Origin of the sequence: Ralstonia sp. AU12-08, assembly GCF_000442475.1 — a bacterium.
Taxonomy (GTDB): Bacteria; Pseudomonadota; Gammaproteobacteria; order Burkholderiales; family Burkholderiaceae; genus Ralstonia; species Ralstonia insidiosa.
The window spans coordinates 1-57,671 of record NZ_ASZV01000007.1; the positions used below are offsets into that span (position 1 = coordinate 1).

Here is a 57,671-nt window from a genome sequence, read left to right on the forward strand (position 1 = left end):
CTTTCGATGCGTTAAATTGTCTGGTTTGCATTATATGTTCCGAACCAGACATCACTACACTTCGGCCATCGTCTGATAACGGAGGCCATCGTGCCTGTGCTGTATCCCCTGCTGGCGGTGTTGATTTGGGCCGCCAACACCATCGTTTCAAAGGCCGCGGCCGGTGTGCTGGATCCGGCGGCCATCTCGCTCTACCGCTGGCTGCTGGCGGCGTGCGTGCTCACGCCGTTCTGCGTGCGGCCGCTGTGGCGCCAACGTGCTGACGTGGCGGCGCAACTGCCGCGCTTTGCCGTGCTCGCGCTGCTGGGCATGGTGATGTACCAGTGCCTGGCCTACTACGCCGCGCATAGCACGAGCGCCACCAACATGGGCGTGATCGGCGCGTTGATCCCGATGCTGGGGCTGATCCTCAACGTTGCGGTGTTTCGCCAGCCCGTGGGCATGCAGGCGGTGACGGGCGTCGTGGTGTCGCTGCTGGGCGTGCTGTATCTGCTTGGCCGCGGGCATCCGGCGACGTTTCTCGACGGCGGTGTCAACCGCGGCGACGTGCTGATCCTCATTGGTGCAACGTCATACGCGCTGTACAACATCCTGTACCGACGCTGGGCGCTGCCGTTCGGGCAATGGCTCAATCTGTACGTTCAGGTGCTGATTGCCGTCGTGTTGCTGGTGCCCGTGGCCTTCACCGCGCAGAGTCTGGCGGTTCCGCGCCAGGGCATCGGGCTCGTGGTGTTTGCGGGCATTGCTTCATCGATCGTCGCGTCGTATCTGTGGATGCTGGGCTTGAAGCGCATCGGCGCCGAGCGTACGGCGATCTTGATGAACCTGATGCCTGTCTTCACCGCAGCCATGGCGGCGGTGATGCTGGGCGAGACTGTGCACGGCTATCACTGGATCGGCGGCGGGCTTGTGCTACTGGGGGTGAGTCTGGCGCAGGGCATCGTCCGTCTGCCGATCGGGCAATCGCGCGCCCAGGCTTGAGCCTACGTTGATTTTCCCCCCGCGCCGCGCGAGGGTTGGCGGTAAAATCGAACGTACGACGGGCGCGCTTGCAGCGCCCGTCTCGTGTTCGAGAACCCCATTCGCCTGACCCCCCGCGAGACCATGAAACGGAGCGCCCGCACTGGCAACGTAAGCGTCACCGTCGATGATGTTGCCGCGCATGCGGGCGTGTCGATCAAGACCGTCTCGCGCGTGCTCAACCACGAGCCCAACATCAGCGAGAAGACGCGCGCCAAGGTGGTCGAGGCGATGCAGACGCTCGACTACCGGCCCAATCCCGCTGCCCGCCGCCTGGCCAGCAAGCGCGCCGACATCATCGCGCTGGTCTACGACAACCCCTCCGACAACTACATCGTCAACATTCAGCATGGCGCGCTCGAAGCCTGCCAGGCGCTCGACTACAGCCTGCTGCTCACGCCCTGCAACTACCGCGATCCGAACCTTGCCGAGCAGATCATCCAGAGCGTGCGCCAGCGCGCGCTGGCCGGGCTGATCCTGACGCCGCCGGTGTCGGATGTGGTGTCGTTGGTGCATGCACTGGACGAGGCCGGCGTTGACTACGTGCGGCTGGCGCCTGCGGATCGGCAACACAAAGGCTTGTCGGTCAACACCGAAGACCGTGCCGCCGCGCGCGATATGACATTGCACCTGATTGGGTTGGGCCATCGCCGCATCGGCTTTGTGGTGTGCGATCCAGACCACGGTGCCGCATACCAGCGTGTATTCGGCTACCGCGATGCGATGGCGCAGGCGGGTATCGCAGTTGATGAGCGCCTAGTGGAGCAGGGTGAGCACTCGTTTGAATCCGGCGTGGCCTGTGCAGAGCGGCTGCTGTCATGCGAGCCGCGTCCGACCGCCATCTTTGCCGGCAATGATGATATGGCCGCCGGTGTACTGCGCGTGGCGCAGGCGCGCAGCATCAAGGTGCCAGAAGAACTCTCCATCTGCGGCTACGACGATACACCGCTGTCGCGCCAGCTCTGGCCGGCGCTGACTACCGTGCGCCAGCCGATTCAGGCAATGGCGCATGCGGCAGTGGAGCAACTGGTCGCGATTCACCGCCCGCACTTGCCGGGGCTCAAGCTGCATTCGGTGCACGAGAACCTGCAGTACGAACTCGTGATCCGGGAATCGACTTGCCCGCCGGCGCGGTGATGTTGGTTACGCCGGCTGCTTTAGCAACGCGTATAGATCATCCTGCGGGTCATAGCCGAGCAACCGGCGGCCGGTCTCCAGACCCCAATCCATCCCTTTGTTGTTCGACACGCCATTCACGACAATGGCCGGTGCCGGCCAGCGTGCGGGGTCGGCCGTGACGGAGCTCAGGAACAGCCGGCGCAGATCGCCGTTCGACAGCCACATGTTGCGGAACCAGCGCAGTGCGATGCGGCTGGCCTCGTCCGGCAACTCGCCCGGGGCGGGCGTGTCGGCGACGCCGGAGTAGTTGATGTCGTTCGGGTCGTTTTCATCTGGCAGCGCCCAGCCGATGCGCAGCGACACGATCGACAGCTTGCCGCCTGTTGCTGCTGACACAGCACCCACCGCTTTGCACAGCCGCTCGCCCATCGCCTTGGAGGTACCGTAGGCGAGCGAGTAAACGTCTTCGATGCCGTTGTTCCAGCGCGTGCCGGGTGCCGGGGCCAGCTCGGCAGTGAGTTGGCCGGGGCCGATGGTGCCAGCCAGCGGTTGGTCCTTGTACGCGCCCATTGCATGGTTGGATGAGGCGAACACGAAGCGCCGCACGCCGCGCGTGGCGGCCGCCTCCAGCACGTTGAGCGTTATGCCGTACGAGGCCAGCGCCTGCTCCCACGTCGCATCGGGCGTGGAGTGGATGGCAGCCAGGTGGATGACGGCATCGACGTTGTTCAGCAGGTCGGTCCACGCGCCGTCGGCTTGCGTGAGATCCGCCTGGACCCATTGAAAGCGTTGAGCCGCCTGTGGCGAGAACTCGACGTTCTGGGCGACCCAGTCGACGCCGATGATGGACGTGCACCACGGGGCGGAGGCCAGCGCTTCAACGACTTTGCGGCCGAGGTTGCCGGCTACGCCGGTGACCAGTACGCGAGCGGGAGTTGGGTAGTTAGCCACGGTGTTGGATTTTGTGTTTGAGATGTGAGGTCGGGGTTTGGTGTTGGTGGTCCATCCCCGGTATCGTCCCCTGCCGGGGCCGACTCACTTTTCTTTGTCTTGCCAAAGAAAAGTAAGCAAAAGAAAGGCGCGCCCGAGATGGCGAAAGACTCCTTGAATTTCTGTCGCAGGGAGGGAAGGGAGGCAAACTCGCTGCGCTCAGACAGCCTCCCTTCTCTTTCCTCCCTGCAACACAAATTCAAGGCGCCATCTAGGGCAGGAACGGCCCAACCGTCTGGGGGTGTGTGTTGGCGCTCGGCTCGGCCTTGTTGTCAGCCACGGTTGGAGCCGGATAGCACGTCAATCCACACCGCCAGCACCAGCACCACGCCCTTGACGATCATCTGCCACGAAGCGTCGACGTTCATCTGCTGCATGCCGTTGTCGAGGCTGGCCATGACGAGTGCGCCGATCAGCGCGCCGTATACCGTGCCCGAGCCGCCGCGCATCGACGTGCCGCCGATGAAGCAGGCGGAGATGGCATCCAGCTCGCCGCCCACACCGGCCGAAGGTGAACCCGCCGCCGAGCGCGCCGTGGTGATGATGCCGGCGAAGGCACACATCAGGCCCATCAGCACGAACACCAGCAGCTTGACGCGGCTCACGTTCACGCCGGACAGGCGAGTCGCTTCCATGTTGCCGCCCACTGCGTAGACGTGGCGGCCGAACACGGTTTGCGTGGCCACGTACGAAAACACCGCCAGCAGGATCAACAGGATCAGCACCGGCAGCGGCACGCCGTTGGCCTGGTTGAGCACGGCGACAAAACCGAACGAGGCCGCCGCGATGGCCAGCAGCTTGAGGCCGTCAGCCCACAGCGGTGTGAGCGCCAGTTGCAGGCGGGCACGCTCGCTGCGGTGGCGCACCGTCAGCACGACGGACATGGCGACGATGACGGCCGCCAGCGACCACGCCAGCCACGCCGGCACGAAGCTCTGCGCGATGTTGACGAGGTCATCCGGCACCGGCGCAATGGTCACGCTGTCGGTGCTCCACTGCAGCACGCCGCGGAAGGCCAGCATGCCGCCCAGCCCGACGATGAACGAGGGCACGCGCAGCTTGGTGGTGATGAAGCCGTTGAACCCGCCGATGACGGCGCCCGCCACAAGCACGGTGCCCACGGCCAGCCACGTGTTCCACCCGAGATTGACGGTGAGGATGGCGACCAGCCCACCCAACAAGCCGAGCAGTGAGCCGACTGACAGGTCGATCTCTCCGGCGATGATGACGAACACCATGCCGCAGGCCAGCATGCCCGTCACCGACATCTGCAGGAACAGGTTGGAGATGCTGTTGGGCTTGAGGAACGTGCCGTTGGTCTGGAAGTAGAAGAAGATCCAGATGAGCGCCACGGCCAGCAGTAGCGCCAGCACTTTGTAGCGCACGAACAGTTGCTGGATGGCGCGGCTGTCCATACGCGGACCACCGCCGCCACCTTGGCGGGCGAGTTGGGATTGCAGGATGTTCGACATGGCGAAGCTCTGTTCAGGCAGCTTGGGGCTGCGGTTCAGCATTGATGGCGGCGGCCAGGATGCGCTCCTGGGTCAGGCCTTGGTTGACGAAGTCGCCGCGTAGTTGGCCCTCGCCCATGACCAGGACACGATCGCTCATGCCCAGGATCTCTGGCATCTCGGAAGAGACCATGATGATCGCCACGCCGCTGGCGGCCAGGTCGGCAATCATCTTGTAGATGTCGTACTTGGAGCCGACGTCCACACCGCGCGTGGGCTCGTCGAGGATCAGTACCTTCGGCATCGCCAGCACCATCTTCGTGACGACAGCCTTTTGCTGGTTGCCGCCCGACAGGCTGGCGATCGACAGTGCAGGGCTGGCGGTCTTGATGCGCAGGCGCTTGATTTCGCGGTCGACCGTGGTGAGTTCAGCGCCTTTGTCCACGCGCACGCCGCGTGCGTACTGCGCCAGTGTGGCTAGGGTGATGTTCTCGCCCACGCCCATCAGCGGCACGATGCCGTGGCGCTTGCGATCTTCAGGGACGAGGCAGATGCCGTTGGCGATGGCCTCGGCAGGTGAGCTCACCTTGACGGGCTTGCCTTCCATGATGATCTCGGCGGACGAGCGGCCAGGGTAGGCACCGAAGAGGGCCGACACCATCTCCGTACGCCCCGCACCCACCAGCCCGGCAATACCGAGGATCTCGCCTCGGCGCACGGCAAAGCTCACGTTGTCGGCGCGCTTGCGGTTCGGGTTGCTGACGTCCCAGCAGGTGACGTTGCGGGCTTCCAGCACGACGTCGCCCACGGTGTGTTCCACCTTGGGGAAGAGCGAGGTCATCTCGCGGCCGACCATCATCGTGATGATGTTGTCGATGGTCATGTCGGCGGCGGGGCGTGTGCCGATGTGCTTGCCGTCGCGGATGACGGTGATGGTGTCGCACACGCGCTTCACTTCATCGAGCTTGTGCGAGATATAGACGCACGCGACGCCGCTGCGCTTGAGGTCTTCAATGATGTGAAGCAGCACCTCGATTTCCTTGGCGGACAGCGACGACGTCGGTTCGTCCAGGATCAAGAGGCGTGCGTTCTTGGCGAGCGCCTTGGCAATCTCGAAAAGCTGCTGGTGGCCGCTGCCGTAGTTGCTGACGGGCGCGGCCACGTTCACGTCGGTCAGGCGCAGGCGGGCGAGAAGCTGTTCGGCCTTGGCGTGCATGGCGTCGTAGTCCATGCGGCCCCCCGGTTTGGTGATCTCGTTGCCGAGGAAGATGTTCTCCGTGACGGAGAGCTGCTGCACCAGCATCAGTTCCTGATGGATGATGACGATGCCTGCACGCTCGCTGTCGCGCACGGTATGCGCGCGCAGCGGTGTGCCGTCCCATTCGATCTCGCCCTCGAAGGTGCCGTGGGGGTAGACCCCTGACAGCACCTTCATGAGGGTGGATTTTCCGGCGCCGTTCTCCCCGCACAAACCGACGCATTCGCCTGGCTTGACTGCCAGGCTCACGCCGTCGAGCGCGCGCACGCCGGAGAACGACTTCACGATGTTGCGCATCTCGAACAGGGTGCCGTTACTGCTCATGGCGTCCTCCTACTGACTACGACTGACGACTGCATCAACGGCTTACTTGCCGAAAATCTGCTGGTGCGTATAGAAGCCGTCCTTGACGACGGTGCTGTCCAGGTTGTCCTTGGTCAGCAGGGTCGGCGTCAGCAGCACGGTGTCGACATCCTTCTTGCCGTTGTTCAGCTTGGTGTTGAACTTGGGCGCGGTGCCCTTGACCAGATCGACGGCCATTTCAGCGGCGGTGGCGGCAATCTCCTTGATCGGCTTGTACACCGTCATGGCTTGCGTGCCTTCGGCCACGCGGCGCACGGCAGCCAAGTCGGCATCCTGACCCGACACCGGCACTTTGCCCGCCAGTTTCTGGCGTGCCAGTGCCTGGATGGCGCCGCCGGCCGTACCGTCGTTGGACGCGACAATGCCCTGGATGCTGTTGTTGTTGGCCGTCAGCGCGTTCTCGACAATGTTCTGCGCCTTGGAAGGGTCCCACTCCGGCGTCCATTGCTCGCCGACAATCTTGATGTCGCCTTTGTCGACCAGCGGCTTGAGCACCTTCATCTGGCCCTCGCGCAGCAGGCGCGCGTTGTTGTCGGTGGCGGCGCCGCCCAGCAGGAAGTAGTTGCCCTTCGGGGCCAGCTTGACCACGCCCTGTGCTTGCAGCTCGCCCACCTTTACGTTGTCGAAGGTGACATAGCCGTCCACATCCGCGTTGAGGATCAGGCGGTCATACGAAACGACCTTGATGCCCTTCTTCTTGGCGCTGGAAATCGCGTTGCCCAGCACCTTGGAGTTGAACGGCACGATCACGAGCACATCGACGTTCTGCGCAACCAGGTTTTCGATCTGGGCGATCTGCTTGGCTTCGTTGGCGTTGGCCGATTGCACGTTGACGGTGGCACCCAGCTTCTTGGCAGCGTCGACAAAGTAATCGCGGTCATGCGTCCAGCGCTCGACACGCAGGTCGTCGATCGAGAAGCCGATGACCGGTGCTTCCTTGCTGGCATGGGCCGACGTTGCGGCAAAGCTCAGGACTGCCGCAGCGGCAATGGTGTTCAGTACACGGGAAATCATGAGAGGTCTCCTGTTGTGCATAAGGGTGTTCTTAGAACGTGATGCCCGTTTTCAGGCCGATCACGAACGCGTTCTTGTTCTGCGTGGTACCGCCCGGATGCAGGATGTACTGCAGATTAGGCCGGAAGTACACAGAGGGCACAGGCGAGTAGCTGTAGTACAGCTCGCTCACGTATTCGTAGCCGTCACCCACCGCAGTATTTGAACCGGTACGGGCGTTGACTTGGCGCACGTAGTCCGCATATCGGCCATTGTTGTGCGTTGCGCCGACAGCAAAGCCGATGGTGTCGGCTAGGCGATCAAACGGCCCCTTGTACTGCACGCCCACCGAGAGTTGGTGATCGGTCTGCGCGGTGTTGCGGTCTGCCTGCGAGAAGTTCAGGAACACCGTGGCACCGCGTCCGCCGGCCGTGCCGGTGATCTGTTGCTGCAGGTTCAGGTAGGCGCCATATTGGCCGCTGTGCTGCTTGGCGTCCAGGCCGGTGATGCCGCGCGGGTTGCCGTTGACGTCTTCGTACAGGTCGCGGCCATTGGACGTGTTGTACCAGACGCCTGCCTTGTACGAACCCGGCCGACCGTCGATGTTGGGCAGCCAGCCGAACTCCAGCGGGATCAGCGCGCCGGTGGTGCCACCCGGGTTGTTCAGCTTCCAGCCGTTGCGGCGGGCCCAGCCGTCATCCACGTAGTTCGGGTTGACCTGGTACACGCCGATCTGCGCGTAGGTTTCGGCCGAGGTGTGCACCTTGGCGCGGGCACCCCACTGGCTGGTCGGCCAGTTCACCCAGTAGCTGCCCACCAAGTTGCCCGGTTGCGAGCCACAGAACGTCAGGTTCTGGAAGTCGCACGAGAACGAGAAGAAGTCTTCGCCCACCGTTACGCGGCCGGCCTTGATTTCCAGGCGGTCGTTGAGCAGCTTCTGGTTCAGCCAGAACTGCGTTAGGTGCCAGGTCTGGCCGCGGCCATAGACCTCCTGGATCAGCATGTTGTTGCCGATGTTCGCATCCGAACCGAGGTTGCGGCCGTTGCGGTCGGTGATGGTGGCCTGGAAGGTGGCGCCTTGCCAGCCCGTGAGCTTTTGCATGTCCAGCGTGGTGCCCATCACCCACTGGTCCGTATAGCGCGTGAGGTGCTCGGTGCCGCCGCTGAAGTTGTGCGCGAGTTCGCTGCCGTAGCCGAGGTTGAACGTCACACCCTGATCGGCCAGGCGGGTACGCAGGCCGCCCCAGTCGCCCAGCAAGTAAGGGCTGGTGGTCATGTCGTACGCGTGGGCGCTGACTGCGCCGAGCGCCAATACGGCGGCAGCGATGACCGATGCGCCCAGGCGCTTGCTACGGGATTGATGATGTGCGGCCTGATCTGCAACCGATCGACGCGCGGGCTTCAAGGGCCGCGGCGAGGCATCGAAGCGGGGTTCGAGCTCCATGGACTGTCTCCTGATATTTGGTCCCGTCTGCCTTGCATGACAGCGGTGTCAGCGTTCTGTTCTCAATGGTGTGGCGGGCTGACGGACGCAAGAATGGCCACAATTGACAGCGCTGTCAATCTCGGGGTTTGCCCTAGTCCGAGGCCGATCTGCAGCGTGTTGAGGAGGCGATAGGGTGGATGTTGCGATGCGGAAATCGCAGCCGAACAGGCAAGTGCCGCCATGGGCGCGGCGCTTTGTGCATGGCATCGACCTTGCTCATGCTGCGCGTCGCTTTCTTTTTCTTTTCTTTCGACCCAAGGAGCCGCACATGCAACGCGAAGACGTGACCGACCTGATCGTTCTGCAGAAGATCAAGAAGCAACTGACGTGGGCGCAACTGGCCGAGGTGATCGGCCAGATGACACTGACCGAAGCGCAGGCGAATGCCGTGGGTGTGGCGTTGGATTTGCCGGAAGAGGCGATCGCGCTATTGCAGGTAACGCCCTACAAAGGCTCGCTACCCGCTGCCGTGCCGACCGACCCGCTGATCTACCGGTTCTACGAACTCCAACCGTGAATTGCAGCTATGGAAACACAACCCTCCACGGCTTAGCCATGGACATCAATGCGTATGCTTCTTGAGAGCGGTCGGAGCAATCTATGCCTGCCGTCTCGTATGAGAAAGGCGATAGATTAGTCAGCAGGTGACCAATCCGATGCGATGTAGGGTGTAGGACAGAAACGAGGGATGCTCGGGCCGGCCGCCTAAGATTGACGCAACCAACGTTGCGACGCTCGCAGGGATGTCTTTTGTCTTCCTTTGCATGGAAAGTGGGCCGGAGAAACGAGTGATCATTGACCAACTCGAACGGTCAGGCGTGCCGTTCATGGACGTTGGCATGGGACTTTTCAACAAGAGTGGAAGCATCGGTGGTCTCTTGCGCACGGTCCTCAGTCTCTCTAGTAACCGGGAACAAGCGCGGGGGCGTATCTCGTTTGCCGTTGACAACGCCGAAAACGAATACGACAGAAACATCCAGATTGCGGAACTGAACGCATTGAACGCATGCTTTGCCGTCATTGCCTGGAAGAAACACCGGCGCTTCTACTTCGATCTTGGAAAAGAGCGCTTCACGTCGTACTCGGTGACTTCCAGCCTGCATGTGAAAAGCGATATTGCAGAATGAGGCAAATATCCATTCGCCCGGTGTTTTGCGACCGGATTCCGAAAACGATGGATGAAGGCGTCCTGTACATCTCGGAGAAGTTTTCGACCGCCGCACATATCTGCTGCTGTGGCTGCGGCATGAAAATCGTCACGCCGCTGAAACCAGGGCGGTGGAAATTGCGGAAGCAAAACGGTGTCGTCAGCCTTCATCTGTCGGTCGGGAATTGGAGTTCCGGATGCCAATCCCACTATTGGATTGAAGGAAACCCGAACAGGGTGACACACGATTCCGCGATGCATACGTTCGTAGATGCTTTTTTAAGTATTCGACCTTCAACGGTCGGCGTCGAAGGTCTTCCAAGTCCGCTGCACCAGGCGCTCTAAAGGCATTGTGAGTCAGGAACGCATCCGCGTCGAAGAGGTGAATCTGTTTGACCGGCGTCTTGGCGACCAAGTCGAGCACGTAGGAATCTAACGAGACGCTTGTGAACCTTTACGTGATCTATTTGCGAAGTGATCGAATCCTCCTGTCGCGCCGACGCTATGAGTCGTGGCAGCAAATTCAGGAGGAGGTCGCCGATTACATGGCTTCTTTAGGACCCTGGTCACCGGAACAGACTATCGAATATCTGGACGACGAGCATCCAGGGCTCGATCCACACGCCGATGAGCAAGTCCATGCGTTTCTCTCGTCAGCCGAACCGGTCACTTATCTCCAATTCAAGCACGAGTAGCTCGGCTTGTCGTACGTCCGAACGTTTTCACACAGCCTCGACCCTCAGCGGATACTGGGCGAGTTGCATACGGCCAGAACGCAGACTTTATGCCCAACCAGGGGCTGTCCCCGTATTCGGCTAGTGACTGTTGACGGTCTTTTTGGTAACACTGAATGGCCACTGTTGGCCGACACGGCCGATCGCTGCGATCCACGACCTGACAGTCCACCGAGGGGCCAGGACCACCGTCGATAGCCCCCGAGATCACGGAGAGGACAATGAGTCTGAGCCGTGACGGTTTCCTATCCACGCACATCAACGTTCTCGCGAATGCGATGTTACGGGACTACTGTCCCAGCCACGTGGCGCTTGGCCGTAGCGTGGTGTTGCACTGCGATAGCGCGGGGATGTTATCGACATTTCCACATCGCGCGGAACTTCCAAAAAACTGAGACGCACGGTCAACACCGCCTCCGAAAAAGTCGACATCATCACGCCCGGCACACATGTGTCAGCAGTCCGGGGGGAGGTAGTAGCGCCCAGGGGCTGTCGGTAAGGCGCTCGCTTGCGGCATTCGGTGTCGCACCAAAAAAAGAGTTGACCGACAGGTTCTGCGTGATCGACACACGTGGTTTTCAGAACCGCGTGGAAGGTGACAGCGCCATTTGCCAGATAAGTGCCGGATTGCCAACGGGGGAAGTCGTTCGACGCAAGCAAACCGCACCGTGTTGAGGCTCAGGGGAAACCGACAGGTGAGCCCCGAGCCTCAACACGTGTGCCGGGGCGCAGCTCGGATCGGCCGTTCATCTGCCTATCGACGGTAAAAATACAATGGCTCAACGCAATCAGTTTCCTAAAAAGAGCACCTTGACGCTGGCAATCGCGGCCGCGCTCTCCAGCATGGTCTCGCCCATCGCTGCGGCCGATACGACTGTCAGTACCGCGCTCACCACCCAGCAGACCTGGAGCACGGGCAACTACACGGTGGCCAACACCGGCAGCATCATTACCAGCGGCAACACAGCGTTGATCAGCTCTGCTCCTGGCGGCACGCTGACCAACAGCGGCACCATCAGTGGCGGCACAGCCTCCGGCATTCAGAACACCGGCACGATCGACGCACTGAACAACAGCGGCACCATCCGTGTTGCTGGCACTAGTAACCGTGGCATTGACAACTTCCTCGGCACGATCGGCTCGCTGACCAACAGCGGCACCATCAGTGGTGGCAGCCGCGGCGTCTACAACAACGGCGGCACGATCGGTGCACTGACCAACAGCGGTACCATCAGTGTTGGCAGCGGTGGCAACGGCATTCAAAACAACGGCAAGGGCAGCACGATCGGCACGCTGACCAACAGCGGCACTATCAGTGGCGGCAGCGTCGGCGTCCAGAACTACGGCACGATCGGCACGCTGACCAACAGCGGCACCATCAGCGGCGGCTACGCCGGCGTCGTCAACAACAGGGGCGGCACGATCAGTGCACTGACCAACGGCGGCGCCATCAGTGGTCTCCAGGTCGGCATTTCCAACAGCGGCACCAACGCCACGATTGGCACGCTGACCAACACCGGCACCATCAGCGGTCAAGCCCATGCGCTCTTCAACGGCGCAGCGGGCACGCTTGGTACGATCACCAACGCTGGCGTGATTGCCGGCAACATAGAGAACCAGTCAACTCGCGACTTGAACATCAACGGCGGGTCGGGCACGACATTCGGCACCCTGACCGGCTTTGGCGGAACGATCGGCACGATCACCAGCTCTGGCACGAACGTTGTATTCGGCTCGGGCAACCTGGTGTTGAACGACAACATTGGTGCCGCGCCCACCAACATACTCAGCGTTGGCCCAGCCGTGGCCGCTCCCACCGGTCAGGTGGCCGTGAGCAACACGGGCGCAGTCCTGCAGGTCAACAACGCAATCAACATCTTCGGCACCTACAACCAGAGTGCGGCCGGTACGCTGCAGATTGGCGTGAACACCGGTGCGGTCGCCAACGGCGCCCTGACAGGCGACAGCGGCTACGGCCGGCTGGTGGTGTCGGGCGCTGTGAATATTGCTTCGGGCTCGGCTGTTTCGTTTGCACAGGTCAACCCGTATCCGTTTGCGGCCGGCCAGCGTTATGTGATCGTCGATGCGTCCAGCACCGGCACGAACTACAACGAAGGCACGCTCCGGTATTCGATCCGCGGCTACAACAGCGTGCTGACGGGTGCGAACGTCACGGCCAATGGTCGTAGCGATCTGGTGGTGACCGTGGTCAGCGCAGCTCTGATCCCGACCACGAGCCCTTCGCCGGCACCTGCCCCGGCACCGGCTCCCGCGCCTGCCCCGGCTCCCACCCCGCCGGCGACCGTACCGAACGCCCAAGCGGCGCTCACCGGTCTGTCGCAGTACACCGGCATCAGCGATCCGGGCCTGCTGAACCTGTACAACGCCTCGATGGCGCTGAACCTGGGCAGTAGCGACGCGGCCAACCGCGCCGGCAAGCAACTGAACCCGGTGTCGCAGGGCTCGACCGCCCAGGCTGCACTGGCACCGACGCTGGATGTGCTCAACATCATCTCCACGCATGCGGACAGCGTGCGCCTTGCCCAGGCCGGCGGCCTGAGCGGTGTCTCGACCGGTGAAGCCGGTCCGGCATGGGGCGTGTGGGGTCAGGCATTCGGCGGCCACGCACACCAGGGTCAACGTGATCAGGTGGATGGCTACAGCGCCAACTTCGGCGGCCTGCTGTTTGGCGTCGATCACGCGGTCAGCGATGCCTGGCGTGCGGGCGGTGTGTTCAGCTACAGCAACGCCAAGATCAGCAACACGGGCGACACCGACGGCAACTCGACGCGTGTGAACTCGTTCGGCCTGATGGGCTACGCCAGCTACACGGGCAGCCCGTGGTACGCAAACCTGTCGGCGGGTGCCGTGCAGCAGCACTACGACACGACCCGCGCTGTCAACTTTGCCGGCTTCTCGGGCAATGCCGACGGTAGCTTCAGCGGCACGCAGTATGTGGCCCGCGCGGAAGCCGGCTATCCGTTTGCGACCGCCGTTGCCACGGTCACGCCGCTGGCCAGCCTGACGTATGGCTACCTGCGCCAGAACGGCTATACCGAGTCGGGCGGCAATGGTGCAGCGCTGTCGGTGGGTGCGTAGCACACGACGTCGGTCACCAGCGACATCGGCGTGAAGTTCTCGCGTGAACTGGCAACCTCGTACGGCACGCTCGTGCCGGAACTGCAGGTGGCATGGCGTCATGAGTACAACAACACGCGTACGCAGACGCAAGCCAGCTTCGCGGCAGACCCGACGGGCCAGACCAGCTTCACGTCGCTGGGTGCGAGCCCGGTGAACGACTCGGCGGTGCTCTCCGCCGGCGTCAAGCTGCTGCGGGCAAACAACCTGAGCATCAGCGCGCGTTACTCGCTGCAAGTGGGTAGTGGGTATGTATCGCATGCCGGCAGCCTGCAACTGCGCCAGCTGTTCTAACGTCTTGAAGTGATGTGCCAATGGCGCGCCTCCCGAAAGGGGGAGCGCGCTTATTGCTTTATGGGACGCTCACGCGTCTTCGCTATCGTCGTCGTGCTCGTCGATCAGCGGACGGCCGCGGCGCGGCATCTCCGAATCGAGTACCAGGCGGCCATGCACGCGCCCGTTCATGCGCGTGACGTGGTGCGTGCAGTCTTCCATGTGCGAGGCCATGAGTTCACGCACGCGTTCGGCATCGCGTGCACGTGCGGCCTCGTAAATCTGCCGATGGAACTTGACGGTGGACGCCCCGAACTTGGCGTGATCCTTGGGTGAGGTCTCGTTGCCGAACACCACCAACTGCCGCAGCATTTCGTTGATCAGCTCGCAGCAGAACCGCAGCATCGGGTTGGGGTTGGCGGCGGCCAGGATGTCGTGAAAGCTCAGGTCTTCCTGGCGTTGGTCCAGCGGTGCAACGGCCTTGGCGGACGCCGGGTCGCACAGGTCGATGGTGTGTTCGAGCGCATGGAAGTCGTCTTCGGTCAGGTGCGGCACGGCACCGGCGGCCAGTTCGGGCTCCAGCAGGCGGCGCACGGTGTAGACATCCGCAATGCCGATGTCTTTGAAGAACAGGTAGTTCTGCATGAGCTGGAACGTGCGGTCGAGCGGCACCTCGACGATGGTGCCGCCGCCGGCAGGCCCCGTGCTCACGCTCACCAGCCCTTGCACTTCCAATGACTTGAGTGCTTCGCGGATAGTGCCTTTGCTCACACCAAAGGTTTCCTGCAGCTTGATTTCCTGCGGGAGCTTGTCGCCGGGCTTGAGGTTGCGCTGCGTGATCAGCCGCTTGAGTTCTTCGGCAACGAGGTCGGCGCGCTTCTGCTTGCGGATGCCGATCGACGCCGTCTTGCCTGCTCCGAGTGTGGCCATGGATGTCCGTTCCTGAGTTGCGCGCATTCTAACTGCGGGGTCGTGCCGCACGGCCTGACCGACGTGGTGCATGCATGCCCTTCGAGCGTGCGCACGCACCGCATTTCCGCATCCTCGCCCGGCACTTGCGCCGGACACACCTTGGCGTAAACACCGACCTCTGCGCCGTTGACGCGGCGCGGATGCGGCTTCTATGATGATTTCGCCTATTTATCATAACAAATATAAAGAACTGGTCTGGTTCTTGCTCGACACGATGGTCGGCGAAAACCTCGCCGGTAAAGGCCAGGAGGAGGCGCCGATATTCGATATGGGTGGCTCCAAGCGCTGTTCTGTACCCACGTGAACCCAAGGAGTGCGCTTTGAATCGTCGAGACTTGCTCAAACTGGCGGCGCTGTCCGCTGTGCCCGCGTCGGTGCTGCAGGCCCGTTCTGCGTTTGCTGCCGATGCCATTGAGTTGGGCTGCCCGGTGCCGATGTCCGGGGCGTTTGCCGCCAACGGCAAATTTGCTGACCTGGGCATGAAGCTGGCCGTGGAGCAGTACGGCAAGGTGCTCGGACGGCCGCTTGCGTACAGCGTGCTCGACACCGAGGGCAAGCCGGCCACGGCTGTACGCAAGGTTCAGGAACTCGCGCAGCAGAAGAACGCGCGCTACTTTGCGGGCGGCATCTTGTCTTCTGAATCGCTGGCGATGGGCAAGGAGGCGGAGAAGCTTGGCGGCGTGTTCATCACCACCGCCGGGGCCGATGAAATTACCGGCAAGGACTGCAACCGCGCGACGTTCCGCTGGTCGGTGCCGACCTACGGCGCAATCGAGCGCACCGTGCGCCCGCTGATCGAATCGATGCCCAAGGCCAAGCGCTGGTACACCATCACGCCGCAGTACGTGTTTGGCGACGGGTTGCTCTCCGCAGCCAAGAACATCTTCAAGGAAAAGGGCATTGAGCACGTCGGCAACAGCTACCACGCGCTCACCGAGAAGGAGTTCAGCGGCTACCTGACCAACGCGATGGCCGCCAAGCCCGACGTGCTGCTGATTTTGAACTTCGGCTCGCAATCGTCCGACACGCTGCGTCAGGCCGTGAGCTTTGGCATGAAGAAGAACGTGACGATCCTGGTGGCGTGGGCGTCGGGGCTGGAGCAGTTCGAATCGCTCGGCGCGGACCTGTGCGATGGCGTGTACTTCGGCGCGCAGTACTGGCACGACGTGGATACGCCCGCCAACCATGATCTGGTGAAGCGCACGCAGGCCGCGTTCAAGGCCAATCCGAACTACAGCCTGGCGGGCTCGTACACGTGCACCAAGATCCTGCTCGACGCGATGGCCAAGGCGGGTAGCGCCGACCCGAAGGCCGTGATCGCCGCGCTGCAGGGCATGAAGTACGACGGCCTGACCGGCCCCGAAGAGATTCGCGCGGCCGACCATCAGGTGCTCAAGAACTACTACCTGCTCAAGGGCAAGCCCAAGAGCCGCATGAAGGACAAGGACGATTTTGCTGATGTCGTCGCCGTCGGCAAGGCGTTCCTGCCGGTCGAACAGACGCAGTGCAAGCTGGCTTGATCTGCCGACCGCCCGCGCTTGATGTGAGTTGCGGGCTTCTGTCTTCCTGAATGCGATCCCAATGAACGTCTACCTGCTCCAGGTCGTCAACGGCGTGGGGATCGGCATGCTCTACTTCCTGCTGGCGGTGGGGCTGTCGATCATCTTCGGGCTGTTGCGCTTCGTCAATTTCGCCCACGGCGCGTTCTATGCGCTGGGTGCGTATCTCTGTTTTCAGGCCCTGCAACTGGGCATGAATTTCTGGATGGCGCTGGTGCTGGCGCCCATCGTCATCGGCGCGCTGGCATGGGTGACGGAGAAAGTGCTGCTGCGCCACGTCTATGCGCAGGCACACGAGTTCCACATCCTCATCACCGTAGGGCTGGCGCTCGCTGTTCAGGAGCTCATCATCGTCGCGTGGGGGCCGCTGGGCGTGGATGTGCCGCCGCCCGATGCGCTGCAGGGCGTGGTGATGTGGGGTGATTTCGTCTACCCCAAGTATCGGCTGTTCGTGATCGGTTTCACTGCCGTGCTGGCGATGGGGTTGTGGTGGCTGCTCGAAGGCACGCGACTCGGTAGCGCAGTGCGCGCGGGCAGTGAATCCACCGAGATGGTGTCGCTGCTCGGTATCAACGTGTTCCGCCTGTTCAGCCTGATGTTTGCGCTCGGTGCCGCCACGGCGGCGGTGGCCGGCGTGCTCGCCGCACCCATCCGTGGCGCGGAGCCCTTCATGGGCGTGGAGGCACTCGGCATCGCCTTCGTGGTCGTGGTGGTGGGCGGCATGGGCAGCTTTGCCGGGGCGCTGGTCGGCGGCCTGCTGGTGGGCATCGTGCAGAGCTTGATGAGCACGCTGTGGCCCGAGGGCGCGCGGCTGATGATCTACGTGGCGATGGCAGCGGTGCTGCTGCTGCGCCCGCACGGCTTGCTGGGGAGGGGATGATGCATGGTATCGCTCATGGATTCGCGCGCTACCGCTTCTGGTGGCTGTCGCTGGGCGTGACGCTGCTGCTGCCACTAGTGCTGACCTCAGGCACGCTGGCGACCGAAGTGCTGGTCTACGCCATGGCCGTGATGGCCTGCAACCTGCTGCTCGGCTATACGGGGCTGCTGTCGTTCGGGCAGGGCATCTTCTTCGGGCTGGGCAGCTATGCGGTGGGCGTGGGCCTCACGCAGTTGTCGTTGCCGATGCCGGTGGCGATCGGGTTGGCCGTGGTTGTGGGCGCAGTCGTTGCAGCGGCGGTGGGGTGGTTCGCCATCCGTCAGCGCGGCACGTACTTCGTCATGCTCACGCTGGCCTTCTCGCAGATGTTCTACTTTCTGGCCTACACCACGCCATCGCTCACAGGTGGGGACAACGGTTTGCTCGATATTCCGCGCCCCGCGTTCACGGCATCGCCGTGGGCGTTCTATGCATTCGTGGCGGTGCTATTCCTGATCGTGTTCTTCCTCGTGCAGCGCGTGACGGAATCGGTGTTCGGCCGCACGTTGTTGGCGATTCGTGACAACGAAGAACGCGCACTCGCCGTCGGCTACAACGTGCGTGCGTTCAAGCTGCTCGCCTTCGTGATCTCCGGTGCGGTCACTGGCTTGGCTGGCGCGCTGCACGCCATGCTCACGGGTATCGCGCCGCTGGCCAATATCGATTACCACGTCAGCGAAATGATCCTGGTGATGACCGTGATTGGCGGCACGGGCAACGTGTTCGCCTCGGTGCTGGGCGCGGCGTTCTATGTGTTGCTGTCGGACTGGCTCTCCAGCCTGTGGCCACGCTGGCTGATGCTGCTCGGCTTCCTGCTGATTGCGGTGAGCCTCTTTATGCAGCGCGGGTTGTTCGGGCTTGGGCAGAAGCTGTGGCAACGCGTGCGACCGCCGCGCAATTCACCTGCTGTTCAGGAGGAACGTGCATGAACACCACGCCCATCCTGCAAGCCACTGGCATCGTCAAGCAGTACGGCAAGTTCACTGCCCTGGGCGGCGTGGATTTGCGCGTACTACCCGGCACGGTGCACTCCGTCATCGGCCCCAACGGCGCGGGCAAGACCACGCTGTTCCACATGCTCACGGGCACGCGCATGATCACCAGTGGCACCATCGTCTTCGATGGCCATGACGTGACGCGCGAGGCCGACTACCAGCGCGTGCAGCGCGGCATCGCACGGTCGTTTCAGGTGACGAGCCTGTTCCCGAGCTTGAGCGTGCGCGAGAACCTGCGCCTGGCAGCGCTCGGCACCACACCGCGTCGCGCGATGCACGGTTGGCGATTGCCACAAGGCGATCTGGCCTGCAGCGATACGGTCGACCGTGTGCTCGATCGGCTCGAACTGCCGCGCCTGGCCGACACACCGGCCGCCGCTCTGTCGCACGGTCAGCAGCGCCGCTTGGAAGTGGGCATGGCACTGGCCGCCAACCCGCGCGCGATCTTCCTCGACGAGCCGACTTCCGGTATGGGTGTGGATGACCTGCCCGCCATGAAGGCGCTCATCCGCGGCCTCGCGCACGACCACACCGTCGTGCTGATTGAGCACAACATGGACATCGTCATGGACATCTCCGACACCATCACCGTCATGCAGCAGGGCAAGGTGCTGATGGAGGGCACGCCGGATGCTGTGCGTGCGGACCCGCGTGTGCGTGCCGCCTACCTCGGCAACATGATCACCGGAGGCAAGAAATGACGACGATGATCCTCGACGTTGAAGACCTGCACGGTTACTACGGCAAGAGCCACGTGCTGCAGGGCGTCGCGCTGTCGGTAGGCGAGGGCGAACTGGTGACTTTGCTCGGCCGCAATGGCGCGGGCAAGTCGACCACGCTCAAGGCGATTGCCGGCGTGGTGACGCCGCGTGGGCACGTGCGCTTTCGTGGCAAGGACATCGCTGGGCAGCCTGCGCATCGCATTGCCGCGCAGGGTTTGTGCCTGGTGCCCGAGCATCGCGGCATCTTCAAGCTGCTGACGGTGGAAGAGAACCTGAAGCTCGGCGCGCGACGTGATTCGCCGTGGCAACTGGCCGACATCTACCGCATCTTTCCGCGCTTGCACGAACGGCGGCGCAACGGCGGCGCCAACCTCTCCGGCGGCGAGCAGCAGATGCTGGCCATCGGCCGCGCGTTGATGAACCACCCGCGTCTGCTGATGCTCGACGAACCGGTTGAAGGCCTGGCACCTGTGATCGTAGAAGAGATCGTCGCGCAGTTGAAGGTGATCAAGCAGGCGGGCGTGTCCATCCTGCTGGTCGAGCAGAACCTGGAGGTCTGCACGCAACTGGCCGACCGCCACGTGATCATCGAACAGGGCCGCGTGGTCTACACCGGCAGCAATGAAGATTTCCGCGCCGATGACGCAGTCAAAGACCGCTACCTCGGCGTCGGACTTGCCGCTTGAACCGCACACCATCATGACGACTACCCATCTCGACACCACTCTGCGCATTAACGGCGCCCGCCTGTGGGACACGCTCATGCAGCAGGCCAGTATCGGCGCCACGCCCAAGGGCGGCGTGCGCCGCCTGGCGCTGACGGATCTCGACCGCCAGGGCCGCGACTTCTTCGTCGCGCAGGCCGAAGCCGCCGGCTGCACCGTGCGCGTGGACGCCATCGGCAACCTCTTCGCGCGCCGCCCCGGGCGCAACAACGCACTGCCGCCCGTGATGACCGGCAGCCATATCGACACACAGCCCACCGGCGGCAAGTTCGACGGCAACTACGGCGTGTTTGCGGGCATCGAGGTGGTGCGCACGCTCAACGATGCAGGCATCGAAACCGAAGCGCCCATCGAAGTGGCCGTGTGGACCAACGAAGAGGGCTCGCGCTTCGTGCCGGTGATGATGGGCTCCGGCGCCTTCATCGGTGAGTTCACATTGGACGCCGTGCTCGCCGCGCAGGACCGCGACGGCGTGACCGTAGGCGAAGCGCTGCGCAGCATCGGCTATGCGGGGACGGAAGCGGTGGGCGGCCGGCAGGTCGGCGCGTATTTCGAAGCGCATATCGAACAAGGCCCGGTGCTGGAAGCGCACGCCACCACCATTGGCGTGGTGACGGGCGCGCTCGGTCAGCGCTGGTATGACGTGGTCTTGACCGGCATGGAGGCGCACGCCGGGCCCACGCCCATGGAGCTGCGCCGCGATGCGCTGCTGCCTGCCGCAGAACTCGTCGGCATTGCCAACCGCATCGCACTGGAGCGTCCGCCGCATGCACGCGCCACGGTGGGCTGCCTGAGTGTGCATCCCGATTCGCGCAACGTGATCCCGGGCCGCGTATCGATGACGATCGACTTGCGTGCGGCGGACGATGCTGTGCTCTCTGACATGGACGCCGCGCTGCACGCCGCCGTGAACGAACTGCGCGCCCGCAGCGGCATCGACATCGCGTTGAAGCAAGTCGTGTATTTCCCGCCGCAGCCGTTTGACGCGACGTTGGTGAATGCGGTGCGCAACGGCGCGCGGCGGCTCGGGTTGTCGGAGATGGACGTCATCAGCGGCGCGGGCCACGACGCGGTCTACCTCGCTCGCGTAGCGCCCACCGCCATGATCTTCGTGCCGTGCAAAGACGGCATCAGCCACAACGAGATCGAAGACGCCCGCCCTGAACACCTGGAAGCCGGCTGCAACGTGCTGCTGCACGCGATGCTGCAAGCTGCTGGCCGCTAATCACCGATACACGCTCATGCGCATCCTGATCGCCCGCTTCAATCACGAGACCAACACGTTCTCGCCGGTGCCGACGCCGCTGGCGTCGTTTCATCCGCACTATGGTGCCGACGCCTACCGTGCCGCCAAGGGCACACGCACGGCGGCCGGCGCGTTCATTGATTTGGCGGAGGCGGCAGGCGCGGAAATCGTCGTGCCCGTCATCGCCGGGGCCAACCCGAGCGGGCGCGTGGCCGCCGAGGCGTACACGACGCTGTGCGACGCCATCGTTGCGGCCGCGCCCGGGTGCGATGCGCTGATGCTCGACCTGCACGGCGCGATGGTCGCCGAGAACAGCGACGACGGTGAAGGCGATCTGCTCGAGCGCCTGCGCGCCGTGGTGCCCGATGTGCCCATTACAGTTGCGCTGGATCTGCACGGCAACCTCACGCAGAAGTTCATCGACCTGGCGGACATTGCGGTCAGCTTCAAGACCTATCCGCATGTCGACATGTACGAGACCGGCGAGCACGCAGGGCGCCTGCTGTTCGACAAGCTGGCCGGCCGCGCGAACCCGGTGCTGACATGGCGCCGCCTACCGATGGTCACGCACACGCTGCGCAGCCGTACGGATGAGGGGGCGATGCACCGCGCCGTGGCGCTGGCCAAGCAGGCGGAGCAGGACGGCATGCTGGCTGTGTCGATCCTCGCGGGCTTCGGGCTGGCAGACATTGCCGCGCCGTGCCTGTCCATCGTGGTGGTCGGCAACGGTGATGCACAAGCCGCTGACGCCGTAGCCCAGCGTATCGCCGATGCCATCTGGTCCGACCGCGAAGGCTTCGTCTATCGCTCGGAACCGCTCGCCGAATCAATCGCCCGCGCCGCCGAGTTGGCCGCCACGCCCGGAAAGGGCCCCGTGCTGCTGCTCGACCACGGCGACAACTGCATGTCCGGCGGCACGTGTGATGACATGCACGTCCTGCACGAAGCGTTGAAGCAGGGGTTGAGTGGCATCGCCGTTGGGCCCGTGTGCGACCCCGAAGCCGTCGCCGCGATGATCGAGGCGGGTGTCGGTGCCACCGTCACGCTGCCGGTGGGCGACAAGGTGCCGCTTACGCAATTGGGCGTGTATCCGGTCTCACGTGTGTTGAAGGGCAAGGTCGCCGCCATCAGCGACGGTGAATACACCATCACCGGGCCGACCTACACCGGCCAGCGCATCCGCATGGGGCGCACGGCGCTGCTCGACATCGGCGCGGCACAGGTGGTCGTCACCGAAACGCCGCAGGAGCATTGGGACCTCGGCATCTTCACGCACATCGGCGTGGACCCGCATGCCGCGCGCTTCGTGCTGTTGAAATCGCGCATGTATTGCCGGCCCGTGTTCGTGCCGATTGCCAAGGCCGTGGTCGAGTGCGATGGCGGCGGTGTGACGAGTTCCGACTACAGTCGCTTTCCGTTTGCCGCGCTCAAGCGGCCGGTGTTTCCGTTGGATGCCGTGACGCTTTCGTCGGTTTCGTAGAGATACCCAACCGGCTTACCCTCGGTCCGCTGCGGGCGCGTCTCGGTCTTGGTAATGATGCGGCCCGCCAAACCGTCGATCTCTTCGCATTGCGCGCGCGTCCAGCTCCGCAGTTGTTCGATGTTCTTCAGCAGGCCGAGCCGGAGAATCTGCGTGTCTTCGCCCATGCCGACAAGCGTGACCGAATGCTGGCCCGCCGTCACCACGTCGCCGGCGGTCAGTTCAAACGTATTGCCCGCGCCGTCCTTGAATTCGGCCGTGCCGCGAATGACGCGGTAGATGACCACCTCGCCCTTCGAGAAGGAGGCCGCATCCACTGCACCCGCCTGGCTCTTGGGCAGGCTCGATTCACCGTGCGGGTCGGTGGCGATGAGGTGTCCTGTCACAAGCTGGCCGCTGGGCGCTTCGATGCCGGTGTCGCGGACGTACACCGGTTCGGGCGATCGGATGGAATCGCCGGCCAACGGCCTGTAGAGCGCATGCAACTCCAGCGGATCTTGCACCCAGAAGCCTGCGCCTGCCGGCCGATCGTGCACCGGATGACTCCAGGCGATGCGCGGCGTTTCGGCTTCGTTGATCAGTGCCGACGGCACAATCGTCGGGTTGGGAAACGTGGTCGGATCGGTGATGAACGCTTCCAGAAACTTGCCTGAGCACCCCATGGAAAGCGCGTCAGGCACCACCGTTTGTGGCGTGCTCAGGTTGTCTTCCGTAGACAGGCCCGACCACGTGTAGAAAAGCTGCCGATGCACGATCGCGCTTTGCAGGATCACTGAGCCGGGGCCGACGTAATGCAGTCGGCCATCGTAGTCGAACGTAAACACGCCCGATGTGACCAGCACGAACTGAAAGGCGCCCGGCGGCAGATGCAGGTGGAAATCGGTCGGGCCCGTGTCTTCCAGGTAGATCGGCCGGTTGGTGGCAACCTCATGCAGCAGAAAGGCCTCGTTGTTGGCGGCAAAGCCTTCGTCGGCGCGGCTGTACAGCGCCTGCGGGCGATAGGTCGCCTCGTACTTGGCATCCTGGCGGCGATCGATGGCAACGAAGTCGCCCGTATTGAGGCGGATGGGGTTGCCGCCCGGATGCAACAGGCCCGAAGCGCGTTGGGACTCCGTGGTGTGAGTGTTCATCGCAACCCTCCGTGAATCGATCAACGTCGATGGAGCATGACCTGCTCGGATTCGATACTCGCCCGTCTAAATTACGCCTCGCTGACACGGACCCTGGGGGTCAGTTCACGATTGCCATCTTGCGCGAGCGCCCGCGGGTGACGGCCTGGCTCGACGTTTGCGCATTGAGCAGCGCCCACAGCGTGACGCGATTGGCGTTGTCTGCGTCGCCGACAGTGGTGCTGCTGTCGAACGGCTCGTTGTCGTGGATGGTGGCGCGCACGATCGGGTAGATCTGTTTTTCCCATTTGCTGCCGTTGAACACGCCGTAATGCCCCACACCGGCCTGCACATGGTGTGTCTTCAGATACGGCGGCAGCCCCGAGCACAGGTCTTGCGCGGCCACGGTTTGCCCGACTGCACAGATGTCGTCCTTCTCGCCCTCGACCGTCAGCAACGCGGTGCGATGAATCGCTGCCGGTTCAACCAGCCGGCCGCCGACCATCAACTCGCCGCGCGGCAGTGCGTATTGCTGAAACACTTTCTCGACCGTTTCCAGATAGAACTCGGCGGTGAGGTCGCACGTGGCGAGGTATTCGTCGTAGAAGGCGCGGATCGTGTCGGCCTTGGCAGGGTCGCCCTTCGCGCGCTGGTAGTACAGCTCTTCAAACGACTGCGCGTGGCGATCCGAATTCATCGACATGAACGCGCTCAACTGCACGAAGCCCGGATACACGCGGCGCTGCTCGCCCACAAAGCCGGGCGGCACGACGCCGATCAGGTTCTTCTCGAACCATTCGATCGGCTTGCTGTTGGCCAATGCGTTGACCGCGGTTGGCTCCACACGGCAATCGATGGGGCCAGCCATGAGCGTGAGGCTGGCCGGCTGCGCGGGGTCGTTGTCGGCGGCCATGAGCGAGACCGCCGACAGTGCAGCCACGGTTGGCTGGCAGATGGCCAGCACGTGTGCGTCCGGGCCGATGTGGCGGATGAAGTCGATCAGGTGGCCGACGTATTCATCAAAGCCGAAGCGCCCGGCTGAGACGGGAATGTCGCGTGCGTTATGCCAGTCGGTCACATACACGTCGTGATCGGCCAGCATCGTGCGCAGCGTGCCGCGTAGCAGCGTGGCGAAGTGGCCGGACAAGGGCGCGGCAACCAGCACACGCGGTTGCCGCGTGGGTGTGACCTTGCGGAAATGCACGAGGGTGCCGAACGGCGTTTGCATCACGGTGTCTTCCACCACCGGTACCGCCTGGCCGTCGACCTCAACGCTGTCGATGCCGAATGACGGGCGGCGGTGCGTGATCGCGCTGCATTCCAGCAGTTCGAGCCAGGCATCGAGCGCGCGGCCAGTCGGGTGCTCGGTCGAGGGTGGCCAGTGCGCCATCGCCAGCCGCGAGAACGAGGCCCACGCCCGCGCGGGCCGCAGGCTTTCGGAGAGCCACTGGTAGAAGGGATACGCGAGCATGTTCATGGCGATTGCGTCGCAGGGCACGTGAATGCGCGTGAATGCAAGTAAGGCAGGTCAAGCGAAACAGGCAATACGTGTGCCAGCTCAGATGCCAGTGGGCGTGAAACCGCATGCACGCTGGTGATGACTGGCACAGGCTTTGCGCGGCATCCACGCGGGGCGCGGCGAGGCCTGCGCTCTTGCAGCGCACGGGTGCAGACAGCGCACCGGCAAGGTGCCCGGCGCAGGTCATGCACCGGATTGGAAAACGAAAAACCCTGGGGGACCGAGATGAAATCCGCCGACCTGGCCACGCTCACCATCAGCAGTCGCAATTATTCGTCGTGGTCGATGCGCGGCTGGTTGCTTGCCAAGCTGAGCGGCCTGCCGTTCGAGACGGTGAGCGTCCCGATCGACGCCTCATCGCGCGCGGAATTGCTGCTGCTGTCACCATCGATTCTGGTGCCGTGCCTCACGCACGAGGGCCGCAAGGTGTGGGACGTGCTGGCGATTGCCGAATACCTCAACGAACTCTCGCCCCAGGCCAAACTGCTGCCCGCCGATCGACATGCCCGCGCACACTGCCGCGCGATCTGCGGCGAGATGCATTCGGGCTTCAGCGCACTGCGCTCCGCACTGCCGATGAACTTGCGCGCACATTTTCCGGGCTTCCGCATTTGGTCGCGCGCGCAGCACGACATCGAGCGGATCACGCTCATCTGGCGCGAGTGCCTCGCGCAGTACGGCGGCCCCTGGCTGTTTGGCGAGATCAGCATGGCCGACGCGATGTATGCGCCCGTCGTCATGCGATTCCTGACCTACGACGTCAAGCTCGATCCGGAGATCGCCGAGTACTGCATGCGCGTGCTCGCACACCCGCACGTTGCCGAATGGATTGCCGGGGCAAAGGCGGAGAAGGAAGATATTGATGAGTTGGATATGGAGTTCTAGGGCGGGCTTGTCTGGCTAGCGCGCCGGATCCCAGAAGCGTTCTGCCCGGAACGGGCGAACATCCACGGTCGGTGTTTCGCCCGTCATCATTTCCGCAATTAATCGCCCGGTGATGGGGCCCAACGTCAGGCCGTGGTGGGCATGGCCAAACGCAAACCACATGCTCGGGTGGTGCGGTGCCTGCCCGATGATCGGCAGCATGTCGGGCGTGCAGGGGCGGGCGCCCATCCACGGTTCCGCATCCACGCGCTCGGCCAGCGGGAAGAGCTTGCGCGCGACGGGCTCGACGGCTTCAAGCTGCACGGGCGTCTTCGGCGCATCACGGTGCGCGAGTTCCGCGCCTGTGGTCAGGCGAATGCCGCGCGCCATCGGCGCCAGCACATAGCCGCCATCGGCGTCGAGCACCGGGTGGTTCAACTGCGTGCCCTGTGTGGGCGCGTAGTGCATGTGGTAGCCACGCTTGACGGCCAGCGGCAGGCTGTAGCCCAGGCGCGAGGTGACCACGTCCGCCCACGGGCCCATGGCGATGACGACGTTGTCGGCGCGCAGTTCGCCTTCCTTGCTGCGCACCAGCCACGGTGCGTTGCTCGTGAGCGAGTTCGCATCGCCTTCAAACAACTGGCCGCCGATCTGCTCGAAATAGTTTGCATACGCTGTTACCAGCGCGTTGGGGTCGCTCACGGAATCGGCTTCCGTGTAGCGCAGGCCGCCCAGTAGCGATGGGTCCAGATGCGGTTCAGCCGTGCGCAGGCGCGCGGGGTCGAGCGCTTCAAAGGCGACACCGTATTCGCGCTGCCAGCGCTCGACGGTGCGGGTTTCCTCGTCCTGCGTAGCCGCGTTGCGGAAGACCTTGATCCAGCCGCTCGGGCGGATCAGGTCCGTGGCGCCAGCAGCTTCCGCCAACGCGTGATGTTCGGTCACACTATGCGCGATGAGCGGCGCATACGCCCGCGCGATGGCGGCATGCCGACCGGGGTGCGAGTTGCGCCAGTAGCGCCACAGAAACGGCAGCAATCTGGGCAGATCGCCTAGGTGGTAATGCACGTCTGCCGACGTATTGCTTGCGTAGCGCAGCAGCGTCGGCAGGTCGCGTGGGAAGGCATACGGATAGACGCCCTCGCGCTGGATCAGCCCGGCGTTGCCGAACGACGTCTCAAAGCCCGGTGCCCGGCGGTCAACCAGGGCGACGGCGCGCCCGCGCTGCTGCAGGTGCACCGCCACCGATACGCCGACGATGCCGGCGCCCAGCACGATGGTGTCAAAGCGCATGCGTGATCTGCCTTCAGCCCTTGGCCAGCGCCGTGACGGCGATCTCCACGTCAATGCCCGGGCGCATCAGGCCCGACTGCACGCAGGCGCGCGTGGGCGCGTGGCCGGCCGGTACCCAGGCTTCCCACGCGGCGTTCAGCTCGGCAAAGTGCTTGGCGTCGGTCAGCCAGATGTTGGCGGAAATCAGGCGCGTCTTGTCCACGCCAGCTTCGGCCAGCAGCGCATCGATGCGGCCGAGGATGTTGTTGGTCTGCTCGGTGACGGACTTGAAGTCGAACGCAGCGTCGGGCACTTGGCCTGCCAGATGCACGATGCCGTTGGCGATCACGATCTGGCTCATGCGGGCGTTGGTGTGGAAGCGTTGGATGTCGGACATGTGGGGGTCGGGAGGGTAACGGGTGAAAAGAACGCCGATGGTAGCGCGCCTGCCTGACTTGCGCAGGGAGCGGCTCGCCAGCACGTCAGGTATGACCCGCCGCTAGCTGCCATGTCATTGCAGATGAGGATGTTGACGCTGGTGGGCTCCGGTGTCGCATTGGTTTGCCCGGCTAGCACAAGGCTCAAGGTGGAGCAGGCACAGCGGCGGGCGGCGTGGGCGCGTATCGGCTTTGATCGAATTTGCAGCGAGTGTAAGGAGCTTGGTTCCTCAGGACGCATGCAAATGATTGGGGCCACTATGTGGGAAGGACATATGGGCTGGCTGCGTGGGCACGGATGTGCGGCAGCCCGGCGACATCATCTGAGCAAAAAAAAGCTCAACGGCTGTTGAGCTTTTTGTATGTCCATCGCTGCAGGTTACAGCGCCATCTCTGCTGCTGCCTTGGCGGGTTGCGGCGCAGCGGGTTTGGCGGCTGGCGCCACGTGCAGGTCAATCTGCGGCGGCGGGTTGAGCTGCAGCACTTCGCTGGTGGTCGTCCACTCTTCGTAGACCTTGGCTGGGCTGTCGTTCAGCTTGGTGCCGTAGCTCGGCACAATCTGGCGGATCTTCTGCTGCCAGGCCGGCGTGGCCACCTTGTCCTTGAACACCTTCTCCAGCACGCTCAGCATGATCGGCGCCGCAGTCGATGCACCAGGCGATGCGCCGAGCAGACCCGCGATGGTGCCGTCCTTCGACGCGACGATCTCGGTGCCGAGCTTCAGCACGCCGCCCTTGGCCTCGTCACGCTTGATGATCTGCACGCGCTGGCCGGCCTGCCACAGGCGCCAGTCTTCCTTCTTCGCGTTCGGGAAGTATTCCTTCAGCGCGTTGAAGCGGTCGTCATCCGACAGCATCAGTTGGCCCGCCAGGTATTCGACCAGCGGAAACTCGTCCACACCCACGTGCATCATCGGCATGACGTTGTGGGTGTTCGTACTGCGCATCAAGTCCAGATACGAGCCGTTCTTCAGGAACTTGGTCGAGAACGTCGCGAACGGCCCGAACAGGATGATGCGCTTGCCGTCGAGCACGCGCGTATCCAGGTGCGGCACCGACATCGGCGGCGAACCGACCGACGCTTTACCATACGCCTTCGCCAGATGGCGCTTCACCACCTCGGGGTTGTCGGTGACGAGGAACGAGCCGCCCACCGGGAAGGCGCCATAGTCGCGCGCTTCCGGAATGCCCGATGCCTGCAGCAGCTTGAGTGCGCCACCGCCCGCGCCGATGAAGACGAACTTCGCATCAATGTCCTGCTGCGCGCCCGACTTCAGGTTGACGTACGACACGTGCCACGTGCCATCGGCATTGCGCTTGATCTCGCGCACCTCGCTGGAGAGCGACAGCGAGAAGTTCGGCTGGCTTTGCAGATAGCCGACAAACTGGCGCGTGATCTCGCCAAAGTTCACGTCGGTGCCCACTGGCATCCACGTAGCCGCCACCTTCTGTGAGCGGTCACGCCCTTCCATCATCAGCGGCACCCACTTGCTGATCTGGTCGAAGTCTTCCGAGTACTGCATGCCGCGGAACAGCGGGCTCGCCTGCAGTGCCTCGTAGCGCTTCTTGAGATAGCGAACGTTTGTGTCGCCCCACACAAAACTCATGTGCGGGGTGGAATTGATGAACGCGTGCGGGTTCTTCAGCACGCCGTTCCTGACCTGCCACGCCCAGAACTGGCGCGAGATCTGGAACGATTCGTTGATCTCGATGGCCTTCGAGATATCGATCTTGCCGTCCGGCTTCTCGGGCGTGTAGTTCAGCTCGGCCAGCGCGGAGTGGCCGGTGCCGGCGTTGTTCCAGCCGTTGGAGCTTTCCATAGCAACGCCATCGAGGCGTTCCACCATCGTCATCGACCAGTTCGGCTCCAACTCGTGCAGCCAGACACCCAGCGTCGAACTCATGATGCCGCCGCCCACCAGCAGCACATCGACCTTCTTGGCCTCATCCGCGTGCGCGGACACCGTCACCAGGCACACCACGACCGCTGATACGACCCTTCGTATTGCTTTGATCACCACAACTCACTCTCTCACACAGAAAACGCCCCGGCCGCGAACGCATGCCGAAGCCTGACGCCTCACATCGAGGCGTTCACAAAAATCGGTTCAGCCGATGCCAGCGCGTCTTCAAATCACACCGCGGAGGTGGAAATTGCTGCACCACAGCGGGGCATGTCTGCAACCCGCTGCATGGCTTGGTGGCAGGCCTGGCGAGGAGCCGGCGGCGGGCGATCGGCGGCGTAATATAACCGAAATTGACGATTTTTATTGCTATGCAGCATGAGGCCCATGGCCCCGCCTTCTGCTGCAGTGACATGGCCTCGCGCTTGCGTGGCTGCGCAGGGTGGATGGCATTGGAATCGACACGCCTAAACAACAGTTAGCCATGTAAAGATCAGAATTAAATAACTCTGTTTCGCCGCTAAGCCGCGCGGGCATTGGGTTTTTGCGAGTGTTAGCAACATTTAAAACATGTCCCCCCGGTTGAGGGGATCGGCCGCCATCGGCCCGATGACACAATCGCCGGAAAACCGGAAACTGCGGCCTTGACGGCACTCGAAACCATTGCAGATCCGGACGGGGGAACTTCATGCAGGGAAGTTGGATTGCAATCTCCGCAGCGCGTGCGCGGGCGCATCGGCTGTATGGCGTACGGGGTTGGTTGGTGACGTTGTTGTGGCTGACCACGTTGCCAGTACTGGCAATGGTGCTCGGGATGATTGCCGCGTTCGTGCTGCATGTGACGGGCGGCGAATGGGTGCATCCGCTGTTCGTGCTGCCGTGGCTGGTGTATCCGGTGGGGCTGGTGGCAGTGGCGTTCTTGCGCGTGCGCTGGTTTCCCGCGCTCTGGTTTGTGTACTGCCTGTTCCAGTTGCCGATGGTGCTCTACGTAGGGCCAATGCTTCAGCAGTGGCTGGCGCAAGCGCCCAGCCACACCATTGAAGCGTTGCCGACGGTGTTGCTGTTTGCATTGCAGGTGCTGGCACCCTTGGTGGCAATGGGGTACATCGTGCGCTCGCGCCGCGTGCGGGTCACCTATCGGCATCAGGTGCGGATTGGCGATCCGGCTGCTGCACCAGCGGTGTTCGATCGGCCTGCTCCAAATGAGACGCCTACCGATGCCACTGACCATGCCCGTGAGCGGGCCGCACTGCGCCGTGTGACGCAGGAGTTGAGTTCTGGCGTGTTGGACACGCAAACGTGGATGCAGGTGATGCGCCATCACGCCGATGCCACCGATAGCCTGCGCACCACCGCCTACGTGCGCGCCCGCATGGCCGAGCTGTGCCCGCCGGCCCATGTGCACCCGCCGCTGCTGCGCACGCTGGCATCCGGCCTGGGCGCATTGTTTGTCAGCCTGACGGCGATGGCGCTTCTGGTGGCGGCGGTGCTTGCACTGGCGTGCCGACTGCCCAGCGGGATGATTGAGCAGCTTGCCATGCCAATGGTGCTGGTGCTGACACTGAGTTGGCTGGTTGGCCTCTTTGCCGGTACGTGTTTCCTGCGCCGCGTGGCTTAACGCTTGGCCGATGGCGGCGTGGTGGGGTGGTTCCAATCCCCACCCACTGCCTTGACGAGGAACACGCTGGTCGTCAGTTGCTGCCCTAGGATCTGCACCGCCGTACGCTGGTTGTTCAGCAGCGACTGCTGCGCGGTGATCACGTCCAGCGACGTCGCCAGCCCGCCTTCATAGCGCACGCTGGCAATGTCGTAGACCTTGCGGGCGCTGGCGACGGCTGCGCGCGCTTGCGTCGCGGCACGGTCGAGCGATTGCAGCCCGGCCAATCCATCTTCCACTTCCTGCAACGCGCCCAGCACCGTCTGCCGATAGTTGGCGATCGAGCCTTGGTACGCGGCATTCGCAAAGTCCACGCGCGCGCTTGTGCGGCCGGCGTCAAACACCGTCTGCGCGATCTGTGTGCCGAACGACCACAGCAGCGTGGGCGCACTGAACAGCAGTGCGAGATCACGGCTTTCCCAGCCGGCGCCACCGCTCAGCATCACGCTGGGGAAGAACGCGGCGCGCGCCACACCCACCTGTGCGTTGGCGGCAGCGGCACCGCGTTCGGCGGCGGCCACGTCGGGGCGGCGTTCAATCACGTCGGACGGCAGCGCCACCGGAATTGTGGGCGGTGTTCCTGCCAGCGGTGTGGGGTCGATGTGGAAAGCGGGAGCGGGCGTGCCGACCAGTGTGGCCAGCGCGTGCTCATACTGCGCACGCTGCTTGGTCAGCAGCTCAGCCTGTGTGGCGGTGCTGTCGACCAGCGCTTGCTGTTGCGCGAGGTCCAGGCCAGAGGCCACGCCGTCCTGATGTCGCGAGGTGACGAAATCGAGCGCCTTGCGCTGCAGGGCCAAGCCCTCCTGCACGACGGCGATTTCGGCATCGGTTTCGCGCAGGTTGTACCAGGTGGTGGCCACTTGCGCGGCCAGCAACAGGCGAAAGTTTTCCAGGTTGGCCGCAGCCTGTTGTTCGCTGGCCTTGGCGTTGCTGACGGTGTTGCGCACGCGGCCGAACAGATCGGCTTCGTAGCTGACGTCAGCACGCAGGACGAAGTCGTCCTGCACCGTCGACATGGTCGGACTGCTGTACGACGCAAGCGGCCGGAACGCGGAAGTGCGGGTGCGTGCGTCGTTGCTGCTGGCAGTGACCGTTGGCAGCAGGCTGGCGCGCGCCACGCGCGTGAGGGCCTGGGCCTGCTCCAGATTGGTCAGTGCCACCTTGAGCGACTGGTTCTCGCGCAGCGCTTGCTCGATCAGCTTGTCGAGCTGCGGATCATTGAAGCGCTGCCACCATGGGCCCTTGGGGGCATCGTCGGCGGGTTGCGCGGCGCGCCAGGGGGCCTCGGTCTGCCAGTGCGCGGGTACGTCCATGGCCGGGCGCTCGTAGGTTGGCGCCAGCGAGCAGCCCGCCAGCAGCGCGGTCAGCGCGGATGCCAATGCGGTCACATGGAACTTGGGCAGCCCGGTCATGATGCGCGCGGCGCGGAAGCCGCAGGCGAGGACGTCGGAGATGCAGCAGGCGCCGGCTTCACGATGGTCACGGCCTCGCCCTGTTCGATGGAATCGGCCGGGTTGAGGATCAGCGCATCCTCCGGTTTCAGGCCGGAGAGGATCTCGACCGTGCGGCCGAAGTCGCGGCCGATGTTGACGGCGCGCAGGTCCACGCGACCGTTCTCTGCCACGGCAATGCGCGGGCCTTCCTTGCGGAACAGCAGCGTGTTGGTCGGCACGATGAACGACTTTGGCGCATCGCCGGTTGCACCTGCCTTGCCGGCGACGGCCACCTGCACATACGCGCCGGGCAGCAGACGGCCATCCTTGTTGGGCAATTGCACCTCGACCTGCATGGTGCGCGTGGCCGTATCAATGGCGCCGGATGCACGGGCGATGGTGCCGTGGAAGGTCTGCCCCGGCATTTCGGCCATCGTGACGGCCACGTCCTGGCCTACCTTCACCTGCTGCGAATACGCCTGCGGAACGTACAGGTAGATGCGCAGCGGGTCGGTCTGCGCCAGCGTGAACAGCTCGCGATTGGCACCCGCATTGCCGGCGTTGACCAGCGTGCCCACATCGACATTGCGCTTGGTGACAACACCTGCAAACGGTGCCACCACACGGCGGAAGCCTTGCAGCTCCTGCAGGCGGCGCACGTTGGCATCGGCGGCGGCCAGGTCGGCGTGCGCCTGGTTGGCAGTGCTGGTGCGCTCATCCAGTTCCTGTTGGGAGACGGCGTCTTTTTGGCGCAGGTTCTGCCAGCGCGTGAGGGACGTTTGTGCGAGTGCCAGACGTGCGGCCGCCTGGCTGCGCGCGGCCTGGGCCTGGTTCAGTTCCTGATCCACTTCCGGCGTGTCGAGCAGGGCCAGCGCTTCGCCCTTGTCGACATGCGCGCCGATGTCCTTGAACCAGCGCAGCACGTAGCCGTTGGTGCGCGCATAGATGGGCGATTCCACAAAGCCCTGCAGCGTGCCGGGCAGCGTCAGGTCACGGCTTGTGTTGGCGGGTTTCGGTGCGGTGGTGTTGACGTAGCGGCTGGTTTGCGCGCTCACCTGCCGCTCCAGCGCGTGGGCGTTGTAGTAGCGGCTGACCAGCGTGCGCGCAGCGCCCAGTGCCAGCAGCACGCCCACAACAATCACGACCCAGCGTGCGCGTCGCATGGCGCGGCCGCGGTCTACGTGCTCGATCGGGTCAACGGTGACGACGTGATGCGACGGGCCGTCCGCCAGATGACCCGAATGCGGCCCCGAATGCGTGCCGGATGATTGTTCAGACATGTCCTTCGCTTCCCCGCAAATCGTGACTACGCCGTGCGGCGCGCCGCTGCAATCTGTTGTGCACGCTGGCAAACACCACCGGAACAAAGAAGAGTGTCGATACGGTCGCAAACAGCAGACCGCCGATCACTGCGCGGCCCAGCGGCGCGTTCTGCTCCGCGCCTTCGCCCAGGCCCAATGCCATTGGCACCATGCCGATCATCATTGCCAACGCCGTCATCAGCACCGGGCGCAGGCGGGTGGCGCCGGCTTCCAACGCAGCCTGCACGGGTGCGATGCCTTCGGCCAAGCGCTCGCGCGCAAACGAGATCAGCAGAATCGAGTTGGCCGTTGCCACCCCCATCGTCATGATCGCACCCGTGAGCGACGGCACCGACAGTGTCGTACCTGTCACGAACAGCATCCACGCAATGCCCGCCAGCGCCGCCGGCAGGGCGGTCACGATGATGAGCGGGTCGATCCACGACTGGAAGTTCACCACGATCAGCAGGTAGACCAGCACGATCGCCATTACCAGGCCGACACCCAAGCCGACGAACGACGATTCCATCGTCCGCACTTGGCCGCGAATGGTCACCTGCGCGCCGCGCGGCAGCTTGGGGCGGATGTCGTCCACGGCTTTCTGGACTTCCTTGGCCACGGCGCCCAGGTCACGGCCCTGCACGGAGGCGTACACGTCCACCACTGGCGTGATGTCGTAGTGCGAAACCACTTGCGGCTGCACCGATGGGCTCACCTGTACGAGGTTGCCCAGCAGTTGCGGGCCACCCGGCTGCGCAGCACCGCCACGCGCACCGGCCACCGGCGTGCGCAGCAACGCGTCGAGGGAATCCACGCGGTATTGCGGGCTCTGCACCGCCACCTGGTAGACCACACCGTTGATCGGGTTCAGCCAGAACGTGGGCGACGTCTGGAAGCTGGAGCTGAGCGACACGAGCAGGTTCTGCGCCACATCGCGTCCTTCCAGGCCAATCTGCTGGATGCGCGTGCGGTCCATGTTGACGGCCAGCGTGGGCTGGTCGAAACGCTGGTGCACGTGCGTATCCACCGCGCCGGGAATCTGCTTGATGCGGTTGGCGAGAATGCCGGCGAGCTGCTGATTGGTCGCAACGTCCGCGCCCGAGAACTGCACGTCAATCGCCGAGGGCAAACCGAAGTTCAGGATCTGGCTGACAATGTCCGCCGGCTGGAAGGCAAACTCCACGCCCGGGAAGCGCTTGGGCAGCTCTTCGCGCAGGCGGCTGATATACACGGCACTGGGCTTGCGCTCGCCTTCGCGCAGGGCGATGAGGATTTCGCCATCCAGCGTGCCGATCGTGCCGGCGTTGCTGTACGACAGGTTGATGCCCGAGTTCGGCACGCCCAGGTTGTCGAGGATGGTGGTCAGCTCGTTCTTGGGAATGATCTCGCGGATGGCTGATTCCACCTCGTCGGCCAGGCGCGCGGTTTCTTCAATGCGCAGGCCGGACGGTGCACGCATGTGCAAGCGGATCTGCCCCGCATCCACATCGGGGAAGAAGTCGCGCCCCAGCACCAGATACAGCGCGCACGACGCCACGCAAAAGCCCAGGAACGACAGCGCGAACGCGCGGCGGCGCTCCAGCAGCCCGCCGAGGATAGCGGCGTAGTTGCCGCGCATGTGCTCGAACTGCGCGTTGAACCCCTTGTAGATGCGACTGAAGGTGCTCGGCTTGGCGTCGGGCTTCTGCGTGTTTTGCGTGTGGCCCGTCATCAGCATCATCACCAGCGTCGGTACCAGCGTGCGCGAGAGCACGTAAGACGCCAGCATCGCGAAGATCACCGCTTCGGCCATCGGCACGAACAGGTAGCGCGCCACGCCGGTGAGGAAGAACATCGGCACAAACACGATACAGATACAGATCGTCGACACGAACGCCGGCACGGCAATCTCGGCCGCGCCGTCCAGGATGGCGGTGATCGGGTCTTTGCCCTCGTGCAGATGACGCTCGATGTTCTCGATGGTGACGGTGGCGTCGTCCACCAGAATCCCCACCGCCAGCGCCAGGCCACCCAGCGTCATCAGGTTGATGGTCTCGCCAATCAGGTGCAGCACGATGATCGATGTCAGGATCGACAAGGGAATCGATATCGCGATGATGACGGTGCTGCGCCAGTTGCCCAGGAACAGCAGGATCATGGCCGCCGTCAGGCACGCGGCGATCAGCGCCTCGCGAATCACGCCCTCAATGGCCGCCTTCACAAACAGCGACTGGTCAAACAGCGGCGTGATCTTGAGGTCTTGCGGCAGGGCCGCCTCCGCCGCAGGCAGCAGCTTGTAGATGTTGTTGACGATATCCAGCGTGGACGCACCGCCGTTCTTGAGAACCGACAGCAGCACGCCGCGCTGGCCGTCCTGGCGCACCACGTTGGTTTGCGGCGAGAAGCCGTCGCGCACGTTGGCCACGTCGCCGAGGTAAAGCGTGGCGCCGTTGCTGGTCTTGACCGGAATGGCATTGAGCGCGGCGATGCTGCCCGGCGTGCCGTTGAGCGTGACGCCGTATTCGGTGGCATCGATCTTCTGCGTGCCGGCCGGCAGGATCAGGTTCTGCGCGCCCACCGCATTGACGATGTCCACCGGCGTCAGACCCTGCGCCAGCAGCTTCTGCGTATCCAGATCCACCGTGATCTGCCGGCTCTTGCCGCCGTACGGAAATGGCACGGCGATGCCCGGCACGGTAATCAGGCGCGGGCGCAGGAAGTTCAGCGCCGTGTCATTGAGTTCCTGCTCAGACAGCGTGTTGGACGACAGCCCCAACTGCAGAATCGGAATGCTGGAAGCCGAGTACTTGATGACCAGCGGCGGCGTGGTACCCGGCGGCAACTGCCGCACCTGCGCCTGCGTGCTCGCCACGATCTGCGCCAGCGCCGTCTGGATGTTGGCGTTGGGCTGGAAGAAGACCTTGATGATGGAGATGCCGCCCAGCGACTGCGACTCGATGTGCTCGATGTCGTTGACGGTGGTGGTGAGGCTGCGCTCCGTGACGGAGACGATGCGATCGGCCATCTCCTTGGCGGGCAGGCCGTTGTAGTTCCAGATGATGCTGGCAACCGGAATATCGATTTCCGGAAAGATGTCCGTTGGCGTACGCATGAGCGTAAACGGCGTTGCCAGCAGGATCAGCAGCGCAAGGACGATGAACGTCAGCGGCCTTCGCAGCGCGAGTTGGACAATCCACATGGAAGCGTTTCAGAACCGCGAAGCGTTGACGGGGGCGGGAGCCACCCGAGCGGGCGGCGACCAGCAATTCTAGCGCCGGGAGTGTTCGATCAGAATGTTTTGATGATCAGACATTATTACAGTGCATAACGGCGGCTGCCGGGGCAACTTGAGAGCGTTGTGTGGTGCGGCTGTTCTGCCTAGGGCTTCCATTTGACCGACCGGTCAATCCCCAATAAGCGGACGCGCGGGTTAGGTCACCTGTCTCTTACCGCTGCTCAGTGGGCAACGTGGACCTTGGTCGTCAATTCAATACCGAGCGCTCGCATGACAGCCAGCAAGGTCTTCAATGTGGGATTGCCCTGCTCACTGAATGAGCGATAGAGCTGTTCGCGGGAAAGACCGGTGTCATTGGCGATCTGTGCCATGCCTTTGGCGCGGGCGACGATTCCCAGCGCATGCGAGATGAAGCCAGCATCGTTGGTTTCGAATGCGCCGGCCATGAACGCAGCGATGGCTTCGTCAGAGGTCAGATCCTCAGCCGGATCATAGGTCGTCAACTTGTCGGTCATGTCATTCGCTCCATTGCGCAGCGAGGCGCTTGGCCGTGTTGATGTCCTTGGCCTGCGTGCTTTTATCACCACCGCAAAGCAGGATAACGATCGTGCTGCCTCGCTGATGGAAATAAATGCGATATCCAGGCCCGTAGTGGATGCGCAGCTCACTAATGCCTTGTCCGACCGGTTCGGCATCGCCAACGTGGCCATAACCCAAACGGGCCAACCGCAAGGCGATGGCAGCGCGAGCGCGCTCGTCCTTGAGCTTTGTGCGCCACTTTCGGAACGTCTCGGTTTGCTTGAGCTCGATCACAGAATTGTGGTTTATAAACTACTGATATGCAAGAGGGGGATGGCGAGCCAGCCTGATGGCTGATCGCGGAACAGACGATGTCGAGACTGCGACGTCAGCAGCCGGCACCACGAAGGCGGGTGCGTAAATGGTAGTGATCGGTTTCTGTCTGTAAATTGCCCGGCGTCTGATTTGCGAAGCCTTGGCGTGATGACCTGCATTACGCGTTGCGACGCCGCAGGCGTAGCAAGATTCGCGCGATAATGATCGACTTTCCCGCCTTTCCCTTGCTGCCCCCGCCATGACCGGACTCACCACCGCCCTCCTGCACGCCGACCGCGAAGCCGGCTCCGAGCACTACGCTGTCCACAAGCCGCTCCATACGTCCACCACCTATGGCTATACGGATACGCGCGAGCTGATCGACGTGTTCCAGGGCAAGCCCGGCTACACCTACGCGCGCCAGGGCAACCCGACCACGGCGGCGCTGGAAGCCAAGATCACCATGATGGAGGGTGGCCTGGCCACCGCGTGCTTCGCCACCGGCATGGCCGGCATCGTGGCGGTGTTCTCGACCCTGCTGCGCGCGGGCGACCACGTGGTCTCCAGCGCCTTCCTGTTCGGCAATACCAACAGCGTGTTCGAGACGCTGCGCCACATGGGTGTGGAGGTGACGTTTGTCGATGCCACCTCGGCACAAGCCGTGGCCGACGCCGTGCAGCCGAACACGCGCCTCGTCTTTGTGGAAACCATCGCCAACCCGCGCACACAGGTGGCCGACCTCAAGGGCATTGGCGACATCTGCAAGGCGCGCGGCCTGCTGTACGTGATCGACAGCACGATGACTTCGCCGTGGCTGTTCCGTGGGCGTGATGCACAGGCCAGCCTCGTGGTGCATTCGCTGTCCAAGTACATCGGCGGGCACGGCAACGCGCTGGGCGGCGCGGTGGTCGACACCGGCCTGTTTGACTGGACGGCGTATCCGAACATCTTCCCGGCCTATCGCAAGGCCAAGCCGGAGATGCAGGGCATCCAGCAGATCCGCAAGAAGGGTCTGCGCGATCAGGGCGCGACGCTCATTGCCGATGCCGCACACCGCATTGCTGTGGGCGCTGAAACCATGGCCCTGCGCGTGGACCGCACCTGCAGCAACGCGCTGGCACTGGCTCGCACGCTGGCCGCGCATCCGAAGGTGGCACGCGTGTACTACCCCGGCCTGCCGGAGCACCCCGAGCATGCCCGCGCCACCGAGCTGTTCCGCCACTACGGCGGCCTGCTGAGCTTCGAGCTGGTGGAAGGCGCCGACTATGTGGAAATGCTTAACCACCTGCGCTTTGCCGTGCGTGCCACCCACCTGGGTGACACGCGCACGCTGGTGATTCCGGTGGCGCCGACCATCTATTGGGAAATGGGCGCCGAGCGCCGTGCGTCGATGGGCATTGCCGATTCGCTGGTGCGTGTGTCGGTCGGCATTGAAGATGAAGCCGACCTGCTGGCCGACTTCACCCAGGCGCTGGACGCCATTGCTGTTCAGGCGTAAGCCGGCTTGTGCCGCAGCACGCGCATCAGCAACGCAGCGGCACACAGGTAGAGGGCCATCACGAATGCAAGCCCGGGCACGGGGGAACCGGTCGTGCCGGTAATCCAGGTCGTGATCGACGGCATGACGGATGGCCCGAGATTCCCCAGGCTGCTGATGAGGGCGATGCCGCCCGCGGCGGTCTTGCGCGGCACGTACTCGCTTACGGCAGCAAAGAAGAGTGGCGTGGTGGACGATTTACCCACCGCGACCACCGCCAGCGCCACGATGGACCACACCAAGTGTCCTTTGGCGAAGATCGTCAGGAACAGGCCGAGCGCAGCCAACACCGCCATGCATGCAAAGTGCCGGCGGCGCTCCTGGTGACGGTCGGAGCTGCGGCCCACCAGCACCATGGTGGCCGCGCCCACCACGGCGGGAATGCCGGCCAGCAATCCGACCACGAACACGTCTGCCACGCCCCAGCTCTTGATGAGCGTCGGTGTCCAGAACACCACCGCATAGCTCGCGCCCAGAAACAGGAAGTACGTGAGCGACAACAGATAGGCCTTCGGATCACGCAGCAGGCTACCCAGCGCACCGTGCCCGGCCCGGGTGGTGTCCTGGCTCAGCAGGCGGCGCAGCGTGTGCTTCTCGCCTTGCGTGAGCCAGGAGGCGTCTTCGGGGCGGTCTTTCAGCGTGAAATAGGCCACGATGCCAAGCAACGGCGCCGGCAGGCCGTGCACCACAAACAGCCACTGCCAGCCGTGCAGTTCGAGTACGCCATCCATGAACTTCATGAGCCAGCCTGAAGCCGGCCCGGCGATGATGCCGGCAATCGGCAGGGCGACCATGAAGGTTGAGATGGCCTTGGCGCGCCGGCTGCTGGGGTACCAGTAGGTCAGGTACAGGATGACGCCCGGAAAGAACCCTGCTTCGAATGCGCCCAACGCAAAGCGCAGCGCGTAGAACTGCATGGGCGTCTGCACGAAGATCATGGCGGCCGCGCACAGGCCCCAGCACACCATGATGCGCAGCAACGTCTTGCGCGCGCCGATCCGCTCCAGGATCAAGTTGCTCGGCACTTCAAACAGGAAGTAGCCGACAAAGAAAATGCCCGCACCTGCCGCGTACACCGCATCGCTGAACGGCAGCGAATGCTTCATCTGCAACTGCGCAAAGCCGATGTTGATCCGGTCCAGGTAGGCAATGACGTAGCACGTGATGAGCAATGGCAACAGGTGCCAGTTCACCTTGGTAAAGAGGGCGTCGTCATTGGGTTGCGCAAGGGGGCGCAAGTCGGCTGGCGCCAACGTTTTTTCCATGCATGTCTCCGTTGTTGTACGCGCGCCATGTTTGGCATGCGTGCCGAGGCCCATGGCTTTGTGGCGCCTCGATCAAAGGATGGTGCTTGGAATGTCGTCCGGTTGTGCGGCGCTCAACCAATCCTTACGTTGTTGTTGCGCTTGGGCAGGTCAGTGGAAGAAGAGGGCGCGCATGCCAAAGGTGTGGTGTGCCTCTGCGGCCATCAGCACCATCAACACGAGCAGGGCCAGGGGCGGCATCAGGATGGCGTACACCAGTGCCAGCCGCTCCCACACCATGTGCATGAACACCGATACGATCAGGCCCGCCTTGGCAATCATCAGCACGATGATCAGCGTCCAGCGCGTGAGCCCTTCCACGCGAAAGTAGTCCACCAGGTACGACAGGGTGCTCAGCACAAACAGCAGCCCCCAGATTTTCAAGTAGATGCCGATGGGGTGCTGCTGGCCATGTGCAGCGGCGGAAGCCTCATGACCGTGAGCGGCGTCGGTGTGGTCCATGGTCTGCCTCACCACAAGTAGAACAGCGCAAAGATGAATACCCAGACGAGATCGACGAAGTGCCAGTACAGGCCGGCGATCTCAACAATCTGGAAGTTGCCTTGCTCAGCAAAGCCCGGCTGCAGGATCTTGCGCGCGATCAGCAGCAGGTAGATCACGCCGCAGGTCACGTGAAAGCCGTGGAACCCGGTAATCATGAAGAAGCACGCGCCAAACTGCGCTGCGCCCAGTGGGTTGCCCCACGGGCGGATGCCTTCGTGCACGATCAGCTTGGTCCATTCGAACGCCTGCATCGAGACAAAGGTTGCGCCCAGCAAGGCTGTGGCCAGCATCAACAACGCTGCCCGCTTGGCGTCGCGCCGGTAGCCGAAGTTGACGGCCATCGCCATCGTGCCGCTGCTGCTGATGAGTACGAACGTCATGATGGCAATGAGGAGCAACGGCACCTCGACGCCACCCACCGACAGCCCGAACACCTTGGATGGATCGGGCCACGGCACGGTGGTCGACATGCGCACCGTCATATAGCCGATCAGGAAGCTGCTGAAGACGAATGTGTCCGACAGCAGGAAGATCCACATCATGGCCTTGCCCCACGGCACCTTGAAGGTTTCGCGGTCGCCTGACCAGTCGGTGACGATGCCGGGCCAGCCTTCAGGTAAGGCCTTGGCGGAATCGGTCGGGAGCGTGGGGGTGCTCATGGTGTGGCTCCAGTCAGCGGCCCGCAGATGGCGGTGACGAATGCTGGGGTGATCCACCACATCGCCGCCAGCAGCACGAGCCACACGGCCAGCAGGAAATGCCAGTACGTTGTGCAGAGAGCGACGGCGCGCTGGGTGCGATCCATGTTGCCGCGCAGGCGTGCAATCGTCACAACCAGGACGACAAGCCCGCCAATGACGTGCGCCGCATGCAGACCGGTGAAGACATACAGGAAACTGTTGGAAGGGTTGGCCGCCACACCTTGGCCGCTGGCAGATAGCTGTTGCCAAGCGTTCCATTGGCCGAGAACGAACAACGCCGCGAGTGCGCCGCCCGCCAGCAGCCAGACCGTGCGGCGCGATGCTGCGCGCCGTGCAAGCTCCATCGCCGCACTCGCCAGCGCAAGCGCACCGGTGTTCCACCACAGCAGCACGGGGTGCGGTACGGGCATCCAGTCCGCCTCACGCATGCGCATTGCATAGGCGAGGATCAGCAGCGAGAACAAGGCCGTCACGACGCCCATGAAGACGCGCAACCCCGTTTTTTCCACATCCTGGCCAGCGCTTGGTAGAACGGGCGATGCATCTGGAACGAAGCGGCGGGGCAGGGTCGTCATGCGCGCACCCCACCAGCGTGGAGGATGTCGGCTTCCGTCTCGGGTGCACCGGTGGGCGGCTCGTTCTGCGGCACGAAGTCTTCTGCGCGATTGGGCGGGCTGTATTCATATGCCCAGCGATAGACCACCGGCAGCGTCGGCCCCCAGTTGCCGTGCACGGGGGGTGTCTGCGGGGTCTGCCATTCGAGCGTGGTGGCGCGCCACGGGTTGCCACCGGCCTGCTTGCCGCGCACCAGGCTCCACGCCAGATTGATCAGGAACAGCAACTGCGCGGCACCGACGATGAACGCAATGATGCTGATGAACGTATTCAGCGTCTGCGCCGATGGCGGAATGAAGCTGTAGCCCTCATAGGCGTAATACCGGCGCGGCATGCCCAGCACACCGAGGTAGTGCATCGGAAAGTAGATCAGGTACGTGCCGATGAAAGTGATCCAGAAATGCGCGCGGCCCAGCGTGTCATTCAGCATGCGGCCCGTCACCTTTGGATACCAGTGGTAGAGCCCGCCAAACACCACCAGGATCGGCGATACGCCCATCACCATGTGGAAGTGCGCGACCACGAAGTACGTGTTGGACAGCGGAATATCCACGCTCACGTTGCCGAGGAAGAGGCCGGTGAGCCCGCCGATCACGAACGTGCTGATGAAGCCGATGGCAAACAGCATGGGCACGGTCAGGTGGATGTCGCCGCGCCACAGCGTGAGCACCCAGTTGTAGACCTTGAGCGCGGTCGGGATGGCGATGATGAGCGTGGTGGTGGCGAAGAAGAAACCGAAGTACGGGTTCATGCCCGCCACGAACATGTGATGCGCCCACACGACGAACGACAACGCACCGATGATCACAATGGCCCACACCATCATCCGGTAGCCGAAGATGTTCTTGCGCGCGTGCGTGCTGATGAGGTCCGACACGATGCCGAACGCCGGCAGCGCAACGATGTACACCTCTGGATGCCCGAAGAACCAGAACAGGTGCTGGAACAGCAGCGGGCTGCCGCCGGCATGCTGGAGTGTTTGCCCCATCGACACGACCGCCGGGATGAAGAAGCTCGTGCCCAGTGTCTTGTCGAGCAGCATCATGATGGCCGACACGAACAGCGCCGGAAACGCCAGCAATGCCAGCACCGTCGCCGTAAAGATGCCCCACACCGTGAGCGGCATGCGCATCAGCGTCATGCCGCGTGTGCGCGCCTGCAGCGTGGTCGTCACGTAGTTGAGCCCGCCCATCGTGGCTGCGACGATGAAGATCGCCAGCGACACCAGCATCAGCACGATGCCCCACTCGGTGCCCGGTGTGCCCGGCAAGATGGCCTGCGGGGGATACAGCGTCCAGCCCGCGCCCGTCGGCCCGCCGGGAACAAAGAAGCTTGCCACCAGCACCAGCACGGCCAGCAGGTATACCCAGTAGCTGAGCATGTTCAGGAACGGGAACACCATGTCGCGCGCGCCCAGCATCAGCGGGATCAGGTAATTGCCGAAGCCACCCAGGAACAGCGCCGTGAGCAGGTAGATCACCATGATCATCCCGTGCATGGTGACGAACTGGTAGTAGTGGTTGGCGTCGATGAAGGCGAACTTGCCCGGAAAGCCCAACTGCACGCGCATCAGGTTCGACAGCACGAGCCCCACCAGCCCGATGGCGATGGCCGTGAGCGAGTACTGCACCGCGATGACCTTGTGGTCCTGGCTCCAGACGTAGCGTGTCCAGAAACTCGAGGGTTCGTGACCCTGGCCGTCGCGGTCGGTGTGGGCGTAGGACATGGAGTCTCCTCGCTACGGTTTGGCAGCCGCGGCTGCAGCGTCGCCACCTTGCGCCTTGATGTACGCCACCAGCGCCGACAGTTCCTGCTCGCTCAGATCGAAGTTCGGCATGATCGGCGCGAAGCCCTTCACCACACGCGCTTTCGGGTCTCGAATGAAGGCGCGCAGGTAGGCATCATCGGCGGTTGCGGTTGAGCCGTCGGCCATGGTCTGCGTGGAGCCGTACAGGCCCTTCCACGTGGGGCCGACGCCAGGGCTGCCGTTGACCGTGTGACAGGCGATGCAGCCCTTGGCCTGCGCGAGCGTCTTGCCCTGGTCGGCCAGTGCCTGCGCGCTGCCACCTGCAGTTGTTTGCCCGGCCGATGCGGCTTGCATCTTGGCTTGCTGCCGCTGCTCAAGCGTCGGCTGCTGCGCCAGCCAGCGTGCGAACGACGCTTCGTCTTCCACCACCACCACGCCGCGCATGTTGGAGTGGCCGATGCCGCAAAGCTGCGCACACAGGATGTCGTACCGGCCCGCCTTGGTGGGCGTGAACCAGAACGTGGTGATCATGCCCGGCACCATGTTCATGCGCGCCCGGAACGGCGGCACATAGAAGTCGTGCAGCACGTCGCGCGAGCGTGTCAGCACCTGCACGGGGCGGTTCAGCGGCAGGTGTACTTCGGGCGCGTCGATCAGGTGGTTGTCGCGCCCGTTCGGGTCCGCCGGGTTCAGGCCAAACGGGTTGTCGTCGCTGATGTACTTCACGTCGGTCGTGCCGAGCTTGCCGCCTGCGCCGGCAAAGCGGAAACGCCATTGCCATTGCTGGCCGAGCACCTCCATCTGCAGCGCGTTGGCAGGGGGGCGCACGTAGTCGGCGTAGACAAACAGGCCCGGCGCCAGCAGCGCCGCCACGCCCACGGAGGTGATGCCGATCAGCCACCATTCCAGGCGGCGGTTGTGCGGTTCGTACGTGGCGCGATGGCCGTCACGATGACGGTAGCGCACGAGTGCCGCAACGATGAAGAGATTGATGGCGATGAACAGCGCGCCGGTGATGATGATGGTGATCGTGAGCGTGTCGTCCATGCGCACCCAGTTGGATGCGATTGGCGTGATCCACCACGGGCTGACAAAGTGAAACCCCACCGCCAGCACGACGATCAGCACAAGCGCAATCGCAAGGGCCATGGGCACCTCCTGCCGAGGGTGATCCTCAACACGCTACAGACAGGCTAGGTCGCGTGATTGGATCGTGCAAGGCAACGAAAGGAGGACGCGCGCCCGGCATGCGGATTGCGCCAACACACGTTTTGCGTGCTGCGATGCAATGCAAAACGGCCACCTCCGGCATGTCGTGCCGCAGGCGGCCGTCTCCTGATGGCGCCGGGTGTCTTGCGGCGCCGCAGGAAAAAACGGCGCGTCAGTGCATCGTTTCCTGGGCGCGCCGCTCCAGCATGCCGTACGTGACGGCGGTCACCGCGCCAAACAGCAGGTTCGCCAGCAATGGCCCCGAGCCGCGTTCCGATGCAAACCACGGAAACACTGCCGTCATGCCGTAGAAGTTGACGACGTACGCGACGATCCCAAAGGCCAGCCCGATGGCGGCGAGCATGCCCATGCTCGAATCGAAGTGGAACGGCGCGATGATGGCCCCGAGAATCATCCCCATGATGGCGCCCAGCACGAAGTGCAGTACCAACGCTGTCGCCACGATGCCGAAGCTGAACAGCGACATCTGCTCAAGCGCCCCCTGGCCCATGATCATGGCCGCGATCTTGTGCGTCGGGCGCCAAGGGCTTTCATTGAGCACCATGGTCGACCAGAAGAACTCCAGCACGATGACCAGTGCGCCACCTACAATGCCTGCCACGCCCGCAGCCAGCCAGTCCGGCATGCGGCGCTCCCAATGATGCGATTGCATATGCAGTTCCATACGAACCTCCTGCTGATGTATCCGCGTCAGCACTTATGGATCGGAAGCGCCACTCGCAATGCTTCAGAGCGCCACTCGCTAAGTGCCCTTTTGCGTAACTCAGTCTGGCAGATACGGGTGCCAACGCAAGGTACAAAAACCCTGCGCATCACACAGCACCACGGCGTTCTGCTCGAAGGTCAGCATCAGGGTGTCGGCGATCGTCGGATCATCGATGAACAGCAGCAGGCTGGGCTCCGGTGCCCACGCATTGGATGTGCCCGCAGGCGTGTTTTCAGGTGGGCCGCCCTCGCCGGTGAGCCACGACATGCCGCGCGCGATGGCCCAGGCAAGCAGCTCGGCCTGGCGGGCGGCGTTCTCTTCTGCAGAGACCGGGTGGGAGAACGGTTGATACGCCGTCACGAAGGCAGCCCATGGTGCTTCAGCCTGCGCGAGGAGCGCGGCCACACGCGGGCTGGCGGCGTCGATGGGCAGCAGCACATCGCCTTGCGGCGACACGACGCGATACCGCGCGTTGCGGTATGCGGCGATCAGATCAGGTGTGAGGGCGGGTGGATGACGGTGCATTGTTGTGTCACTTCGTCACGGCCATCTGATTTGGCGCAACGCAAAAGGGCCGTGGATGTCACAGAATACGCATGTGCCGGCAAAGCCGTGCCATTGCAACACGCAAACAACCACTCTCCTGCGAGGCTTCAACCATGTACAAGAAAATCCTGGTCGCCGTGGACGGCAGCGAAACCAGCAAACTGGCCCTGACCGAAGCTGTGCGCCTGGCCAAGGCGTTTCAGAGCACCGTGCGCGCCGTGTATATCGTCGACAGCCCGGCCATGCTGTTCGACGTCGGCTACTACGACCCGACCGAGCTGCGCAAATCGTTCGTCCAGGCTGGCACGGCGCTGCTGGCGGATGTCGGCTCTGCACTCACCAAGGAAGGCCTGACGTACGAGACCACGCTGGTGGAAACCGAAAGCGTGGGCGAAGACGTGGCCGGTGCCCTGCAGCGCGAAGCCGCACAGAGCGGCGCTGATGTGGTCGTGATCGGCACGCACGGCCGCCGTGGTCTGGCGCACGCCATGCTGGGCAGCGTGGCCGAGAAGTTCATCCGCCAGGCCACCACGCCGGTCCTGCTGGTGCGCGGGCCTGCCAAGGGCTGACGCAACGCCGGCCCGATGGCGACGGGTGCCTCCGCCTGTGCCGGATATCATGTTGGGATCACGGGCCGCCGCCTAACAGGCGCACGACCGGCCTCGCTCCCAACACATCCGTCGCCATCCCATCATGAACGTCAATCCCGACGCGCCTGCGCGCCGCACCATCCGCACTCTCACCGCACTTGAAGGACGCGTGCTTGGCGTCCTGGTCGAGAAGCAGAAGACGGTGCCTGACACCTACCCACTGACGCTCAACACGCTGGCTTCGGGCTGCAATCAGAAGACCGCACGCGCCCCGGTAATGTCCGTTACCGAAGCCGAGATCCTCACAGCCATTGACGGCCTGAAATCGCTGAGCCTGGTCATGGAGGGCAGCAGCAGCCGCGTGCCGCGCTTCGAGCACAACATGAATCGCGTGCTCGGTGTGCCCAGCCAAGCCATTGCGTTGCTGACCGTGCTGCTGCTGCGCGGCCCACAGACCGCCGCCGAGCTGCGGCTGAACGCCGCAAGGCTCCACGCCTTTGCCGACATTTCGTCCGTCGAAGCGTTTCTGGAAGAGATGGCCGAAAGCGATCCGCCGACCGCCGTAAAGTTGGCGCGCACGCCGGGCGAGCGTGAAAGCCGTTGGATGCATCTGCTATGCGGTGAAGTCACGCAGACCGACATGCCGCAGAGCAGCGCTGCCGACGAGGCCATCGCGCCTTCCGAGTTCGAAGCGCTCAAAGCGGAGCAGAAGCGCTTGGCTGACCAAGTGGCCCGGCTTCAAGCGCTCGTCGAACAGATGGCCGGAGAGTTGGGCATCTCGATTGACACGTCGACGCTGTAATCACCGCCGGTCAAGCTCGGCAAATGTGATCCTTGGTCGACATTATTTGTCATTCTCAGATAGTATTGGCCCGCCCTCACGCAATGCGGTTCCGCGCTGAGGCATGGACTCAATCGATCCTGTCCAGAAGCGGCTGAGTGATGGGTCCCGAATGCGGATCGCATCAGGCTGTGACGACCGCAGGTCAATACCGGCAATAGAGGATGCACGAGATGACGACGATTAACGTCGCAGGTACGAGCGTGAACTATTCGGCAACGGGTGCGGGCCCGGGCCTGGTGTTCGTGCACGGAACAAGCGTTGATGCGCAGGGCAATTTCGGCCACGTGGTCGACCGCTTTGCCGACCAACGGCGGGTGATCTGCCCCAACTACGGCGGGGCCGGTCATTCGACGATCCCCGATGGGAGTCTGGCGCTGGACACCCTGGTGGAACAGATTGCCGGAACGATTCGCCATGCGGCGACAGCCCCGGTCGATCTGGTGGGCGACTCGCTTGGCGCTGTGGTTGCGGCCGCGACGGCAGCGCGCTATCCGGCGTTGGTGCGCAAGCTGGTGCTGGTGGCAGGGTGGGCCGACAGCGGCGATGCGCGGCACAAGATGGTGTTCGATACCTGGGCGCGCCTGGCGGCGAGCGATGCCGAACTCGCGAGCCGCTATGGCATGGCACTGGCTGTGAAGCCCGCGTTCCTCACCGCGCTCGGCGAGGCCACGATTGCAGCGTTGAGCCGCCAACCCGCTCCGTCGGAGACAGGACGGCGCATTGACCTGGGTTCGCGGATCGACATACGGGACGCAGCGCGTACGATCACGGCGCCGACGCTGATCATTCGCGGGTCACACGACTATTTGATCCCGCCCTATCAAACTGCGCTGCTACGCACGCTGATCAACAACAGTCAGGACGTGGAAGTCGACAGCGGCCATGCGGTCTTTCTCGAAAAGGGCGATGAGGTCGTGGCAATCATCCGGGAATTTCTGTTCGCCCACGCGATGTAGCTAGCTGTGTGCAGGCCCGGGCATCGCGCCCGCACACATTGACATCAACTCACGCGCCCGCTGACACAAACAGCGTGCAGGCGCCTTCTTCCGCCGCCGATACGTTGCGGCGGAAGCCCGAGAACAAGTCCCGCCCAACACCCGCGTGGTAGTGCGCCAGGTCTGGCGTCGTGACCTGGCGGGCATTCCATTCCGCCTCCGGCACACGCACTTGCAGCGTGCCGGCTTCGGCATCCAGCACGACGACATCGCCATCGCGCACACGCGCCAGCGGCCCACCGTTAAGCGCTTCCGGCGTGATGTGGATGGCGGCCGGCACTTTGCCCGACGCGCCCGACATGCGCCCGTCCGTGACCAGCGCCACCTTGAAGCCGCGCTCCTGCAGCACCGACAGCGTGGGCGTGAGCTTGTGCAGCTCGGGCATGCCATTGGCGGCCGGGCCCTGGTACGGCAGCACGGCGATGAAGTCGCGTTCCAGCTCGCCGGCCTTGAAGGCGTGGATCAGATCATCCTGCGCAAGGAACACGCGCGCCGGGGCTTCCACAAAGCGATGCTCCGGCTTGACCGCCGACACCTTGATCACCGAGCGCCCGAGGTTGCCGTCCAGCACGCGCAGGCCGCCATCTGCCGAGAACGGCTCGGCCACGCCGCGCACGATGTTGGTGTCGAGCGACGCTGCCGCACCGTCGCGCCACACCAGCGTGCCGCCTTCCAGGAAGGGCTCTTGCGCATGACGGCGCAGACCCTTGCCCATGACGGTGGTCACATCGTCGTGCAGCAGGCCGGCGTCGATCAGCTCGCGAATCACGATCGACAAACCGCCCGCCGCCTGGAATTCGTTCACATCGGCCTTGCCGTTCGGGTACACGCGCGCCAACAGTGGAATGACGCCCGACAGATCGTTGAAGTCATCCCACGTGAGCAAAATGCCTGCCGCACGTGCCATGGCAATCAGATGCAGCGTGTGGTTGGTCGAGCCGCCCGTCGCCAGCAGGCCGACGATGCCATTGACGAAGGCGCGCTCGTCCAGCACATCGGCAATCGGTGTGAACTGTTCGCCGCCGTACACGAGCTTGAGCACCTGGCGGGCGGACTCGCGTGTGAGTGCTTCGCGCATCGGCGTGCCCGGGTTGATGAAGGCGGTGCCCGGCAGGTGCAGGCCCATGACCTCCATCAGCATCTGGTTGGAGTTGGCGGTGCCGTAGAACGTGCAGGTGCCGGCGCCGTGGTACGACTTGGATTCCGCTTCCAGCAGGTCAGCGCGCGAGAGTTTGCCCTCGGCGTAGCGCTGGCGTGTTTGGGCCTTCTCGTCGTTGCTCATGCCGGTGGTCATCGGGCCGGCCGGCACAAAGATGGCCGGCAGATGGCCGAACGACAGCGCGCCAATGACGAGCCCCGGCACGATCTTGTCGCACACCCCCAGGTACAGCGCCGCATCGAACATCTGGTGCGACAGCGCCACAGCGGTCGACAGCGCAATCGTGTCGCGCGAGAACAGCGACAGCTCCATGCCGTCCTGCCCCTGCGTCACGCCATCGCACATGGCCGGTACGCCGCCGGCATATTGCGCGGTGCCGCCGGCTTCCAGTGCAGTTTCCTTGATCCACGCCGGAAACGCTTCCAGCGGTTGGTGCGCCGACAGCATGTCGTTGTACGCCGAGACGATGCCGATGTTGGGCCGCTCCAGCGCCTTCAGGCGGATCTTCGCCTCGCCCGGCATGGCAGCAAAGCCGTGGGCGAGGTTCGTGCACGACAGCAGCGAGCGCTCGACCTTGCGGCCGATGTTCTTGCGCGTGACATCCAGGTAGGCCTGACGGGGGCCGCGGCTGCGGTCGATGATGCGCTGGGTGACGTCGGCCACAACGTTGTGCAGGCGGTGCGGGGCCATACGGGTTCTCCTGGTGGGGGTCCGGGGTGGGACGGAATGCTGTAATTTTCCTACAAACGGGCCGTTCGTGGTGCAGGGTTTTCCACAGGTGCCGGTTGTGTTCTGGCGCCTGAGCACGCGAATTGCGTGCCCGAAGAGGCGCCAATATGCTAGCTGTGCGGCATTTCCGGCAGATTGCGGTTGACCGGAAAACAGTGCCGGGGGCGGCCGCAACAACGCCTTGCCGGTGATGTAGTAATACTACAGAATGGGCGAGAAAAGCACGTTGCCCCGCTAGCCGCCACAAAACGCGCTCACAATGAATCGGCGCGATTCCTGCGCGTTTTCTAGGCTAGCCTAATCAGTGGCTCACACACAGGAGATGACGATGTCGGTGCCCGCATTCGACATGGTGTTGTTTGGCGGTACGGGCGATCTGGCCCGCCGTAAGCTGATTCCGGCCTTGTTCGATGCGCACCAGGGCGGCGAACTGCACCCGCGCGGGCGGATCTTCGCCATCGGCACCCAACCGCTGGAAACCGCGGGCTACCTGGCCTTGCTGGAGCGTGAAACGCGGCCGACCATGCGCCTGTACTCCGGCGCACCCGTGTCGGACGACGCCTGGGAGTCGTTCGCCAAGCGCATCGTCTATCAGCAGGTCGATGCCCGCAAACCGGAACATTTCGACGGGCTGGCCGCTGCACTGGGCGAGGATCGTGCGCCCGTGACGGTGTGCTACCTGGCCACCGCGCCTGGCATCTTCATCGACATCTGCGCGCAGCTCGCCCGCGTTGGCCTGAATACGCCCAACGTGCGGCTCGTGCTGGAAAAGCCGCTGGGCACCGATCTCGCGTCGAACGAGCGCATCAACTCCGCCGTGGCCGAGTTCTTTGCTGAAGAGCAGATCTACCGGATCGACCACTACCTCGGGAAAGAGTCCGTCCAGAACCTGATGGCCATCCGCTTCGGCAATGCGCTGTTCGAGCCGCTGTGGCGCCGCGAGTGGATCAAGGATGTGCAGATCACCATTGCCGAGCAGCTCGGCGTGGAAAAGCGCGGCGACTTCTATGACGGTGTCGGCGCGCTGCGCGACATGGTGCAGAACCACCTACTGCAGCTGCTGTGTATCGTCGCCATGGAGCCGCCGTCGAGCCTGTCGCAAGACGCCATCCGCGACGAGAAGCTCAAGATCCTCAAGGCGCTCAAGCCGATCCCCCTGCAGGAAGTGCCCGAGAAGACCGTGCGCGGCCAGTATCTGGAAGGGGCCATCGCCGGGCAGCCGGTGCAGGGCTATTTGCACGAGCAGGGCATTCCGCCGGACAGCCGCACCGAAACGTTTGTCGCCATCAAGGCCGAGATTGCCAACTGGCGCTGGGCCGGCGTGCCGTTCTACCTGCGCACCGGCAAGCGCATGCCGCAGCGGCTGGCAGAGATCGTGGTGCGCTTTCATGACGTGCCGCACGCGTTGTTTCCGAAGCCGCTGATCCAGTTTCCCGAAAACCGTCTCGTGATTCGCCTGCAGCCCGAAGAAAGCATCCGCCTGCAGTTCCTGACCAAGACGCCGGGTGCGGCGCTGGGCCTGCAGCCTTCCACGCTGGATCTGGACTTCACCAACCACGGCGGCGTGCGCCATGCCGGTGCGTATGAGCGTCTGCTGATGGATGCCGTCAACGGCAAGCTGGGCCTGTTCGTGCGTCGTGACGAGCAAGCCGAGGCGTGGCGCTGGGTCGAGCCCATCATTGAAGCGTGGAATGAGGCACGTACGCCACCCAAGGGCTATACGGCGGGCAGCTGGGGGCCGGCTGCGTCGAGCGCACTGCTCTCGCGCGATGCCGCCGCCTGGCACGAGGAGATGTGATGACGATGCAGTGGCACGTCTCGTCGGATGCGTCAGCGCAAGTCGCGTCGCTGGCGGATGCCATCGCTGGTGCGCTGACGCGTTTGATCGACGCGCAGGGCAGTGCTTGCCTAGCCGTATCCGGCGGGCGCTCGCCCATCGCCTTGTTTGCCGCGCTGCGTGTACTGCCGCTGCGCTGGGCCGATGTGTCGATCACGCTGGTCGACGAGCGCGCCGTGCCGCCCGAGCATGCCGACAGCAACGCGCGCCTGGTACGCGAGCATCTGCTGCAGGACGGTGCTGCTGCCGCGCGTTTCTTTCCGCTGGTGCTGTCCGCACACGTGCATGGCGATTCCGTGGATGTGGATGCATGTGTGGCCACCGCCAACGATCCGTTTCAGCAACCCGACGTCGTGATCCTCGGCATGGGGGACGACGGCCATACGGCATCGCTGTTTCCCGATGCAGCAGAACTGGACGAGGGCATCGACCGCAAGCATGCGCCTGCGTATTTGCCGGTGCGCCCGGGTGTGGCGCCGCATCGGCGCATCAGCTTGAACCTGTCGGCGCTGTGCGCGGCGCGGCAGTTGTTCCTGTCGATCACGGGGCCGGTCAAGCGCACGGTATTCGACGAGGCTGCACAGGGCGCGACACAGCGCGCGCTGCCGGTGAGCTACGTCATTCATCAGCGGGAGGTACCGCTCGATGTCTATTGGACTGCATGAAGTGAGCGCGGGCACTGAGGCCGACCGATTGGCCCACACGCTGGCCTACCCGCGCCTGGTGGCCGACGTGGGCGGCACCAACGTGCGCTTTGCGCTGGAGATGGCGCCCATGCGCCTCGCCCACATCGGCGTGCTGGCCGGTGACGACTACCCTTCGCTCGAAGCGGCCATGCGCGCGTATCTTGCGGCGCTACCGCGTGAGATTGCGGCCACGGGTGTCAGGCATGCCGCCATTGGCATCGCCAACCCGGTGCTGGGTGACCAGATTCGCATGACCAATCGCGACTGGGCGTTTTCCATTGAAGCGATGCGGCAGTCGTTGGGCTTCGACACCTTTGTCGTACTCAATGACTTTGCCGCGCTGGCCCACGCGCTGCCGTACTTGCCGGCGGACGAGCTGGAGCAGGTGGGCGGTGGTGCGGGCCTGACCGATGCGCCGCGCGCGCTGCTGGGCGCTGGCACGGGCCTGGGCGTGGCGTCATTGCTGCCCACGCCGGATGGTCGCTCGGGTGTGCGTTATATCGCCGTGGCGGGTGAGGGCGGCCACGTCGCCTTCCCGCCAATGAACGACGAGGAAGTCGCGATCTGGAAATTCGCGCGTGACCGCTTTGGTCACGTGTCGGCCGAGCGCCTGATTTCAGGTATGGGGCTGGAGCTGATCTACGAAGCGCTGGGCGCATGCTTTGACCTCTGGCAGCAAGGCCCCGCCGTGCGCCGCGCCGCAGACATCACCGCAATCGCCCTCGGCGAGATAGAAGACAACCTGGGCGATCATGCCCGCTGCCGCTATGCGGTCGACACGTTCTGCGCGTTCCTGGGCACCATCGCGGCCAACTTGGCCGTCACGCTCGGTGCGCGGGGCGGTGTGTATATCGGCGGCGGCATCGTGCCGCGCTTGGGGCCGACCTTTGCCAACTCGCCGTTCCGTCGGCGTTTTGAAGACAAGGGGCGTTTCTCGGCCTATGTGGCATCAATGCCGGTGTATGTGATTCACTCGCCGTACCCCGCGCTCATCGGCCTGTGCGCGGCGATGGACCACGCGGTCGCACAAGGGCATTGATCGCGCCTGGTGTGGGTGCGGTAGATGATGCGTTTGTCATCTGCGCGCCACGTTCGCGTTGGGGGCCGCCGTCTACGCTGACCCTGTCTCTGACACGACGACAGGAGTTTGCGATGACCTTCTCTGCTGCCTTTGTATTGCCCGCCGCGCTTTCGCTTGCGGCGTTTCTCAGTGCCAGTCCGGCGTTGGCCGTCACGCAGATGACGGTGCAGGAAGCCGCTCGGCCGGGCGCTTACGCCTATCTGTTCGGCGCGCCCGCGGATGCGAAGACGGCAACGCGCGCGATCGAGTTGCGCGGGCAGCGTGTTGTGCGTGTGGCTTCGGGGGAGACGGTGGCGTTCAGCAGCGGCACGCGTATCGGCGCATGGCATTTCACGCCGCGCGCCGACAGCACGACGGTGGCACTCAGCGAACTGTTGCCCGCCATGCCCGGCGGTGCGCAGGTAACTGTGCTGATCGAGCGCAGTCCGATCTACTCCGGCAACTGACGGTCTTGCGGAATGGCACTGCCCTTGCGCAGCGCCACTTCCAGCACCAGCGCATCGAGCAGCGCCAGGTGCAGCAGCCGCGCGACCATGGAGCGGTCGGCCACGTCGGCGACCACGTCGGCGGGTAGTACCACATCAGCCAGCGCGGCCAGTGCGCTGTCGGGCGCCGTCACGGCAATCACGTGCACACCCAGTTCACGCACGCGTTCCACGGCCGTCTGCAATTCGGGCAGCGCGCCCGACTTGGAAATGGCGATCACCACGTCACCCGCCTGCAGCACGTTCAACGACATCGACACGAGGTACGGATCGCTGTACGCATTGGCGGGAATGCCGTAGCGGAAGAACTTGGTCTGCGCATCGGCCGCCACCACGCCGGAACTGCCGAAGCCGTACAGGTCGATGCGGTGGGCAGCGTCGACCAGTGCAACGGCGGCTTCCAGCGCGTGTGGGTCGAGCCGGTCCTGCAAGGCGGCGAGTGCGTCGATGGTGTTCTGCAGCACGCGCGTGCCCGGCGGCGGTGCGGCGCGTTCCGGCGCGGCACCGCGTGCGCCGTCGTGCGCCACATCGCCGAGGTTGCCTTGGGCCAGCCGCAGCTTGAAATCCGACAGGCCGTGACAGCCCATCGAACGGCAGAAGCGGATCACCGTCGGCTGACTGACGCCGGCCTCACGCGCGATGGCTGCCACGGGCAGGCTCAGCACCGTGCCCGGCTGGCGCAGCACCCAGTCGGCCACTTGGCGCTCCGCTGGCGACAGCGATGCACGTGCCGCGCGGATGCGCTCGCGCAAGTCGGTCGAAGTGTTGGCGGGGCCGGGGGAAGTGGCTGGCAGGGCGCTCATCTGCGCGCGGGTGTCGGGTGGTTGATCGCGTCACGATAAAGGCAAGCGCTGCCTTGCGCAACCGCCTGCTTAGGTGTGGATGGCTCCGCCTGCAACTGTATGTTTTTGCACTGTTGCAGGGGCGAGGTGGTGGATACGGTGAACGACGCCACGGGCGCCACAAGCGCGGTGGCTCCACAACGTCGTACTCCTAAAAGGGACATCCGATGAACCGTACTGCCACCCCCATGCAGCATCTTTCCTCCCTATGCCGTCACCTGGCCCGCGCATGGCCGCTGGTGCTGGCGGCTGGGTCCGTGCATGCCGCCACGGATTGGGTCGACACCCACACCAAGGCCTTCGTTACGGGCCCCCAGCTCATGGCGCGCGGTGCCGCCAACGAGGTCGCACCCGGACAGACCACCGATGTGCTGATCAGCCTCACGCCGCGCAACGAAGCCAAGCTCAAGGCGCTCGCGCACGACGTGAACAATCCGCGCAGCGTGCACTATCGCCAGTACCTCACGAGCGCACAGTTCCTGGCTGACCATGCGCCCACCCAGGCGCAGGTCGATGCGGTGGTGAGCTATCTGCGCCAGAACGGCTTCATCGACATCGAGGTCGCGCCCAACCGGCTGCTGGTGTCGGCACGCGGTACGGCGGGCACGGTCAAGACCGCATTCAATACGCCGCTGGTGCACTACCAGTTTGCGGGCCGCAGCGGTTTTGCCAATAGCGGCAAGGCTCAGGTGCCGCGTGCGCTGGGCGGCATCGTTGGCTCCGTGCTGGGTCTGCAGAACGTGACGCGCGCCCGCCCGCTGTTGCACGTGGGCGACGTGGCAGAAGCCCGCACGCTGGCTGCGGGCACCGCCACCGGCCACTATCCGAAGGAATTCCCGGCCTTGTACGGCGCTACCGGCGTGCCGACGGCCAGCGGCACCACCATCGGCATCATCACCATTGGCGGTGTGTCGCAAACGCTGCGTGACTTGCGCACCTTCACCAGCAGCAATGGTTACGCCACCGTTTCCACGCAAACCATCAAGACCAACGGCACCAGCGGCAACTACGCCGACGACCAGGACGGCCAGGGCGAGTGGAACCTCGATAGCCAATCCATCGTGGGTGCGGCAGGCGGCGCAGTCGGCAAGCTGGCCTTCTACATGGCGGATCTGAACGCGCCGGGCAACACGGGCCTGACCAAGGCGTTCAACAAGGCGGTGACGGACAACACGGCCAAGATCATCAACGTGTCGCTCGGCTGGTGCGAGAACGACGCCAACGCCGACGGCACGCTCAACGCTGAAGAGGCCATCTTCACCACGGCCGCCGCGCAGGGGCAGACGTTCTCCGTCTCCTCCGGTGACGAGGGGGTGTACGAGTGCAACAACCGTGGCTATCCGGATGGTGGCAACTACAGCGTGTCGTGGCCGGCATCGTCGCCGCACGTGCTGGCCATTGGC

At 63.9% G+C, this 57,671-nt stretch carries 50 protein-coding genes and 2 pseudogenes (1 of these 52 running past the window's edge); 26 read left to right on the plus strand and 26 right to left on the minus strand.

The window, feature by feature from the left end:
* Nucleotides 1-90: 90 nt before the first annotated feature.
* Both C404_RS34385 and C404_RS34390 read left to right on the plus strand, forming a co-directional pair.
* Complete coding sequence (locus C404_RS34385; protein ID WP_021193250.1) at nt 91-981, plus strand: DMT family transporter; 891 nt, start codon at nt 91-93, stop codon at nt 979-981.
* 123 nt (nt 982-1,104) lie between these two features.
* Complete coding sequence (locus C404_RS34390; RefSeq protein WP_031328830.1) at nt 1,105-2,157, plus strand: LacI family DNA-binding transcriptional regulator; 1,053 nt, start codon at nt 1,105-1,107, stop codon at nt 2,155-2,157.
* Nucleotides 2,158-2,163: 6 nt separating this feature from the next.
* Here C404_RS34390 and C404_RS34395 read toward each other — a convergent pair whose 3' ends face one another.
* The 5 genes from C404_RS34395 to C404_RS34415 all read right to left on the minus strand — a co-directional run bounded on the left by C404_RS34395 (nt 2,164) and on the right by C404_RS34415 (nt 8,638).
* Nucleotides 2,164-3,090, minus strand: coding sequence for an NAD-dependent epimerase/dehydratase family protein (locus C404_RS34395; RefSeq protein WP_021193252.1), 927 nt, complete (start codon nt 3,088-3,090; stop codon nt 2,164-2,166).
* A gap of 311 nt (nt 3,091-3,401) precedes the next feature.
* A complete protein-coding gene (locus tag C404_RS34400) occupies nt 3,402-4,601 on the minus strand; it encodes a sugar ABC transporter permease (protein ID WP_031328831.1) in 1,200 nt (399 codons plus the stop codon).
* A 13-nt stretch (nt 4,602-4,614) separates the two neighbouring features.
* On the minus strand, nt 4,615-6,162 hold the full coding sequence (locus C404_RS34405) for a xylose ABC transporter ATP-binding protein (protein ID WP_021193254.1): 1,548 nt from the start codon (nt 6,160-6,162) through the stop codon (nt 4,615-4,617).
* A gap of 42 nt (nt 6,163-6,204) precedes the next feature.
* Nucleotides 6,205-7,215, minus strand: a complete 1,011-nt coding sequence (gene xylF / locus C404_RS34410) for a D-xylose ABC transporter substrate-binding protein (RefSeq protein ID WP_021193255.1) — start codon at nt 7,213-7,215, stop codon at nt 6,205-6,207.
* Nucleotides 7,216-7,246: 31 nt separating this feature from the next.
* Nucleotides 7,247-8,638, minus strand: coding sequence for a carbohydrate porin (locus tag C404_RS34415; RefSeq protein WP_021193256.1), 1,392 nt, complete (start codon nt 8,636-8,638; stop codon nt 7,247-7,249).
* A 310-nt stretch (nt 8,639-8,948) separates the two neighbouring features.
* Here C404_RS34415 and C404_RS34420 point away from each other — a divergent pair.
* The 5 genes and pseudogenes from C404_RS34420 to C404_RS34435 form a co-directional block, all read left to right on the plus strand.
* Nucleotides 8,949-9,188 (plus strand): annotated as a pseudogene (locus C404_RS34420) (cyanase); the annotation flags it as partial.
* Nucleotides 9,189-9,468: 280 nt separating this feature from the next.
* Nucleotides 9,469-9,807, plus strand: a complete 339-nt coding sequence (locus C404_RS60555; protein ID WP_192840356.1) for a hypothetical protein — start codon at nt 9,469-9,471, stop codon at nt 9,805-9,807.
* A 47-nt stretch (nt 9,808-9,854) separates the two neighbouring features.
* Nucleotides 9,855-10,172, plus strand: coding sequence for a DUF6527 family protein (locus C404_RS60245; protein ID WP_156667266.1), 318 nt, complete (start codon nt 9,855-9,857; stop codon nt 10,170-10,172).
* Between the two features lie 101 nt (nt 10,173-10,273).
* Nucleotides 10,274-10,522, plus strand: coding sequence for a hypothetical protein (locus C404_RS34430; RefSeq protein ID WP_021193259.1), 249 nt, complete (start codon nt 10,274-10,276; stop codon nt 10,520-10,522).
* An 882-nt stretch (nt 10,523-11,404) separates the two neighbouring features.
* Nucleotides 11,405-13,993: pseudogene (locus C404_RS34435) on the plus strand (autotransporter outer membrane beta-barrel domain-containing protein).
* Between the two features lie 69 nt (nt 13,994-14,062).
* On the opposite strand, the gene C404_RS34440 reads toward C404_RS34435, so the two are convergent.
* On the minus strand, nt 14,063-14,902 hold the full coding sequence (locus C404_RS34440) for a FadR/GntR family transcriptional regulator (RefSeq protein ID WP_021193262.1): 840 nt from the start codon (nt 14,900-14,902) through the stop codon (nt 14,063-14,065).
* Nucleotides 14,903-15,095: 193 nt separating this feature from the next.
* Here C404_RS34440 and C404_RS60405 point away from each other — a divergent pair, with 193 nt between their 5' ends.
* From C404_RS60405 to C404_RS34475, 8 genes are all read left to right on the plus strand, one after another.
* Nucleotides 15,096-15,248 carry a hypothetical protein gene (locus C404_RS60405; protein WP_021193263.1) on the plus strand — a complete coding sequence of 51 codons (153 nt, stop codon included), beginning with the start codon at nt 15,096-15,098 and terminating at the stop codon, nt 15,246-15,248.
* A gap of 16 nt (nt 15,249-15,264) precedes the next feature.
* Nucleotides 15,265-16,464, plus strand: coding sequence for an ABC transporter substrate-binding protein (locus C404_RS34445; RefSeq protein ID WP_031328834.1), 1,200 nt, complete (start codon nt 15,265-15,267; stop codon nt 16,462-16,464).
* 61 nt (nt 16,465-16,525) lie between these two features.
* Nucleotides 16,526-17,383, plus strand: a complete 858-nt coding sequence (locus tag C404_RS34450; protein WP_021193265.1) for a branched-chain amino acid ABC transporter permease — start codon at nt 16,526-16,528, stop codon at nt 17,381-17,383.
* Nucleotides 17,383-18,351, plus strand: coding sequence for a branched-chain amino acid ABC transporter permease (locus tag C404_RS34455; RefSeq protein ID WP_021193266.1), 969 nt, complete (start codon nt 17,383-17,385; stop codon nt 18,349-18,351). Before C404_RS34450 ends, C404_RS34455 begins: the two co-directional genes overlap by 1 nt.
* On the plus strand, nt 18,348-19,118 hold the full coding sequence (locus C404_RS34460) for an ABC transporter ATP-binding protein (protein WP_021193267.1): 771 nt from the start codon (nt 18,348-18,350) through the stop codon (nt 19,116-19,118). The genes C404_RS34455 and C404_RS34460 overlap by 4 nt, the downstream gene beginning before the upstream one ends.
* 5 nt (nt 19,119-19,123) lie before the next feature.
* Nucleotides 19,124-19,825 carry an ABC transporter ATP-binding protein gene (locus tag C404_RS34465; protein WP_031328835.1) on the plus strand — a complete coding sequence of 234 codons (702 nt, stop codon included), beginning with the start codon at nt 19,124-19,126 and terminating at the stop codon, nt 19,823-19,825.
* 13 nt (nt 19,826-19,838) lie between these two features.
* Nucleotides 19,839-21,089, plus strand: a complete 1,251-nt coding sequence (locus C404_RS34470) for a Zn-dependent hydrolase (RefSeq protein ID WP_031328836.1) — start codon at nt 19,839-19,841, stop codon at nt 21,087-21,089.
* A 16-nt stretch (nt 21,090-21,105) separates the two neighbouring features.
* On the plus strand, nt 21,106-22,590 hold the full coding sequence (locus C404_RS34475; protein ID WP_021193270.1) for a M81 family metallopeptidase: 1,485 nt from the start codon (nt 21,106-21,108) through the stop codon (nt 22,588-22,590).
* Here the strand turns inward: C404_RS34475 and C404_RS34480 are convergent.
* Both C404_RS34480 and C404_RS34485 read right to left on the minus strand, forming a co-directional pair.
* Nucleotides 22,512-23,720, minus strand: coding sequence for a hypothetical protein (locus tag C404_RS34480; RefSeq protein WP_021193271.1), 1,209 nt, complete (start codon nt 23,718-23,720; stop codon nt 22,512-22,514). The two genes, C404_RS34475 and C404_RS34480, sit on opposite strands and share 79 nt — an antisense overlap.
* A gap of 100 nt (nt 23,721-23,820) precedes the next feature.
* Nucleotides 23,821-25,176, minus strand: a complete 1,356-nt coding sequence (locus C404_RS34485) for a polyhydroxyalkanoate depolymerase (RefSeq protein ID WP_021193272.1) — start codon at nt 25,174-25,176, stop codon at nt 23,821-23,823.
* Nucleotides 25,177-25,443: 267 nt separating this feature from the next.
* On the opposite strand from C404_RS34485, the gene C404_RS34490 reads away from it, so the two are divergent.
* Nucleotides 25,444-26,103: a glutathione S-transferase family protein gene (locus tag C404_RS34490; protein ID WP_021193273.1), complete on the plus strand. Its 660-nt coding sequence runs from the start codon at nt 25,444-25,446 to the stop codon at nt 26,101-26,103.
* A gap of 15 nt (nt 26,104-26,118) precedes the next feature.
* Here C404_RS34490 and C404_RS34495 read toward each other — a convergent pair whose 3' ends face one another.
* The 3 genes from C404_RS34495 to mqo form a co-directional block, all read right to left on the minus strand.
* Nucleotides 26,119-27,372 carry an NAD(P)/FAD-dependent oxidoreductase gene (locus C404_RS34495; protein WP_021193274.1) on the minus strand — a complete coding sequence of 418 codons (1,254 nt, stop codon included), beginning with the start codon at nt 27,370-27,372 and terminating at the stop codon, nt 26,119-26,121.
* 13 nt (nt 27,373-27,385) lie between these two features.
* Entirely contained in the window at nt 27,386-27,748 is a 363-nt protein-coding gene (locus C404_RS34500; protein ID WP_021193275.1) for a RidA family protein, read from the minus strand.
* A 419-nt stretch (nt 27,749-28,167) separates the two neighbouring features.
* Entirely contained in the window at nt 28,168-29,805 is a 1,638-nt protein-coding gene (gene mqo / locus C404_RS34505; RefSeq protein ID WP_031328838.1) for a malate dehydrogenase (quinone), read from the minus strand.
* Nucleotides 29,806-30,379: 574 nt separating this feature from the next.
* On the opposite strand from mqo, the gene C404_RS34510 reads away from it, so the two are divergent.
* Nucleotides 30,380-31,309, plus strand: coding sequence for a hypothetical protein (locus C404_RS34510; protein WP_031328839.1), 930 nt, complete (start codon nt 30,380-30,382; stop codon nt 31,307-31,309).
* On the opposite strand, the gene C404_RS34515 is transcribed toward C404_RS34510, so the two are convergent.
* The 5 genes from C404_RS34515 to C404_RS34535 form a co-directional block, all read right to left on the minus strand.
* Nucleotides 31,306-32,760 (minus strand): efflux transporter outer membrane subunit, encoded by a 1,455-nt coding sequence (locus C404_RS34515; protein ID WP_021193278.1) that lies wholly within the window; start codon nt 32,758-32,760, stop codon nt 31,306-31,308. The genes C404_RS34510 and C404_RS34515 overlap by 4 nt on opposite strands.
* Nucleotides 32,757-34,061 carry an efflux RND transporter periplasmic adaptor subunit gene (locus C404_RS34520; protein ID WP_021193279.1) on the minus strand — a complete coding sequence of 435 codons (1,305 nt, stop codon included), beginning with the start codon at nt 34,059-34,061 and terminating at the stop codon, nt 32,757-32,759. The genes C404_RS34515 and C404_RS34520 overlap by 4 nt, the downstream gene beginning before the upstream one ends.
* Nucleotides 34,054-37,260 carry an efflux RND transporter permease subunit gene (locus tag C404_RS34525; protein ID WP_021193280.1) on the minus strand — a complete coding sequence of 1,069 codons (3,207 nt, stop codon included), beginning with the start codon at nt 37,258-37,260 and terminating at the stop codon, nt 34,054-34,056. The genes C404_RS34520 and C404_RS34525 overlap by 8 nt, the downstream gene beginning before the upstream one ends.
* A 257-nt stretch (nt 37,261-37,517) precedes the next feature.
* A complete protein-coding gene (locus C404_RS34530) occupies nt 37,518-37,811 on the minus strand; it encodes an addiction module antidote protein (RefSeq protein WP_021193281.1) in 294 nt (97 codons plus the stop codon).
* A 1-nt stretch (nt 37,812) separates the two neighbouring features.
* The gene (locus tag C404_RS34535; RefSeq protein ID WP_021193282.1) at nt 37,813-38,109 is read right to left on the minus strand and encodes a type II toxin-antitoxin system RelE/ParE family toxin; all 297 of its coding nucleotides are present in this window, start codon (nt 38,107-38,109) and stop codon (nt 37,813-37,815) included.
* Nucleotides 38,110-38,389: 280 nt separating this feature from the next.
* Between C404_RS34535 and C404_RS34540 the strand changes: the two genes are divergently transcribed.
* Nucleotides 38,390-39,628, plus strand: a complete 1,239-nt coding sequence (locus C404_RS34540; protein WP_021193283.1) for a cystathionine gamma-synthase family protein — start codon at nt 38,390-38,392, stop codon at nt 39,626-39,628.
* On the opposite strand, the gene C404_RS34545 is transcribed toward C404_RS34540, so the two are convergent.
* The 8 genes from C404_RS34545 to C404_RS34580 form a co-directional block, all read right to left on the minus strand.
* A complete protein-coding gene (locus C404_RS34545) occupies nt 39,619-40,932 on the minus strand; it encodes an MFS transporter (protein ID WP_021193284.1) in 1,314 nt (437 codons plus the stop codon). The genes C404_RS34540 and C404_RS34545 overlap by 10 nt on opposite strands.
* A 150-nt stretch (nt 40,933-41,082) precedes the next feature.
* Complete coding sequence (locus tag C404_RS34550) at nt 41,083-41,433, minus strand: cytochrome C oxidase subunit IV family protein (protein WP_021193285.1); 351 nt, start codon at nt 41,431-41,433, stop codon at nt 41,083-41,085.
* Between the two features lie 8 nt (nt 41,434-41,441).
* Nucleotides 41,442-42,134 (minus strand): heme-copper oxidase subunit III family protein, encoded by a 693-nt coding sequence (locus tag C404_RS34555; protein WP_021193286.1) that lies wholly within the window; start codon nt 42,132-42,134, stop codon nt 41,442-41,444.
* Nucleotides 42,131-42,751, minus strand: coding sequence for a cytochrome c oxidase subunit 3 (locus C404_RS34560; protein WP_031328841.1), 621 nt, complete (start codon nt 42,749-42,751; stop codon nt 42,131-42,133). Before C404_RS34560 ends, C404_RS34555 begins: the two co-directional genes overlap by 4 nt.
* On the minus strand, nt 42,748-44,517 hold the full coding sequence (ctaD, locus tag C404_RS34565; RefSeq protein WP_021193288.1) for a cytochrome c oxidase subunit I: 1,770 nt from the start codon (nt 44,515-44,517) through the stop codon (nt 42,748-42,750). The genes C404_RS34560 and ctaD overlap by 4 nt, the downstream gene beginning before the upstream one ends.
* A gap of 12 nt (nt 44,518-44,529) precedes the next feature.
* On the minus strand, nt 44,530-45,687 hold the full coding sequence (locus tag C404_RS34570; protein WP_021193289.1) for a cytochrome c oxidase subunit II: 1,158 nt from the start codon (nt 45,685-45,687) through the stop codon (nt 44,530-44,532).
* A 232-nt stretch (nt 45,688-45,919) separates the two neighbouring features.
* Nucleotides 45,920-46,432 carry a hypothetical protein gene (locus C404_RS34575; protein ID WP_021193290.1) on the minus strand — a complete coding sequence of 171 codons (513 nt, stop codon included), beginning with the start codon at nt 46,430-46,432 and terminating at the stop codon, nt 45,920-45,922.
* A 99-nt stretch (nt 46,433-46,531) separates the two neighbouring features.
* Nucleotides 46,532-46,999, minus strand: coding sequence for a DUF3293 domain-containing protein (locus C404_RS34580; RefSeq protein WP_021193291.1), 468 nt, complete (start codon nt 46,997-46,999; stop codon nt 46,532-46,534).
* Between the two features lie 134 nt (nt 47,000-47,133).
* On the opposite strand from C404_RS34580, the gene C404_RS34585 reads away from it, so the two are divergent.
* The 3 genes from C404_RS34585 (at nt 47,134) to C404_RS34595 (ending at nt 49,410) form a co-directional block, all read left to right on the plus strand.
* Complete coding sequence (locus C404_RS34585; protein WP_021193292.1) at nt 47,134-47,589, plus strand: universal stress protein; 456 nt, start codon at nt 47,134-47,136, stop codon at nt 47,587-47,589.
* A 124-nt stretch (nt 47,590-47,713) separates the two neighbouring features.
* A complete protein-coding gene (locus C404_RS34590; RefSeq protein ID WP_021193293.1) occupies nt 47,714-48,412 on the plus strand; it encodes a YceH family protein in 699 nt (232 codons plus the stop codon).
* 203 nt (nt 48,413-48,615) lie between these two features.
* Nucleotides 48,616-49,410 (plus strand): alpha/beta fold hydrolase, encoded by a 795-nt coding sequence (locus C404_RS34595; protein WP_021193294.1) that lies wholly within the window; start codon nt 48,616-48,618, stop codon nt 49,408-49,410.
* A gap of 49 nt (nt 49,411-49,459) precedes the next feature.
* On the opposite strand, the gene edd is transcribed toward C404_RS34595, so the two are convergent.
* Entirely contained in the window at nt 49,460-51,298 is a 1,839-nt protein-coding gene (edd, locus tag C404_RS34600) for a phosphogluconate dehydratase (RefSeq protein ID WP_021193295.1), read from the minus strand.
* 367 nt (nt 51,299-51,665) lie between these two features.
* On the opposite strand from edd, the gene zwf reads away from it, so the two are divergent.
* From zwf to C404_RS0129560, 4 genes are all read left to right on the plus strand, one after another.
* Complete coding sequence (gene zwf, locus C404_RS34605; protein WP_021193296.1) at nt 51,666-53,135, plus strand: glucose-6-phosphate dehydrogenase; 1,470 nt, start codon at nt 51,666-51,668, stop codon at nt 53,133-53,135.
* On the plus strand, nt 53,135-53,839 hold the full coding sequence (pgl, locus tag C404_RS34610) for a 6-phosphogluconolactonase (RefSeq protein ID WP_021193297.1): 705 nt from the start codon (nt 53,135-53,137) through the stop codon (nt 53,837-53,839). The genes zwf and pgl overlap by 1 nt, the downstream gene beginning before the upstream one ends.
* Complete coding sequence (locus C404_RS34615; RefSeq protein ID WP_031328843.1) at nt 53,820-54,899, plus strand: glucokinase; 1,080 nt, start codon at nt 53,820-53,822, stop codon at nt 54,897-54,899. The genes pgl and C404_RS34615 overlap by 20 nt, the downstream gene beginning before the upstream one ends.
* Nucleotides 54,900-55,012: 113 nt before the next feature.
* A complete protein-coding gene (locus C404_RS0129560) occupies nt 55,013-55,387 on the plus strand; it encodes a CzcE family metal-binding protein (protein WP_021193299.1) in 375 nt (124 codons plus the stop codon).
* Here the strand turns inward: C404_RS0129560 and C404_RS34620 are convergent.
* The gene (locus C404_RS34620; RefSeq protein ID WP_021193300.1) at nt 55,372-56,229 is read right to left on the minus strand and encodes a MurR/RpiR family transcriptional regulator; all 858 of its coding nucleotides are present in this window, start codon (nt 56,227-56,229) and stop codon (nt 55,372-55,374) included. The two genes, C404_RS0129560 and C404_RS34620, sit on opposite strands and share 16 nt — an antisense overlap.
* A 206-nt stretch (nt 56,230-56,435) precedes the next feature.
* Here C404_RS34620 and C404_RS34625 point away from each other — a divergent pair, with 206 nt between their 5' ends.
* Nucleotides 56,436-57,671: the 5' portion of a S53 family peptidase gene (locus C404_RS34625; protein ID WP_031328845.1), read on the plus strand. It continues 489 nt past the right edge of the window; 1,236 of the gene's 1,725 nt are visible here — the first part of the coding sequence; the start codon lies at nt 56,436-56,438; the stop codon falls past the right edge of the window.

Bases quoted from the DNA above. Each gene is read 5' to 3' on its own strand.
- C404_RS34390 (WP_031328830.1), top strand. From the start codon at position 1,105: ATGAAACGGAGCGCCCGCACTGGCAACGTAAGCGTCACCGTCGATGAT.
- C404_RS34400 (WP_031328831.1), bottom strand. From the start codon at position 4,601: ATGTCGAACATCCTGCAATCCCAACTCGCCCGCCAAGGTGGCGGCGGT.
- C404_RS34405 (WP_021193254.1), bottom strand. From the start codon at position 6,162: ATGAGCAGTAACGGCACCCTGTTCGAGATGCGCAACATCGTGAAGTCG.
- xylF (WP_021193255.1), bottom strand. From the start codon at position 7,215: ATGATTTCCCGTGTACTGAACACCATTGCCGCTGCGGCAGTCCTGAGC.
- C404_RS34415 (WP_021193256.1), bottom strand. From the start codon at position 8,638: ATGGAGCTCGAACCCCGCTTCGATGCCTCGCCGCGGCCCTTGAAGCCC.
- C404_RS60245 (WP_156667266.1), top strand. From the start codon at position 9,855: ATGGATGAAGGCGTCCTGTACATCTCGGAGAAGTTTTCGACCGCCGCA.
- C404_RS34440 (WP_021193262.1), bottom strand. From the start codon at position 14,902: ATGGCCACACTCGGAGCAGGCAAGACGGCGTCGATCGGCATCCGCAAG.
- C404_RS60405 (WP_021193263.1), top strand. From the start codon at position 15,096: ATGATGATTTCGCCTATTTATCATAACAAATATAAAGAACTGGTCTGG.
- C404_RS34450 (WP_021193265.1), top strand. From the start codon at position 16,526: ATGAACGTCTACCTGCTCCAGGTCGTCAACGGCGTGGGGATCGGCATG.
- C404_RS34455 (WP_021193266.1), top strand. From the start codon at position 17,383: ATGCATGGTATCGCTCATGGATTCGCGCGCTACCGCTTCTGGTGGCTG.
- C404_RS34460 (WP_021193267.1), top strand. From the start codon at position 18,348: ATGAACACCACGCCCATCCTGCAAGCCACTGGCATCGTCAAGCAGTAC.
- C404_RS34465 (WP_031328835.1), top strand. From the start codon at position 19,124: ATGATCCTCGACGTTGAAGACCTGCACGGTTACTACGGCAAGAGCCAC.
- C404_RS34470 (WP_031328836.1), top strand. From the start codon at position 19,839: ATGACGACTACCCATCTCGACACCACTCTGCGCATTAACGGCGCCCGC.
- C404_RS34475 (WP_021193270.1), top strand. From the start codon at position 21,106: ATGCGCATCCTGATCGCCCGCTTCAATCACGAGACCAACACGTTCTCG.
- C404_RS34480 (WP_021193271.1), bottom strand. From the start codon at position 23,720: ATGAACACTCACACCACGGAGTCCCAACGCGCTTCGGGCCTGTTGCAT.
- C404_RS34485 (WP_021193272.1), bottom strand. From the start codon at position 25,176: ATGAACATGCTCGCGTATCCCTTCTACCAGTGGCTCTCCGAAAGCCTG.
- C404_RS34490 (WP_021193273.1), top strand. From the start codon at position 25,444: ATGAAATCCGCCGACCTGGCCACGCTCACCATCAGCAGTCGCAATTAT.
- C404_RS34495 (WP_021193274.1), bottom strand. From the start codon at position 27,372: ATGCGCTTTGACACCATCGTGCTGGGCGCCGGCATCGTCGGCGTATCG.
- C404_RS34500 (WP_021193275.1), bottom strand. From the start codon at position 27,748: ATGTCCGACATCCAACGCTTCCACACCAACGCCCGCATGAGCCAGATC.
- C404_RS34510 (WP_031328839.1), top strand. From the start codon at position 30,380: ATGCAGGGAAGTTGGATTGCAATCTCCGCAGCGCGTGCGCGGGCGCAT.
- C404_RS34515 (WP_021193278.1), bottom strand. From the start codon at position 32,760: ATGACCGGGCTGCCCAAGTTCCATGTGACCGCATTGGCATCCGCGCTG.
- C404_RS34520 (WP_021193279.1), bottom strand. From the start codon at position 34,061: ATGTCTGAACAATCATCCGGCACGCATTCGGGGCCGCATTCGGGTCAT.
- C404_RS34525 (WP_021193280.1), bottom strand. From the start codon at position 37,260: ATGTGGATTGTCCAACTCGCGCTGCGAAGGCCGCTGACGTTCATCGTC.
- C404_RS34530 (WP_021193281.1), bottom strand. From the start codon at position 37,811: ATGACCGACAAGTTGACGACCTATGATCCGGCTGAGGATCTGACCTCT.
- C404_RS34540 (WP_021193283.1), top strand. From the start codon at position 38,390: ATGACCGGACTCACCACCGCCCTCCTGCACGCCGACCGCGAAGCCGGC.
- C404_RS34545 (WP_021193284.1), bottom strand. From the start codon at position 40,932: ATGGAAAAAACGTTGGCGCCAGCCGACTTGCGCCCCCTTGCGCAACCC.
- C404_RS34550 (WP_021193285.1), bottom strand. From the start codon at position 41,433: ATGGACCACACCGACGCCGCTCACGGTCATGAGGCTTCCGCCGCTGCA.
- C404_RS34555 (WP_021193286.1), bottom strand. From the start codon at position 42,134: ATGAGCACCCCCACGCTCCCGACCGATTCCGCCAAGGCCTTACCTGAA.
- C404_RS34560 (WP_031328841.1), bottom strand. From the start codon at position 42,751: ATGACGACCCTGCCCCGCCGCTTCGTTCCAGATGCATCGCCCGTTCTA.
- ctaD (WP_021193288.1), bottom strand. From the start codon at position 44,517: ATGTCCTACGCCCACACCGACCGCGACGGCCAGGGTCACGAACCCTCG.
- C404_RS34570 (WP_021193289.1), bottom strand. From the start codon at position 45,687: ATGGCCCTTGCGATTGCGCTTGTGCTGATCGTCGTGCTGGCGGTGGGG.
- C404_RS34575 (WP_021193290.1), bottom strand. From the start codon at position 46,432: ATGGAACTGCATATGCAATCGCATCATTGGGAGCGCCGCATGCCGGAC.
- C404_RS34580 (WP_021193291.1), bottom strand. From the start codon at position 46,999: ATGCACCGTCATCCACCCGCCCTCACACCTGATCTGATCGCCGCATAC.
- C404_RS34585 (WP_021193292.1), top strand. From the start codon at position 47,134: ATGTACAAGAAAATCCTGGTCGCCGTGGACGGCAGCGAAACCAGCAAA.
- C404_RS34590 (WP_021193293.1), top strand. From the start codon at position 47,714: ATGAACGTCAATCCCGACGCGCCTGCGCGCCGCACCATCCGCACTCTC.
- C404_RS34595 (WP_021193294.1), top strand. From the start codon at position 48,616: ATGCACGAGATGACGACGATTAACGTCGCAGGTACGAGCGTGAACTAT.
- edd (WP_021193295.1), bottom strand. From the start codon at position 51,298: ATGGCCCCGCACCGCCTGCACAACGTTGTGGCCGACGTCACCCAGCGC.
- zwf (WP_021193296.1), top strand. From the start codon at position 51,666: ATGTCGGTGCCCGCATTCGACATGGTGTTGTTTGGCGGTACGGGCGAT.
- pgl (WP_021193297.1), top strand. From the start codon at position 53,135: ATGACGATGCAGTGGCACGTCTCGTCGGATGCGTCAGCGCAAGTCGCG.
- C404_RS34615 (WP_031328843.1), top strand. From the start codon at position 53,820: ATGTCTATTGGACTGCATGAAGTGAGCGCGGGCACTGAGGCCGACCGA.
- C404_RS0129560 (WP_021193299.1), top strand. From the start codon at position 55,013: ATGACCTTCTCTGCTGCCTTTGTATTGCCCGCCGCGCTTTCGCTTGCG.
- C404_RS34620 (WP_021193300.1), bottom strand. From the start codon at position 56,229: ATGAGCGCCCTGCCAGCCACTTCCCCCGGCCCCGCCAACACTTCGACC.